The sequence below is a fragment of the Conexibacter sp. CPCC 205762 genome, from assembly GCF_030646155.1.
In the GTDB taxonomy this organism is placed as follows: Bacteria; Actinomycetota; Thermoleophilia; order Solirubrobacterales; family Solirubrobacteraceae; genus Conexibacter.
In genome coordinates this window covers 1-55,857 of record NZ_JAUTDN010000029.1, presented here as the reverse complement: position 1 = coordinate 55,857, position 55,857 = coordinate 1, and the positions used below count along the sequence as shown (strand labels likewise).

Below are 55,857 nucleotides of genomic sequence, written 5' to 3'. Positions count from 1 at the left end.
GCACCGGGCCGGCGAGACCGACGCGCGCCTCCGCCGCGGCGTCGTCGCCGAGCGACTTGGCCGAGACGACGGCGCCGAGGAAGGGGATGAACATCGGTGCGCTCGCCTCGATCCCCTCACGCCGCAGCTGGATCACGTGGCCGAGCTCGTGCACGAGCAGCAGCAGCACGAAGCCGAGCGCGAACTTCCAGCCCCAGATCAGCGCGTAGGCGGCGACCGAGACGAGCATCGTGCCGGAGGTCGTCAGCAGCTTCAGCTTCGGCAGCGCCAGCAGCAGGCCCTTCAGCGGGCCGAGGAATCTGGCGATCGCCGCGACGACGACGAGCAGCGGGCCGAACAGCCGCCGCAGCCTCGACGGCGGCCGCTGCGGCTCGGGCGGATCGTGCGGCGGCGGGCCGGGCGCGGGCGCGTGCGGCGCGGGCGCGCCGTCCCACGCCGGGGGCGGCGGGGTCGGCGTGTTGGGGGGAAGCCAGTTGCGCTGCTCCATCTCAGATCGATTGTGGCAGGCGCTGTCGGCTAGACTGGACGGGCAAGAGTCTTTCCCGGGGACGACAGGCTTCGACGTGGTCGATTCATGGGAATGGTTGCGAGCCGAGGTTCCGGTTGGCCTCGCAAAACCACCGGAAAAACCATACGTGCGGACTCTCACGAGTACGCCCTCGCCGCCTAGCACCTAGCTAGAGCCGTGAGGTTTCGGCCCTCGCCAGCCTGCCGCGGGGATCGCCGGAATCAGAAGCAGGCTCACCCGAGGAGATCCGCCTCTGTCGAATCGGGGACATTTTTCAGGAGGCTGGTCCCGCGCAACCCCGCCAGCGAGGCGAGCGCGGGACGAGAACAGAGCGCTGGCTATGCTCGTAGACGCCATTGTCGTGCGGCTGCGGACCCGGGTTCAATTCCCGGCGTCTCCACTGCAGACGAAGAAGCCCCGCTCTGGTGAGCGGGGCTTCTTCGCGTTACGGGTGCGTAGGCGCGCGCCGGTCCAGCGCGGCGCGATCGTCCCCGTCGGCTGAGCCGGCGCCTCGCGGTCTCAGCCCGCCGCGCGCATCGTCTTGCGGCAGCGCCGCTCCAGCACGTGCGCGGCGAGCCAGAAGCGCTTGAAGGCCGGGTTCCGGGTCTGGCCGTGGTGGTAGCGGTAGTAGATCTGCTGGGCGATGCCGGCGAGGCGGAACATGCCGAAGACCTCGTAGAACGGCCAGTCACCCGGGGAGAGGCCGGTCGCCGCGCAGTAGCGCTCGACGATCTCGCGGCGGGTCGGCATCCCCGGCAGGTGCGACGGCTGTCTGCGGAACTGCTGCGCGCCGCGGCCGTCGCCGGGCTCGATCCAGTAGGCGAGCGAGCTGCCGAGGTCCATCAGCGGGTCGCCGATCGTCGCCAGCTCCCAGTCGAGCACCGCGCGCACGTTCGTCGGCTGCGCCGGGTCGAGCACGAGGTTGTCGAGGCGGTAGTCGTTGTGGATCAGGCAGGCGCCGACGTCGGCCGGCTGGCGCTCTCTCAGCCACGCGATCACGCCCGCGAACGAGGGCACGTTCCAGGTCTTCGCGCGCGTGTAGCGCTCGCTCCAGCCGGCGACCTGGCGTGCGACGTAGCCGTCGCCGCGGCTCAGGTCGGCGAGCCCGGCCGCCTGCACGTCGACGCGGTGCAGCTCGACGAGCAGATCGACGAAGCGGTCCCCGAGCGCGCGCATCAGCGCCGGGTCGGTGCCGATCTCCGGCGGCATCGAGCGACGCGGGATCACGCCGGCGACGCGCTCCATCACGTAGAAGTCGCTGTCGATCACGGCCGCGTCCCGGCACAGTGCGACGACCGCCGGGACGGCGCCGAAGACCGGCTTCAGCGCCGCCTGGATGCGGTACTCGCGCGCCATGTCGTGCGCCGAGGCGGCCTTCGTCCCGGCCGGCGGGCGGCGCAGGATCAGGTCGCGGTCGGCGTACCGCAGCAGGTACGTCAGGTTCGACGCGCCGCCGGCGAACTGCCGCACCTGCGGCAGCCCGTCCGGCAGGTCGGCGCCGGGCGAGGCGCCGCGCAGCCACGCGTCGACGGCGCCGACGTCGAAGGCGTCCTCCTCGCGGACGGCGCGGTCCTCCGAACGGGCGCCGGCGGGTGCGCTCAAAGGACCGGCTCCTCCTCGCCCCGCTGACGCCGCAGCTCGCGCCGCGCGATCGACAGCTTGTGGACCTCGTCGGGCCCGTCGGCGAGCCGCAGCGTGCGCATGTGCGCGTACATGTACGCCAGCGGCGTGTCGTCGGAGACGCCGCCGCCGCCGTGCACCTGGATCGCGCGGTCGATGATCTTCAGCGCGATGTTCGGCGCCGCGACCTTGATCGCCGCGACCTCGATGCGGGCGTTCTTGCCGCCGACGCGGTCGACCAGCCAGGCGGTCTTGAAGACGAGCAGCCGCAGCATCTCCAGCTCGATCCGCGCCTCCGCGATCCAGTCGCGGATGTTGGAGCGGGTCGAGACCGGCTTGCCGAACGTCTCGCGCGCGTCCGCGCGAGCGCACATCAGCTCCAGCGCCCGCTCAGCCGCGCCGATCGCGCGCATGCAGTGGTGGATGCGGCCCGGCCCGAGCCGCGCCTGCGCGATCAGGAAGCCCGCGCCCGGCTGCGCGATCACGTTCTCGAACGGGACGCGCACGTCGGTGAAGCTCAGCTCGCCGTGGCCCTCCGGGTCGTGGTAGCCGAAGACCGGCAGCGAGCGGACGATCTCCAGGCCGGGCGTCTCCAGCGGCACGAGCACCATCGACTGCTGCGCGTAGGCGTGCGCCTCCGGATCGGTCTTGCCCATCACGATCAGCACTCTGCATCTCGGGTGCATGACGCCGGTCGTCCACCACTTGCGGCCGTTGAGGACCAGCTCGTCGCCGTCGCGCACCATCGAGAGCTGCACGTTGGTCGCGTCGGAGGAGGCGACGTCGGGCTCGGTCATCGCGAACGCCGAGCGGATCTCGCCGTCGAGCAGCGGCTGCAGCCAGCGGTCCTTCTGCGCCTCGCTGCCGAACTGGTGCAGCACCTCCATGTTGCCGGTGTCGGGGGCGTTGCAGTTGGTCGCCTCGGCGGCGATCGTCGTGCGGCCCATCAGCTCCGCCAGCGGCGCGTACTCCAGGTACGACAGGCCGGGGCCGTGCGCGGGGTCAGGCAGGAACAGGTTCCAGAGGCCGCGAGCGCGCGCCTCCTCCTTCAGCTCCTCCATCACCGGCGGGTGGACGTGCGGCGTGTCGCCGGCGCGCACCTGCTCGATGTAGACCGCCTCGGCCGGGTAGACGCGTTCGTCCATGAACGCCTGCAGCCGCTCCTGGTACTGCTTGGCGCGGTCGCTCAGCTCGAAGTCCATCCGTTCTCTCTCCTCGCGGTCAGGTTCGTACGTCCAGCACGACCTTGCCGGTCGCGCGCCGTTCCTCCAGCAGCATCAGCGCGTCGGCCGCCTGCTCCAGCGGCAGCCGCGCGCCGACCAGCGGCGCGACGACGCCGCGCTCGATCAGCGCGTGCAGCTCGCCGCCGATCTGCTGGTTCACCTCGGTGTGCTTCAGCACGTAGGCGCCCCAGCCGGCGCCGACGACGCTGACGTTGTTGAGCAGCAGGCGGTTGACTCTCACCTCGGGGATCGAGCCGGCGGTGAAGCCGACGACGACGGCGCGGCCGTCCTCGTTGAGCGTCCGCAGCGAGTCGGTGAAGCGGTCGCCGCCGACCGGGTCGAGCACGACGTCGGCGCCGCCCAGCTGCTTCACCGCGTCCTTGAAGCCGTCGGCGCGGACGACCTCGTCGGCGCCGGCCGCGCGCGCGACCTGCTCCTTCTCATCGCTGGAGACGACCGCGATCGTGCGCGCGCCGAGCCCCTTCGCGACCTGCAGCGAGGCCGTGCCGACGCCGCCGGCGGCGCCGTGCACGAGCACCGTCTCGCCGGCCGCGAGCCGCCCGCGCAGTCTCAGCGCGAACCACGCCGTGTGGTAGTTGAGGATCAGCGCCGCGCCCTGCGCGAAGTCGAGCTGCTCGGGCAGCGGGAAGGTCATGAACGTCGGCGCGACGGCGACCTCGGCCCAGCCGCCGAGCATCGGGAAGGCGGCGACGCGGTCGCCCGCTCTGACGTGCGCTCCGGCCGGTGCGGAGCGGACGATCCCGGCGACCTCGCTGCCCGGCACGAACGGCGTCGGCGGCTTGACCTGGTACAGGCCGCGGGTCTGCAGCAGCTCCGGGAAGGAGACGCCGGTCGCGTGCACCTCGACGACGACGCCCTCGCCGCCGGTCAGCGTCTGGTCGGGCGTCGGCTCGTCGCGGCGGACGAGCCGCAGCGCGATCTGCGGGCCGGTCTCCTCTGCGATCTCGATCGCCTTCACGCCTGCTCCTCCTCGCGCGGTTCCGTGCGCGGCCCGGGGATGTTGCGGAACTGGAACGGCGCCGGCTCGCGTCCGATCTGCACGAACCAGCACTCGCCGCTGCCCTCGCCGCCGAACAGCCGCAGCGCGGTGTCGGCGACGATCGCAGGGTCGAGCAGCTCGAAGCCGGCCTGGCGCAGCCCGTCTCTGACGTGCGCGATCAGCGGCGTCTCGGCGAAGGTCGGGCAGACGGCGTTGAAGCGGATTCCCTCAGTCGCCAGCAGCGGGCCGAGCGAGCGCGTGAGGCCGACGACCGCGTGCTTGTTGGCGGCGTAGATCGCGTCCAGCGGCACGGCGGTGAGGCCGGCGAGCGAGGCGGTCGCGACGATCGCGCCGCCGCCGCGCTCGCGCAGGGCGGGCAGGGCGGCCTGCGTGCCGAAGACGACGCCGTCGAGGTTGACGCCCATCGCGCGGCGGTAGAGCGACAGGTCGAACTGCTCGCCGATCATCGTGTCGCTGGTGACGCCGGCGTTCAGCAGCACGAGGTCGAGGCCGCCGGCCTGCTCCTGCGCGAAGGCGACGGCGGCGTGGTTGGCCTCGAGGTCGCTGACGTCGAGCACGAAGGCATGCCCGCCGACTCTGTCGGCGACCTCGGCCGCGCCGGCGCCGTCGAGGTCTGCGACGACGACCTCGGCGCCGGCCGCCGCCAGCGCGAACGCGGTCAACCGGCCGATGCCGCTGGCGCCGCCGGTGACGAGCGCGACCTTGTCGCGCAGGTCGGGGATCGTCCGCTCGCTCAACTCGCTCCTCCGCCTCTCGTGGTTACGTCCGGCAGCTCCGATTCGCCCCGCAGGACGGAGCGGATCAGGTCCACCGCCGGCTCGCGCAGCCCGTCCAGCTCGCCGGCGCGACCGTGCTCGGCCGCGCTCAGCACCAGTTCGTTGATGCCCCCGACGACCGCTGTCGCAAGCGTGCGCGAGACCGGCCGCAGCCGCGGCTCGTCGCGCCGCAGCTCGCTCGCGAAGGAGACGAGCGCGTCGGCGAAGCGGTCGAGCGCCTCGCGCCGGTGCACGAGCGCCTGCGGGCCGGCGCCGAGGATCTCGACGAGGAAGGTGCGCGTCAGCTCGGGGCGTGCCGCCATCGCGTCGAGGTAGGCGGCGACGACGGCCTCCACGCGCGCCTCCCACGGCTGCCCGGCGGAGCGCTCGGCGGCCGCCTCCTGCGCGCCGATGACGTGCGCCGAGGCGGCGTCGTAGGCGGCCAGGAAGCAGTCGAGCTTGTCGTCGAAGCGCTCGTAGAAGGTGCGCTTGGAGACGCGCGCGGCGCGCACCACGTCGGCGATCGTGGTCGCCGCGTAGCCCTTCGCGGAGACCGCCTCGTTCATGCCGCAGACGAGCCGCTCGCGGGCGCTGTCGAGCGTCTCTCCCGGCTCGTCTTCGGCAACCGGCGTGAGCATTGGTACCGCACGGTACCATCGCGCCGATGACGACCGCGACACTTGCCGAGGCGCTGCCGCTGCCGTGCGGCGCCGTGCTCCCCAACCGGATCGCGAAGGCGGCGATGAGCGAGCAGCTCGGCGACCGCTCCAACCGCCCGACGCAGCAGCTCGACCGCCTCTACGAGCGCTGGGGCCGCGACGGCGCCGGGCTCGTCATCACCGGCAACGTGATGATCGACCGGCGTCACGTCGGCGAGCCGCGCAACGTCGTCGTCGAGGACGCGCGCGACCTGCCGGCGCTGCGCCGCTGGGCGGACGCCGGGCGCGCCGGCGGGTCGGCCCTGTGGGTGCAGGTCAACCACCCCGGCCGGCAGGCGCTGCGGATCGCCGGCGCGCACCCGGTCGGCCCCAGCGCGGTCGCGCCGAAGCTGCCCGGCGCGGTCACGCCGCGGGCGCTGACACCGCACGAGATCGAGCAGATCGTCGCCCGCTTCGCGACGACCGCCGCCGTCGTGCGCGACGCCGGCTTCGACGGCGTCCAGCTGCACGGCGCCCACGGCTACCTGATCTCGCAGTTCCTGTCGCCGCGCGCGAACGTCCGCGAGGACGAGTGGGGCGGCGACGCCGAGCGCCGCCGCCGCTTCGCGCTGGAGGTCGTCGGCGCCGTGCGCGCCGCCGTCGGCGACGACTTCGCGGTCGGGATCAAGCTCAACTCGGCCGACTTCCAGCGCGGCGGCTTCAGCGAGGACGAGTCGGTCGAGGTCGTCGCGGCGCTGGCGGAGGCCGGCGTCGACCTGGTCGAGATCAGCGGCGGGACGTACGAGTCGCCGGCGATGATGGGCGGCTCCGACGGCGACAGCGCGCCGCAGCGCGCCTCGACCGCCGCGCGCGAGGCCTACTTCCTCGACTACGCCGAGCGCGTGCGCGAGCGCGTTCCGGGGCTGCCGCTGATGGTGACCGGCGGCTTCCGCTCGCTGGAGGGGATGGCGGCGGCGATCGGCTCCGGCGCCTGCGACGTCGTCGGCATCGGCCGCCCGCTGGCGCTCCACCCGGACGCCGTCGGCGAGCTGCTCGCGGGCACGCGCGCGCGTGTGGACGCCGGCAAGAGAGGGCTCGGCGTGCGCAGACTCGACAGCGCGATCGACCTCTTCTGGCACACCCGCCAGCTGCAGCGGATCGGCCGCGGGCGCGAGCCGTGGGCCGGCGAGCACGCGTTGCAGACGTTCGCCGCCTTCCTGCTCACGAACGGCTGGGGCGCGGCGCGGCGGCGGCGCGGCGGCTGAGGCGGGCGCGGCGGGCGCGGCCGCGCCGCCGCGATGCAGGCCCGGCGGGCGCGGACGGGCATACTCGCCCGCATGAGCGAGACGATCGTCGTGACGGGCGCCAGCGGCGCGATCGGCAGCCGCGTCGCACGCCTGCTGAGCGAGGCCGGCGCCGGCCAGCGGCTGCTGGTGCGAGATGCCGAGCGGGCGCCGTCGCTGCCGGACGGCGGGGCGGGCGCGACGGTCGCCGTCGCGCCCGGCGGCTATGCCGACGGCGCCGCGATCCGCGCCGCCTGCGAGGGCGCGAGCACGCTGCTGCTCGTCTCCGCCAAGGAGGCGGCCGACCGCGTCGCCGAGCACGTCGCGGCGATCGACGCGGCGCGCGCCGCCGGCGTCGAGCGGATCGTCTACCTGTCGTTCCTCGCCGCCGCGCCCGACGCGACCTTCACGTTCGCGCGCGACCACTTCGCGACCGAGCAGCACGTGCGCGCAAGCGGGGCGTCGTTCAGCTTCCTGCGCCCGAGCCTCTACGCCGATCTGGTGCCGTACTGGGTCGGCGCCGACGGCGTCATCCGCGGCCCGGCGGGGGAGGGGTCGATCGCCTGGGTGACGCGCGACGACGTCGCGGCGGTCGCGGCCGCGGTGCTGCTCGCGCCCGACGAGCACGTTGGACAGACATACGACCTGACCGGCCCGGCGCTGATGACCGTCGCCGAGACGGCGGCGCTGCTGGCGGAGCGCGCCGGGCGGCCGGTCACGTACGTGCCGGAGACGCTGGAGGAGGCGCGCGCGTCGCGCGCCGGCAGCGGCGCGGCAGCATGGGAGATCGAGGGGTGGGTGACATCCTACGCGGCGATCGCGAGCGGCGAGATGGCGGTCGTCTCCGACGCGGTGCAGCGCGTCAGCGGCCGTCCGCCGCAGGGGCTCGGCGCGTGGCTGGACGCCAACCCGGGCGCGATCGGCGCCGTGGGCTAGCGCCCGCGCGCCGGGACGAATAGGCTGACGAGGTCAGCGCCCGGACCGCGCGACCCCGTACGCGACGGGAACCGAAGGGGATTCTCAAGCTCCGCGCCTGAATGGTCGAGGAGTCTCATAGAGTCTCCGGACCGCCTTCTTTTCATGCACGACCGCCTGATCGCTCACGCCCCGCAGGATCGCAGCGCCGCTCGGCGCCGGTCCCGTACGGCCGTGACCGTGCTGCTGGCGCTCGTCGCGCTGCTGATCCCGGGTGCCGCCGGCTCCGCCTTCGCGGCGACGCCGGACGCGGCCGACGCCGCGCCCGTCGCGCGGCACGACGACCAGTCGCTGCCGCAGGCGCCGACCGCCGGCGAGGGCGACGACAGCTCGGCGCCCACCGACCAGCCGGTCGTCGACACCCCGCCCCAGCAGCCGCAGTCCGACCCGGCGGCGACCGACCCGGTCCCGCCGGCCGACGGCGGCACCAACGGCCAGCCCGGCGACAACGGCCAGCCCGGCGGCGGCGACCAGCCGAGAGACCCGACGGTCGACCCGCCCGTCGATCCTCCGGTCGACCCGCCTGTCGATCCCCCCGTCGACCCCGCGCCCGTCGATCCCGCACCGCCGGTCGATCCCGCGCCGGCCGAGCCGCTGCCGGTCGACCCGGCGCCCGTCGATCCCGCCCCGGCCGACCCGGCGCCCGCGCCCACGGTCCCGGCGGACGACGCGCCGGTCGACGACAGACCGGCGACGAGAGACCCCCGCCCCGCGCCCGCCGACACGACGCCGAAGCCGGCAGAGACGACGCCGAAGGCGCCCTCCGGCTCGGGCACGCTGAGAGCGAGCGTCGTCGACCAGCCGCAGCCGCAGCTGCAGCAGCCGCAGAGCGCGCCGGTCGTCAGCTCGGCCGACAGCGCCGCCGTGCCCGCCACGGTCGCGCCGCTCGCGACGCCGACGGTCCCGATGCCCGGCAGCAGAGCCGACCCGGCCGTCAGAGACGCCGACGCCGCCGCCGCGCGTGACGCGGCGACGAAGCGGATCGTCCGCAAGGCGCTGGTCGAGCTCGGCATCGTGCCGGCGACGCCGGACACCGCCGCGGCCCACAGCGCGTCACCCGTCGCCAACGGCATCTTCTGCGGGCCGGAGATCGTCGCGGCCGCCGCGCCGGCGCCGGTCGCCGGCACGACGCGCGTCGCGGTCGTCAAGGCCGAGCGCAGACAGCGCGGCGCGGACGCGCCGAGCACGGTCCGCGGCCCGCCCGTCAGCCCCTTCGACTCACCCTCGTCGCCGCTCAACTCGAGCGCCGCGGCGGCCCCCGGCAACGGCTCCGTCGCCGGCGTCAGCTTCTTCGCGATCCTCGTCGGCTCGGTCAGCGCGCAGCTCGCGCAGGCCGAGACGGTCGCGCCGCCCTGCTCGTTCGCGAGCAACTCGGCGACGCCGACCTCCGACGACTCCGCGCGCGCTCCACCCGCTCTCTGATCGACCCCACCCGAGCCGCCCCGCAGACGGGCGCCGGCTCATCCGTCGAATCAGAGATCAAAGGAGTCCCGCCATGGTCGTCGTCAACGACCACGTCCACCGCCTCACCAGCTCCGGTCGCAGAGACCGCATAACCCGTTCCTCCCGCGTCCGCCTGCTCGCCAAGCAGGTCGCCTCGGGCGAGTACAGAGTCGACCCCGAGAAGCTCGCCGAGGTGCTCGTCGAGCGCGCCCAGTTTCACCAGCGCGTCAAGGCCGACCTGCTGACGCAGCGGTCGGCGTCGGAGCTGTGAGCCCGGCGCCGGGCGCGCGCCTGCCGCGCGCCCGGACACGCAGCGCCGACGCGCCAGGCCCGGTCGCCGCGCCATCCGCCCGCCTACGATGAAGAGCGGATGGCGCGACGGCTCACCCTCCTGACGTGCGGACTTGCAACAGCCGTGGCGCTTGCCGTCGCGGCAGCTCCGGCCACAGCCGCCGGCAGCTTCCAGGGCACCCTCGCCGTCACGCAGCCGAGCGCGCCGAGCGGCGCGACGACGCCCGTCACGGTCACCGCCGCGGTCACGCTCTCGCAGCAGTGCGACGCGAGCAGCGGCTGCGCCTACCAGCCGTTCGTCACGACCGTCGCCGCCTCCAGCGCCTGCACGACGACGCTCACGAGCGCCGGCTGGAGCGGCCCCGTCTTCGATGACGCCAGCGGCGCCCAGCCGCAGCAGGCGACCGCCCAGTGGCAGGAGCGGCCGTGGATCTACGCCGGCCCCAAGCGCGCATGCCTCTACGCCGTCGCGGGCGGCCAGGCGGCGCTGCTGGCGGAGGCGACCTACGACGTGCCGAGCGCCCCGACGACGCCGCCGGCCAAGCCCGACCCGAACGGCCGCGACCTCGTCCGCAGCGCGATCCCGCGCTCGGTCGGCGTCCGCCGCGCCTACGCGTACACGCTCAGCACGGCCAACATCCCGCGCTCGGTCGGCGCCAAGCGCTACGCGGTGATCGCCAAGGTCGCCGCCAGCCGCTGGGGGCTCAGGCTCGCCGGCACGACGACGCGCGCCACGCGCAGCGGCGACCGGCGCGACTACGTCGGCTTCGCGAAGGACGTCCCGAGCGTCGCGCTCGGCGTCACCAGAATCCGCACGATCCGCTACTACCGCCGCGAGAACGGCCGCACGCGCGTCGTCGGCGAGCGCGTGGTCGAGCGTGACCTCAGCCTTGCCGTCAACGTGCCGTGGTGGGTCGGACCCGGGCCGCCGCCGGCCGACAAGGTCGACCTGCAGACGGTGATCGTCCACGAGCTCGGCCACTACGCCGGCAACGGTCACGTCGCCAACTGCACCAACAGCCCGATGTGGACCGGGCTGGCGCCCGGCGAGTGGTGGTACAGCCGCGCGAACTGGTTCCAGTTCGGCTGCCGCAACGCGCCCGGCGCGACGATGGCGACCACCGCGCGCGCCGGCGCCACGCCGAACCGCGCCGCAGCACGGCCGCTGCTGGTACAGCGGACCGTGGTGCGCAGAGTCCTGCTGCCCTAGATCCGCCCGGCCTCCGAGGCCGCCTGCTCGGCCTTCACCAGCTGCTCCTCGACGAGCGCCAGGCCGGCATCCCAGAAGCCCGGGTCGGTCAGGTCGAGGCCGACCAGCCTGCCCAGCTCCTCCGGCGCCAGCGAGCCGCCGGCCGACAGCATCTTGAGGTAGTCGGGCACGAACGAGGCGCCCTCCTGCTCGTAGCGGCGGTAGACCGACAGCGCCAGCAGCTGCCCGTAGGCGTAGGCGTAGACGTACCCGGGCGTGTTGATGAAGTGGGGGATGTACGACCACCACGTCTTGTAGCCCTCGGTCACCTCGACGGCGTCGCCGAACAGCTCCTCCTGCGTCTTCTCCCACAGCGCCCCGAACTGCTCGACGGGCAGCTCGCCCTGCTCGCGGCGGGCGGTGTGGATCTCCTGCTCGAAGTTGTGCATCGCCGTCTGCCGGAAGACGGTCGCGATCGCGCCCTCGATCGACTCCGACAGCAGCGACAGGCGCGAGGCGGGGCTCTCGGCCGCCTCCAGCAGCCGCCCGAAGACGAGCGTCTCGCCGAAGACCGAGGCCGTCTCCGCCAGCGTCAGCGGCGTGCTCTGGTGGAAGACGCCCTGCGGCGCCGCCAGCGCCGCGTGGACGCCGTGCCCGAGCTCGTGCGCGAGCGTCAGCACGTCGCGGCGGCGGGCGGTGTAGTTGAGCAGCACGTACGGGTGCGCGGAGGGGACCGTGTAGGAGCAGAAGGCGCCGCCGCGCTTGCCCGGCCGCACCGGCGCGTCGATCCACTGCTCGTCGAAGAAGCGCTGCGCGAGGTTGCCCAGCTCGGGCGTGAAGGAGCCGTAGGCGTCGAGCACCAGCTCGCGCGCCTCGCTCCAGCTGAAGCGCTCGTCGACGTCGGAGACGGTCGCCGCGCGGTCGTAGTCGGCGAGCTTGTCGACGCCGATCAGCCTCGCCTTCAGCTTGTACCAGCGCTGCGGCACGTCGAAGCGGTTGCGGACCGCGGTCACGAGCGCCTGGACCGACTCGTCGCTCGCCTCGTTGGCGAGGTTGCGCGCCGTCAGCCAGTTCGGGTAGCTGCGCAGGCGGTCGTCGACGGCCTTGTCGTGCAGCAGCGTGTTGAAGATGTAGGCGCGCGTGCGCAGGCCGGGCGCGAGCGCCTCGGTGACCGCCTCCGCGGCGCCGCGGCGCTCCTCGCGGTCGGGGCCGGAGAGCAGCGCCAGCGCCTGCTCCAGCGAGACCGCGTCCTGCTGCTGCGGCAGCTTCACCTCCAGTGCCGACATCAGCTCGGCGAACAGCCGCGTCCAGGCGCTCGCGCCGCTGATCCCCTTCTCGGCAAGGATCCGCTCCTCCGGCTCGGTCAGCAGGAACGGGCGGTAACGGCGCTCGGTGCGCAGGTAGTGGGCGAAGAACTCGCTGCCCTCGCCGCTCAGCAGCTCCTCCGCGCGCTCGTCCGGCAGCGCGGCCCACTCCAGCTCGAAGAACAGCAGCGAGGTCTGGATCGCGGTCGCGCGCTCCTGCACGTGCTGAAGCAGCGCGCCGATCTGCGGGTCGGCGGTGTCGACGGCGAAGCGCAGCGAGGCGTAGGAGCCGGCCCGGCCGACGAGGTCGTGCAGGTCGGCCAGCTCTCGCATCGCCGCGATCAGCCCGGCGGCGTCGAGCTCGGCGAGTCTGCCGGCATAGCGGGCGGAGAACGCCTCAGCGCGCTCGGCGCCCTCTGAGAGCTGTCTGCGGACGCCCTCCTCGCCCTGCCCGTCGACGAGCGGCTCGAGGTTCCAAGCGACGCCGGCGACCTCGTCGTCCGCGGGCTCCTGGTTGGTGGCGGGAAGGGTCGTCATGGGCTCAGGTTAGACCGTCGCGCGCGCGAGCCGCACGTGCCCGCGCGCACCGCGTCGGGGCCGCACGACGGCGAGATCTGCGATCCTCTGTCAGCAGACAGACGCATATTGCCGAGTTCCCGTCGTCACGACGGCGGGGAGCGGGGGACCCAATCGGGCCGGATCCGTCCGGCCCACGGGGCGAATCGCCACCAGCCACTCAGCCATCTGAGGGCTCCGGAGGCGTAGCGCACTCTTTCAGCGCGAGCCCGTCAGCTCACCTCGTAGGCACCGAAAGAGACCACATGGAGGCTTCATGCCTGCGACCTGTCCCGACGTGGACGCTGACGATCTTGCTCGCCCCGAACGCTGGGACCGCTCCCGCGAGCGCTCGCACACGCGCCGCCTGAGCGCGCTGCGCCGCCGCCGTCGCCAGCGCGGCTCGCGCAGCATGGTGGCGGTGCTCGTGACGGCGCTGACGCTCGGCGCCGGCGGCGCCTTCGCCGCCTCGACCGACGGCGGCGTGCTGAAGAAGGGCAGCTCCGGCCCGGCGGTCGTGCAGGTGCAGAAGAAGCTCGGCGTCCCGGCCGACGGCGCCTTCGGGCCGCAGACGGAGAAGGCGGTCCGCCGCTTCCAGGGCGACAAGGGCCTCGAGGTCGACGGCGTCGTCGGCCCGCAGACGGCGCGCGCGCTCGGCGTCAGCCTCGCGACCGCCCAGGCGCAGTCGCTGCGTGCGCGCTCCGACAGCAGCGGGTCCAGCGTGCGCCTGCCGGCGATCCTCGACAAGATCGCCCAGTGCGAGTCCGGCGGCGACCCGACCGCGATCTCGCCCGACGGCACCTACCGTGGCAAGTACCAGTTCGACCGCTCGACGTGGGCCTCCTACGGCCGTGCCGGCGATCCGGCCCGCGCCTCGGAGGCCGAGCAGGACCGGCGTGCGCTGAAGCTCTACAACGCCCGCGGCACCTCGCCGTGGCCGAACTGCGCGTAGCGATCTAGTCGACGCCTGCGGCGGCGGTCGGCGGATCGCCGCGCAGGATCCATGCGCCGTCGTCGCGCCGCTCGACGACTCTGCGCCTGGCGAGGTCGGAGAGCGCGGTCGTCACCGACGGCCGCTGCGCGCCGATCAGCCTGCCGAGCACCTGGTGGGTCAGCGGCAGCTCCAGCACGACGCCGTCGGGGCCGACGCGGCCCCAGCGGTCGGCGAGGCCCCAGAAGAGCAGCTCCAGGCGCGCGTCGACGCGCGTCAGGTGACTCGTCGCCTGCGAGGTCGCCAGCTCGGCCGAGCGCCGCACCGCGCGCGCCGCGACGGCGCTGATCAGCTCCGGCCAGCGGCCGAGGATCGCGGTGATGCGACGGTCGAGCACCGCCAGGCGAACCGGCTGCAGCGCGGTCCAGACGACGTCGGGGCGGACCGTCACGACCTCGCGCTCCCAGTCCCACGGTCGCAGCAGGTCGCCGCGGCCGAGCAGCTCCGTGCAGGCCGCTCTCGCGAACGTCACGTCGCGCATCAGCAGCCCGTCGAGCACGAGCAGGCCGAAGTGGCCGCTGCCGCCGTCGGCAGGCCTGACCGGATCCCACACCCCGGGCGCGATCGTCTCGACGGCCGCGATCGCATGGCGCGTCGCCAGCTGGAGGCTGGTCGGGTCAAGACCCGCGGCCAGCTCCGGGTCCTCTTCCAGCACTCGTACGAAGGCATTCCCGCTCGACATCGGGAAACAGCGTATTGGCGTCAGCAGAACGCCGCCACGTCGAACCGTCTTGACGTGGTGTCAGACGCGCTGTCAGTTTTGCTGCGATCGGCGTCGGCGCGTGGGGAACGCGGTTCCTTGCAGGAGCGCTGTCAGCCGCGTGTCGCGAGCCGCGCGCGCAGCCGCTCGCCGCCGTCCGGCAGCTGCTCGACCGCGAGCTGGTCGGCGAGCCGCTCGAGCAGACAGCCGAGACCGGGCAGCTCCGTGTCGCGCACGAGCTGCTGCGCGCCGCCGCTGACGAGCGGGCCGATCACGAGGTCGAAGCCGTCGTCGTGCTCGTCCAGCTCGACCTGCGTGCGGCCGCTGCCGTCGAGCGCGTGCGCGCCGGCCGCGCCGGCGATCGCGTCGCTGACGATCTGGGCGTCGGAGAGGCGGTCGATCGAGAAGTCGGCGCGGGCGGCGACGAGCGAGACGACGCGGCCGAGGACGGCGGCGCCGTAGTCGCCGGGCGCGAGTGACAGCGAGACGCCGGCAGGCGGCGGGACCGTGTCGCGCGACAGCTGGGCGACGAGCGGCGGCGCGTCCTCGTCGGCGCTCGCGAGGTCGAAGGCGATCCGCACCTCGGTGCCGCGGCGGCCGCCGGCGATCCCGAACTCGTCCGACAGCGAGGCGATCAGCGCGAGGCCGAAGCCGAGCGGCGGACCGTCGCCCTCCGACGGCAGCGGGCGCAGGCCGTGACCACGGTCGCGCACGGTCAGCACGAGCCGCTCGTGGTCGACCGCCATCGTCACGTCGAGCGGGCCGTCGTGGTTCTCGTAGGCGTGCACGACCGCGTTGGTGCACGCCTCGGTGATGGCGATCTTCATGTCGGCCGCGCGCGCGGGGTCGATCCGCAGCGAGTCCGCGAAGCCGGCGAGCGCCTGTCGCACGAGTGCGACGTTGGCGGGGACAGCCGGCAGGCTGAAGCGGACATCCGGCAGATCCGGTGTGCGGTCGGCTGTGCCCATGCCGTCGGCCGCCGTTGAGGTGCTCGTTCCTTCGCTCACGTCAACCCCCGTATGGGCGCTGTCGCGCTTCGCCAAACCTGGAGCGCAGGGGTGACTGTCGGATCTCCAACGCGCAGCAAGAGATTTCCTGACGCGACTGTCACGGCGGCCCAGTGTAGTGATCGCGCGCGCCGCACCCTGACACCTCGTGGCGATCCCGTAGCATCGGCCGCCGTGGAGATCACGGGACCGAACCTCACGCTGCGGCTCGCGACGCCGGCGGACGCGCCGGCGCTGTTCGAGCTGGCCAGCGATCCCCAGGTGACGAGATTCTTCTCCTGGGGTCCGTACACGAGCATCGAGCAGCCGCTCGCCTACATCGAGCGGCTGACCGGCCAGCGCGAGCGCGGCGAGCAGCTCGACGTGCTGATCGTCGACCACGAGCGGGGCCCGATCGGCGTCACCGGCCTGGTCGAGTTCTCGCACCGCGACCGGCGCGCGATCGTCGGCTCGTGGCTCGGCCGCAGCTTCTGGGGTAGCGGCGCCAACACGGAGGCGAAGGCGCTCGTCGCGCGGCTCGCCTTCGAGCACCTCGGGCTCGACCGCGTCGGCGCCTACGCCGACGTCGAGAACGGCCGCTCGCAGGCAGCGCTGGAGAAGGTCGGCTTCGTGCGCGAGGGCGTCCTGCGCAGCTGGCACCGCCACGGCGAGAGCGTCCACGACGTCGCCATGTACGGCCTGCTGAGAGACGACTTCGCGCGCTCGCCGCTGGCGGCGTACCCCGGCCGGCTGAGCGGGGAGCCGCCGCCGGCGTTCGTCGTCGTTCAGCCGCCGAAGTAGGCGCTCTGCGGCGGTGCCGGCGCCTGCGGCGGCACCGCTGGCGAGGGCGGCAGCATGTCCTCGCCGCTGTCGCTCAGCGGCGGCCATCTGTCGGTCAGCAGGCCCCAGTACGCGCAGCCGCGCGTCATGTAGGAGATCGCCATCCGCTGCACGTCCCAGAGGCCTCGCGGCGCCTTGCCGGCGAAGACGATCGTGAACCACAGCACGAAGGCGATCAGCGGCACCAGCACGTTGCTGTAGATCCAGATCATCACGTAGACCGGGATCACGAGGATGCCGCGGATCAGCACCAGCCCGCGGTCGTACCGCTCCTGCGGCTCCGGGATCAGCGCGCGGATCGGGTAGCCGGGCGCCGGACCGCCGCCGAAGCCGGGCCACTCGTCCGTCATCAGCGAGACCCACGCCAGGTAGCGCGCCCACCAGCGAACGCTCGCCGTGACCGCGGCGTAGAGCGGGCGCGGGTAGCGGCCGGTGAAGAGGATGCAGAACCACGCGAGGCCGCTGCAGAGGAACCAGACGAGCGTCCAGAAGATCGACAGGAGCACCCAGGGGATCGCCACGATCCCGCGGAAGAAGGTCGTCAGGCGGCTCTGGCGTTCCTGGTAGTCAGCCTCGAACACGATCGGGTACATCGCTGAATCGAACCAGGTGGAGCGGCGACGCGCCACTCCCGTGCGTCAGTTGCGGCGCGCTTCCCAGCTGAAGCCGCGGATCGCGAAGGCGACGCCGAAGACCGTCCAGGCGACGATCACGCCGATCGAGGAGATCTGGTCGTCGATCCCGGAGCCGGTCACCATCGCGGCCGAGAGGCCGTCGATCAGGTGCGTCAGCGGCAGCGCCTGGGCGATGCCGGCGAGGAACGAGGGCACGTCCGCGGCGTCGTAGAAGACGCCCGAGACGATGATCAGCGGCAGGAAGATCGCGTTCACGTACGCCGGCGCCGACTCGTTGTTCGGGATCACGTGCGACAGCGCGACGCCGAGCGAGGCGAAGCAGACGACGCCGAGCAGCACGAACAGCAGCAGCTCGACCGGCTGCGGCGGCCAGTCGACGCCGAAGAAGAGCTTGCCGGAGCCGATGATCAGCACCATCTGCAGCGCCGTGTTCGTGACCGAGTGGCCGGCGATCGCGAGCAGGTAGGCGCCGCTCGGCATCGGCGTGCCGCGCATCCGCTTCATGACGCCGTTCTCGCGCATCGCGGTCATGTTGTAGGCGAGCGCGCTGAAGGTGGTGGAGACGACGCTCATGCCGGCGATGCCGGGGACGATCACGTCGAGGTCGTCCTGGTTGGAGCTGAAGATCGCGCCGAACATCGCGAGCAGCAGCAGCGGCAGCATGAAGTTGAAGAAGGCGGCGCTCGGGTTGCGCCAGAACATCCGCCGTTCGAGCCGGTACTGGCGCCACGCGAGCGTCGCGAAGCTCGGCGCCGGGTGGGTCGCGGTCAGCGCGGACATCAGGCGGTCAGCTCCATGTAGACGTCTTCGAGCGTCGGCCGCGTGACGCTGAGGCTGTCGAGCTTCTCGCCTCTGGCGAGCGCCGCCGCGGTCAGCTCGTGCAGGAAGGTCGTCGGGTCGTCGGTCTCCTGCTGGTTGAGCAGGCCGCTGCCGTTGCGCCACGCGACGCGGTAGCTGACGGCGCCGCTGCCGGCTCCCAGCTCGCTCGGCGCACCCTCGACGAGGATCTTGCCGTCCTTGATGATCGCGACGCGGTCGGCGAGCACCTGCGCCTCGTCGAGGTAGTGCGTCGTCAGCAGGACGGTCTTGCCGAGCGCCTTCAGCGAGCGGATCGTGTCCCAGGCGCCGCGGCGGGCCTGCGGGTCGAAGCCGGTCGTCGGCTCGTCGAGGAAGATCAGCTCCGGATCGCCGATCAGCGCGAGCGCGAAGTCGAGCCGCCGCAGCTGGCCGCCGGAGAGCGTTCGCGTGCGGGCGCTCTCCTTGCCGCGCAGGCCGGCCAGCTCGACGACCTCGTCGACGTCGCGCGGGTCGGGATAGAAGCCGGCGAAGTGCTCGAGCGCCTCCTTCACCGTGACGTGCCGGTAGATGCCGCTCGACTGGAGCACGATGCCGACGCGCTCGCGCAGGGCGCGGGGACGCTGCTGCGGATCGAATCCGAGCACGCTGACCTCGCCGGCGGTCCGCTCGCGGTATCCCTCGAGGATCTCGACGGTGGATGTCTTGCCGGCGCCGTTGGGGCCGAGAAGTCCGTAGACCTCGCCACGACGCACCGAGAAATCGACCCCTCGGACCGCTTCGTTGTCGCCGTAGCTCTTACGCAGTCCGCGGACTTCGATCGCCATGTCGCTGCTGCTCACGAACCTCCATGATGCCTCAAACGGCGTCGACACCAGTCCGCGGTGGGCCCGTCACCTTCTCGCCGCGCCGGTTAGCCTGCTGCTTTCGTGCGCGCGGCCTGCATCGACATCGGCTCCAACACGACCCGTCTGCTGGTCGCTTCGCTCGACGGCGAGCGGCTGCTGCCGCTCGTGCAGGAGCGTCACTTCACGCGTCTGGGCAGACGCTGCGCGCCCGGCGAGCCGCTCGCCGCGGAGGTCGTCGAGGAGCTGACCGAGGTTGTCGCGGGGCAGGTGCGCGCCGCGCGCGAAGCGGGCGTGGAGATGCTGCGCGCGGTCGCGACGGCGGCGCTGCGGCGGATCTCCAACGGGCCTGAGGTGTGCGCGTCGGTGGCGGGTGCGGCGGGCGTCGAGATCGAGCTGCTGAGCGCGCAGGAGGAGGCGCGGCTGGCGTTCGCGGGCGCGACCTGGTCCTGTCGCGACGCCGCGCCGGACGCGCCGCTGGGGGTCGTCGACGTCGGCGGCGGCTCGAGCGAGCTGATCGTCGGCACGCGCGCCGGCGGCGTCTCCTGGTCGCGCTCGCTGCCGCTCGGCTCCGGCGACCTCGCCGACCGCCACCTGCACGAGGATCCGCCCTCGCATGCCGTGCTCGACGCGATCCGCGGCGAGATCGCGGCCGCGCTGGACGGGGTCGAGGCGCCGCCGGTGACGCGCGCGGTCGCGGTCGGCGGCAGCGCGACCTCGCTCGCGCGGCTGGTCGGGCCGCTGCTCGACGCCGACACGCTGGCGGCGGCGGTCGACGGTCTCGCGGCAGTGCCGGCCGAGCGCGTCGCTGCCGTTCACGAGCTGGCGCTGGAGCGCGTGCGGCTGCTGCCCGCGGGCATCCTCCTGCTCGCGGCCGCGGCGGCGCTGATGGGCCCGCTGACGGTCGCCGACGGCGGGCTGCGCGAGGGCCTCGTGCTCGAACAGCTCGCCCGCCGCCCCTCCGCCTGACGGCGCGAATGGCGGCAACGCTGCCGCAATCTGCGAATTCTCTCCGCAGCCTTTGCAAAAACCCCCGCGTGACGGGCGGTTTCGGGGCGTCCGGCGCGCAATGGTGGAGCGATGGGACGACTGCGCGAGGAACGGGGCCAGGCGACGAACGAGTACGTCGCGCTGCTGGCGGTGATGGCGATCGCGCTCGCGGCGCTGGCGGGGATCAGCGCCAGCGGCGTCGGCGCGAGCGTGCTGCGTGGGCTGCAACGCGGCATCTGCGCCGTCGCACCCGGCCCGTGCCCGCGGCTGATCGCCGTCAGCGACGACCTCGCCCCCTGTCAGCTGACCCGCGACGACCGCGTCGAGCGGCTGGGGGAGACGATCGGCGTCGTCGAGCTGGGCAGCAGCCAGACGCTCAAGGCGGTCCGCAACTCCGACGGCACGGTCGTCGTCACGCTCGCGGACGGCAGTGACGCCGGCGCCGTCTGGAAGGCCGGCGCGGGCGCGGCAGCCGGCGGCGCCGAGGCGGGCGCGAAGGCGAGAGCGGGCGTGGGCGTCGTGTGGGGCTCGGGTCGCTCGTGGGTGCTGCCCGACGAGGCGGCGGCGCTCGACTTCATCGCCCGCTACGGCGACAAGGCGACGACGAAGGGCAAGCTCGTCGACCAGGTCCGCAGCCGCTGCTCGCTGCTCTGCGACGCGGTCGGCTGGCGCCCGCACGCCCAGCTGCCGCCGCCCGACGCGACCTACGAGGAGGCCGGTGCGGCGGCCAGACTCGACCAGCTGCTCGGCAGCGGCACGGCGAGCGGCCAGCTGAGCGGCGTGCTCGGCCGCCGCCGCGCCCGCGACGGCGCGACGACCACCTACGTGCGCGTCGACGGCTCGCTGCTCGCGCAGCTGAACCTGCCGGTCGGCGCCGTCGACGGCGGCATCGGCGGCGGAGGCGTGCTGGCGATCGCCCGCGCCGCCGACGGCACACCGCGTTCGCTGACCGTCAGCGTCGCCGCCAACGCCGCCGGCCACGCGGCGTTGGCGGGAAGAGCGAGAGCGCGCAGAGCCGGCTCGCAGGGCGGCAGCGGCGTGGGCGGCGGGAGCGCGCAGGCCGACCTCCTGCGCGGCGCGCTCGTCGAGCTGGAGGCGTCGCTCGACCTGAGCGACCCCGCCAACCTCGCCGCCGCCTCGGCGCTCGTCGCCGCCCTCGCCGACCCGGCCGCTCTGCCGGACCTGCCGCAGCGTGCGGCCACGCTCGGCGCCCGCTTCGAGCGCGCCGGCCAGATCGACCTGCGCGCCTACCGCAAGCGCGCCTCCGCCCGCCAGTACGGCGCCGAGATCGGCCTCGGCGTCGGCCTCGGCTGGAAGCAGACGACCAGCGGCCTCGACCTGCTCGCCGCCTGGACCCGCCTCCCCGGCCTCCCGTTCCTCGTCCGCGACGACTGCCGCAGCACATGAACCGGCGCAGATCGTGGCCGATGCCGGTGCACCGGAGACGCCGGCACACGAGTCGTCGGGCGCGACACACCAGATGACTGGTGATGGCTTGAGAAACGAATCTGAAGGCGCTTAGGTGACTGTCATGAGCACGATCGAGAGTCGGGCCCCTCGCAAGAGCGACCCCGTTGCGGAGCTGGAAGCCGAGCTGAGGACGTGGAAGCTTCGGGGAGGCCCGCTAGCCTCCGCTTCATGCCACCCCGCCGCCGCGCTCCCAGAACCGCTGCTGCCGACGCGCCGGAGAGCGCGATCGCCGACGCCTCGACGCCGGCGATCGAGGTGCCGGCGGTGCAGGTCGATCCCTCCGACCGGCTGCCGCGCGAGGCGATCGGGGACGTCCGCATCCGCGTCCCGAGCCGCGGCAACCGCAAGCTCGAAGGGCTGATCGACGCCGTCAACGCGGACGACCAGGTGAAGGCGTGGTGGCACGTCGCGGCGGTCAACGCGACCCGCCGGCTCGGCATGTCGGACCACTCGTGGATCCATATCCAGATCGTCCTCAACAGCGCGATCCGGCTGGCGCGGCTGCTGTTCCGCAGAGGCGTCGTGCCGAACGTCGTCGCCGACTACGGGATGAGCGACAGAGACGCCGAGGTCGTGATCGCCGGCGGCGCGCTGTTCCACGACACCGGCATGACGGTCCACCGCGCCGACCACGAGGAGTACAGCCTCTTCCTCACCGCCGACAAGCTGCCGTCGCTGCTGGCCGACGTCTACGGCGAACCCGAGCGCTCGATCGTCGTCGCCGAGACGATGCACGCGATCATCGGCCACCGCCGCCGCGGCAACCCGTTCACGATCGAGGCCGGGATCGTCCGCGTCGCCGACGCGCTCGACATGGCCCGCGGCCGCAGCCGCGTCCCGTTCGAGGCCGGCCACCAGAACATCCACTCGCTCTCCGCCTACGCGATCGAGGAGGTCAGAATCGTCCCCGGCAGAGGGCGCGCCGTCCGCATCGAGATCGCGATGAACAACAGCGCCGGCATCTTCCAGGTCGACGAGCTGCTCGCGACGAAGCTGCGCGGCTCCGGGCTGGAGGAGCACGTCGAGGTGATCGCGCGGATCGACGCCGAGCACGAGAGACGGCTCGTGCAGGTCTTCACGATCTGAGCGTCGCTCACACCTGCGGCAGCGCCGCGACGCGCTCGATCCACGCCGCCAGCGGCGCGTGCTGCGGCCCCAGCCGCTGGCGCTCGTCGAGCACGACGTGGAACAGCTCGTCGTCGGCCGGGTCGCGCCGGCCCGCGAACTTCACGAACGGGTAGGCGATGCAGTCGGCGGCGGAGAAGTCGCCGAAGAGGAAGTCGCGCCCGTCGAGCAGCGCGGTGAAGCGGTCGAGCGCGCTCTCCAGCTGGAACGCCGCCAGTGAGATCGTGCGCTCGTCCGGCGGCACGCGTCCTTCCAGCTCCTCGGCGATCGCGTTCGGCCAGCGCTTCCAGACGAGGTTGAACCAGTCGACGAACGTCTCCAGCTCGGCCCGGCGCGCCGGCTCCGCCGGGTACAGCGGCGCCTGCGGGTAGCGCGCGTCGAGGTAGGCGAGGATCGCCGGCGAGTCGTGCACGATCGCGCCGCCGTCGTCGATCACCGGCACCAGCCCCTGGCCGCTGACCCGCTCGACCAGCGAGCGGTCGCCGTAGTCGATCCAGACCGACTCGACCTCCAGCCGCTTGTGCGCCAGCGCCAGCGCGACCCGCTCGCAGTTGGTCGAGAAGGCCGCGCGGTAGAGCCTCACCGCCGCTCGACCTCGATCACCAGTGGACGCCCTTCATCAGGTGCGCGAGCGCGACCTGCTCGGTCGAGGCGTGCTCGGCCGGGTCGACCGCGCCCTTCGCCGCCGCCGAGTCGGGGAAGACCTTGTAGGCCATGTGCAGTATCTGGTCGACCGCCTTCGGCGCGAGCGCGTAGGCGACCTCGCCGAAGGTGCCCAGGCGCGTGTTGATCTGCTTCGGCTTGGAGCGGATCGCCTCGCAGATCAGGTCGGCCGCCTCGTCGGGCGAGATCGTCGGGAACGAGTCGTAGATTCTCGTCGGCGCGATCATCGCGGTCCGCACGAGCGGCATGTGGATCGTCGTGAAGGAGACGCCGTCGCCGATCGTCTCGGAGCCGACGACGCGCGTGAAGGCGTCGAGCGCCGCCTTCGAGGCGACGTAGGCGGAGAAGCGCGGCGGGTTCGTCTGCACGCCGATCGAGGAGACGTTGACGACGTGGCCGGTTCTGCGCTCGCGCATGTGCGGCAGCAGCTGGATGATCAGCTTGATCGTGCCGAGGTAGTTGAGCTGGATCGTCCGCTCGAAGTCGTGGAAGCGATCGTAGGAGAGCGCGATCGAGCGGCGGATCGAGCGGCCGGCGTTGTTGACGAGCACGTCGACGGCCGGGTGGTCGGCGAAGATCCGCTCGGTCAGCTGCTCGATCGCTCTCGTGTCGGAGAGGTCGGCGGTGTAGACGTAGGCCGAGCCGCCGAGCGCCTCGATCTCGCGCTTGGTCTCCTCGAGCTTGTCGGCCGAGCGGGCGACCAGCAGCGGGATCCCGCCGGCGCGTGCGATCTTCAACGCGGCCGCGCGGCCGATGCCGCTCGACGCGCCGGTGATGACGACCGTCTTGCCGTTGACGGCGCCCTCGAACGAGTGGTCTCTGAACAGGTCCGGGTCGAGGTTGCGCTCCCAGTAGTCCCAGATCTTCGTCGCGTAGGACGACAGCGGCGGCACCTCGATCCCGCTGCCCTCCAGCGCCCGCTCGGTGTCGCGCGTGTCGAACTGGGCCGTCAGCGCGATGTGGTCGATCACCTCGTCGGGGATCCCGTAGTCCGACAGGAAGCTTCTGCGCACGCCCTTGGCGGCCGGCAGCTTCATCAGCATCGAGATCGTGCCCTTCGGCAGCGCCTGCGTCAGGCGCCGGTCGATCCGCAGCGCCAGCTGGGGCGCGTGTGCGGCGGCGGCGAACTCGTTCATCACCTCGCCCGAGCGCTGCGGGCGCGGGTCGGCGAGGTGGAAGGCGCGGTTGTCGAGGTCGGGCTGGTGGGCGATGTGGTCGAGCGCGTCGGCGACGAAGTCGACCGGCACGATGTTCGTGTAGCCCAGCTCCGGGCCGACGAGCGGGAACCACTGCGGCAGCAGGCTGCGCAGCTTCTGGATCGCCTTGAAGAAGTAGTACGGCCCGTCGATCTTGTCCATCTCGCCGGTGCGCGAGTCGCCGACGACGATCGCCGGCCGGTAGACGCGCCACGGCATCGACGCCTGTGTCCGCGCGATCCGCTCCGACTCGAACTTCGAGCGGTGGTACGGGTGGTCGAGCTTCTGGCCCTCGTCGAACATGTCCTCGCGGAAGAGGCCCTTGAATCTGCCGGCCGCCGCGATCGAGGAGACGTGGTGGAAGCAGCCGGCCTCGAGCGCGTTCGCGAGCGAGACCGCGTGGCGCGTGCCCTCGACGTTGGCGAGCCGGTTGCTCTCCTCGCCGGCGGTCATGTCGTAGACCGCGGCGAGGTGGAAGAAGTGGTCGACCGAGCCGCGCAGCGTCTCGATCCCCTCGTCGGAGAGACCCAGGTTCGGCTGCGCGAGGTCGCCGGCGATCGGTCTGATCCGCTCCGCGCCGGGGAGTCTCTCGGTCTGGGCCGCGAGCTTCTCGACCGACGCCGGTCGCACGAGCACGTAGACGTCGCCGACGCCGTCGCGAACGAGCAGGCGCTCCAACAGGCGTCGGCCGATCAGACCGGTTCCACCGGTCACGAAGTAGTTCATCTCGCTCCTCCCTGGGTCGAGAACCACCCTACCCCGGGGGAGCCGAAGCGCACAAGAAACAGAAAACGCCGCCCGGTGGGCGGCGCTGTGCCTCGCATTGCGAGTTCCACGTCAGCGCGTGGAACCCGACAGGTCAGTGGGAACTCGCGGAGGGCGAGTTGCTCACCAGCCGCCTCTCCAGTCCTCGGAGCCCCTGCGGGCCTTTATCGCGGCCTTGCGCGCGTCTCTGCGCTTGTCCAGCCGCCACTGGGCCATGCTGAGGACGAAGATCAGCAGCGGGAAGAAGGCGATCACGATGAAGCCCGCGTTGGTGACGACTCTGTCGTTCGTCTCGCCGTAGAGGCCCTGGCCGGAGACGCCGCCGTGGTCTATCGACGCCATCGCGCTCTGCGCCGTCAGGAACAGGACGAGGCTCGTCGCGACGAGCGTGGTGAGGAGCCGCTTGCTGGTGCGCTTCATGAGGCGCCGAACAATAACGGACCTGCCGCCGGAAGCGCCCCGTCGGCTGCCAGGCCGCCCGCGCGCGTCAGCCCGCCTACCATGGGGAGCGATGGCCGTCGTGATCGCTTCAGACATCGGCAAGGACGTTGCCGGCTCCCCGCTCATGCGCGGGATCTCGTTCAAGCTCGAACGCAGAGACCGCATGACCCTGTCCGGCCGCAACGGCGCGGGCAAGACGACGCTGCTGCGGATGATCGCCGGGCAGGCGTCGATCGACGTCGGCGAGCTGTCGCATCAGAAGGGCGCGAAGATCGCCCTGCACGACCAGCGGCCGCCGCGCGAGCAGGACCTGACGCTGCGCGACTACGTGCTGTCGGGCGCGAGAGAGATCGTCGCGGTCGAGCAGGAGCTGGCGCGGCTGGAGCAGCGGATGGCCGACGGCGACTACGAGGAGTCGACGCTCAACGCCTACGCGCGCGCCCAGGCCCGGCTGGAGCACTTCGGCGGCTACCGCTGGCGCGACAACGCCCAGTCGATGCTGCACGGCCTCGGCTTCAGAGACGACGCGCTCGACCGCGAGCTGTCGACCTTCTCCGGCGGTCAGCTGACGCGCGCCTCGCTTGCCCGCGCGCTCGCCGGCGCGCCCGACCTGCTGCTGCTGGACGAGCCGACCAACCACCTCGACATCGCCTCGCTGGAGTGGCTGGAGCAGTACCTGATCTCGATGGACTCGGCGATCGTGCTGGTCGCCCACGACCGCTGGTTCCTGGAGTCGGTCGGCACGGCCGTGCTGGAGCTGGAGGCCGGCCGCTCGCGTTTCTTCGCCGGCCCGTGGCACAAGTGGCGTCAGGAGCAGGCGGCGCGCGAGCTGGCGCTCGGCCGCGCGATCGACAAGCAGCAGGCCGAGATCGAGCGGCTGGAGAAGTTCGTCGAGCGCTTCCGCGCGAAGGCGACGAAGGCGAGACAGGCGCAGTCGCGCGTCAAGCGGCTGGAGAGAATCGAGCGGATCGAGCGCGACCCGCGCGACCAGGAGGGCCTGTCGTTCCAGTTCGCGAGAACGGAGCGCGCCGGGCGCGTCATCTTCGAGCTGGACGAGGGCCGCATCGAGGTCCCCGGCAAGGTCCTGCTGGAGAGAGCCGAGCTGTGGCTGGAGCGTGGCGAGCACGTCGCGCTCGTCGGCCCCAACGGCACCGGCAAGACGACCCTGATCGACACGCTCGCGGGGCAGCGGCCGCTGCCGGCCGGCAAGCTCCGGACCGGGCACAACATCAGACTCGGATACCTCTCCCAGCACGCCGAGAACCTCGGCGAGACCGGCTCCGTGCTCGACGCCTGCCAGCGCGCGACGAGACTGACGCCGAACAAGGCGCGCGCGCTGCTGGGCCGCTTCCTCTTCTCCGGCGAGGAGGCGCAGAAGCCGCTCAACGGCCTCTCCGGCGGCGAGCGCCAGCGGCTGTCGCTGGCGATCCTCGTCAACTCCGGCGCGAACGTGCTGATCCTCGACGAGCCGACCAACCACCTCGACGTCGAGAGCCGTGAGGCGCTGGAGGACGCGCTCGAGCAGTTCGACGGCTCGCTGCTGCTCGTCTCCCACGATCGCGCGCTGCTCGACGCCGTCGGCTCGCGCACGGTCGCGATCGAGGACGGCAGACTGAACTCCTACGAGGGCGGCTGGGCCGACTACCTGCGCGTGCGCGAGGAGCGCAGAGCGGCCGAGCTGGCGGCGAGAGAGCGGGCGGGCGGGAAGAAGCCGAAGGCGTCGTCGAACGGCGGCTCCTCCAACGGCGGCGGCGGTGGCGGCGCGAAGAAGAACGCCGCGAAGGCCGCCGCGCCCGCGCCCGCCAAGCCGGCGCTGTCGAAGAACGCCCAGCGCGAGGCGAAGAAGCTCGAGCGCGAGATCGAGAAGGCGGAGACGGCGCTGACCGAGCTGGAGGTCGAGCTGGCCGATCCCGACGCCTGGGCCGACGCCGGCAGATCGGCCGCCAACAGCGAGCGGCACGCCGCCGCCAGACGCGCCGTCGAAGAGCTGTACGCGCGCTACGAAGCCGTCGCGGGCTGAGGCCCGGGACGAATCTCGACAGGCCCGCGAACACGTTCGCGGGCCTCAGGTTGCGGGACGTTCGCGACACGTTCACCGTGCCGTCACGAGTTGGTCACATCGGTAACACACGCCGATCTGTCAGCGCGCGTACCGTCGCGCCATGTCCGATGTCGCGACCGACCGCCCGCGCTCTCCGCAGCGGCTCGCAGGCCTCTCCGGCGAGCATCCGCTCGACGGGCGGCTGGGGCTTGCGGTCTCGCGCGAGGCGTGGCCGACCGCGCCTGAGCTGAAGCGGCTGGAGGCCTGCGGCTACGCCTGGGTGCAGCTGCACGCGCCGCCGGTCGCGATGCTCGCCGACGCGACCAGCGCCCGCCACTGGTCCGACTGCCTGCGCGCGGTGCTCGCGCCGACCGGCCTGCGCGTCGTCCTGCACGCGCCGGACGCGCTCGACCTCTCCGTCCGCGAGCACGCGGCCGCGCTCGCCGGCCTGCTCGGCTGCGCCGAGCGCGTCGGCGCGGCGATCGTCGTCCTCCACGCCGGCCGCGCGGCCGGGGAGGAGCAGCTGGAGCGCGAGGAGGTCGCGCTGCTGCGCGGCTCCGCGCTGGCCGAGCGCGCCGGGCTGCGGCTGGCGCTGGAGAACCTCGCGCCGGCCTATCCGATCGGCGCCGACGAGCGCGAGCCCGCGCACGCGCCGCTGTTCGTCCGCGACCTCGTGCGGCGGCTCGACTCGCCGGCCGTCGGAATGGCGTTCGACGTCGGCCATGCGCACGTCACCGCGCAGCTCGACGGCCACGCGCTCGTCGACGTGCTGGACGAGGTCGCCGACGACGTCGCGCTCTTCCACCTGCACGACAACCTTGGAGTCCGCCGCGGCCCCGGGACGCCTCCCGGGATCATGCCGCTGCGGCTCGACCTGCACATGGCGCCGGGCCGGGGCACGGTGCCCTGGCGGGCGCTTGCGCCGCTGCTGCGGGAGCATGCGGCGCCACTGGTGATGGAGATCGCCTCCGGTCACCGGCCGGAGCCGCTGCGACTCGCGACGGTCAGCGCGGAGCTGCTTACGCGCGCCTGAAAAGCGCGGGGAGGGGACAATGACCGTCCACATGGTCCAGATGCGCCAGGAGTACCGCGATCAGCTCGAGCAGATCGAGCGTCAGACGCTGGAAGGTCTCGACATGGTCGTGACCGCGGTCGATCGCGCCCTGGAGGCGCTGATGACCCACGACGACGAGCTCGCCAGCATCGTCGTCGCCGACGACGACCGGATCGACGGCCGCTACCTGGAGACGCACCAGGCGATCCTCTCGCTGCTGGCGCTGCAGGCGCCGGTCGCGGGCGACCTGCGCGTCGTCGCCTCGCTGCTGCACGTGATCCGCCACATCGAGCGGATGGGCGACCAGTGCGTGACGATAGCCAAGCTCGTCCCGCTCGACGGCGCCGAGCCGCCGAGCGACCGTCAGCTGCTCGACCTGATCGCGCGGATGGGCGCCTGCGTCCGCGGCCAGACGCTGCAGGCCAAGCGCGCCTTCGCCTCACGCGACCTGCCGCTGGCGGAGGAGCTGGTGGCGCTCGACCGCGAGGTCAACGCGCTCAACCGCGGGATCTTCGCACGCTCGGTCGAGATCGGCGACGAGCCGGAGCTGCGCGAGTGGGCGATGCACATGACGCTCGTCGCCCGCTGTCTGGAGCGGATCGGCGACAACGCCGTCGACATCGGCGAGCAGACGGCGTTCGTCGTCACAGGGCTCTTCCGCGAGTTCTCCGACGCCTCGCAGGTCCGCCTCGACTGAGTTCCGGGCCGCCCGCTGCGGCGGCCCGTCCACGTTCCGGGGTTCCGGCCCCGGAACGAACTCCGTTCCGTGCTTTGGTGAGGTTCATCCGGCTTGTTCCGGGGTCTGGGGCGAAAGATGTGAACGGCGTGTTATCAGCCGTCACAGCGGGCTTCAGCCGCCGCCGCTCGCCGTTAGACTCCTGCTCACCATGAAGACGGCTTATACCGCGGGTGTGGCTACCCCCCATGACGAGTCACACGCCCCGGGGTCGCGGACGGCCCCCTTGCGTCTCGCCATCATCGATGGCGACAGTGGTTTCCTTCAAGTGGTCGAGAAGCGCGTCCGTGCGCGCGGCTGGCAGCAGCGGATCCTGACCGGCGCGGTGCCGGTGGACGAGCTGGTCTCGATGCGCCTCGGCGCGCTCGTGATCGACCTCGCCGTGCTGGGTGCTCCCGGCTGGGCGTACCTCGAACAGGTCTGCGCGGCGCTGCCGGCGCTGCCCGTGATCGTCTGCACCGGCCCGTCGACGGTCGCCCAGCGCGTCCGCGCGCTGCGGATCGGCGCCGACGACTGGCTCGGCAAGCCCTGCCACCCGGAGGAGCTGGTCGCCCGCATCGAGGCGATCGTCCGCCGCGGCCGGCTGGCGGCCCCGCCGGTCGAGCGCCCGATCGTCGAGGCCGGCGAGATCTCGATCAAGCCCGACCAGTTCCAGGCCTTCGTCGGCTCGCGCAGCCTCGACCTGACGCGTCGCGAGTTCGAGCTGATCCGCCTGCTCGCCGGCAACGCCGGCCAGGTGCTCGAGCGCGAGGCGATCTACCAGCGCGTGTGGGGCTACGCGATGGCCCACGGCGACCGCTCGGTCGACGTCTTCGTGCGCAAGCTGCGGCAGAAGCTGGAGCGCGCCTCACCGCAGTGGCGCTACATCCACACGCACTTCGGCGTCGGCTACCGCTTCGCCCCGGAGCCGGCCGACGGCGCCGGCGCGCAGGACGGCTCGGCCGGCGATGCGCTGGAGACGAGCATCCCGGACGTGCTGCCGAACGACTTCGCGTCGATCGGCTGATCCGGCGCGAGCCGATCCATTCCGTCTTTCAGACCGGCCGGGCGTCGCTGCGACGCCCGGCCGGTCTGCGTTTGTGCTGCAATAGGTGAGCGATGACCCAGGCCGTCCGCAACGTCGTGATCATCCTCGCGCTCGCCGCGGGCGTCGCGTTCATCCCCGGTGGTGGGCGCACCAGCAACGTGATCACGCAGATCCTCTCGATCGTGATGTTCACGGCGCTCGCCTACCTCGCGGTGAGGCTGTTCCGCGAACGGAGGCTCGATCTCTACGGCCTCGGCGATCGCAACCGCGCGATCCTCTACGGCTGCGCCGCGCTCGTCACCTTCCTGCTGGTGGCGGCGAGCCGGATGTGGAACTCCGGAGCAGGCGGCACCGTCGCCTGGTTCGCGCTCGTGGCAGCCGCCGTCTACGGCGTCTACTACGTCTTCCGTGCCGCGCGCGAGTACTGACCCGGCGCCGCTCCCACACGCTGCGGACGCCGGGGTGTCGCCCGCCTCCGTCTACCGCGAGCTGCCGCCGCGCGCGGAGCTGCGCGACCTGCTCGCCTGCCGCTGGGAGCAGCACGTCGCGCCCGCGCGCCGGCAGCGGGTCGTGCCCGACGGCTGCGTCGACGTCGTCTGGGTCGCCGGCCGCGAGCTGGTCGTCGCCGGGCCCGCGACGCGGGCGATGATCGCCGCGCTGCCGCCGGGCTCGACGACCGTCGGCCTGCGCTTCGCGACCGGCGCCGCAGCCGGCCCGCTCGGCCTGCCGCTGACCGCGCTGCGCGACGCGCGCGTGCCGCTCGCCGAGCTGTGGGGCGCCGCGGCGGTCGCCCCGCTGGAAGCGGCGCTGGCGGAGGCCGGCTCCGCGCCGCAGCAGCTCGACCTGCTGGAGCGCGCGCTGCTGGCCCGCCGCGCGGACACGCCGCCGGTCGACCGGCTCGCGCTGGCGGCGGTCGGCGCGCTCGGAGGTGCTTGCGACACCCGTGCGCGTGACCTCGGGCCGGCCGGGCGGGCCCGTGCGGCGGGCCTCGCCAGCGTCCCCGGCCACCCGCCCCGCGCCCGCGACCTCGCTGCGGCGCTCGGCGTCAGCGAGCGCCAGCTGCTGCGACGGCTGCGGACGGCGGTCGGCTACGGACCCGCGACGCTCACGCGCGTGCTGCGGCTGCAGCGGGCGCTGAGAGCCGCTTGGAGCGATCCCGCGCGGGCGCTCTCCGGCGGCCTGGGCCGCATCGCGGCCGACGCCGGCTACGCCGATCAGCCGCACTTCGCGCGCGACTGCCACGAGCTGACCGGCGTCGCGCCGACGACGCTCCTGCGCGGCGGCTGAGGCCGCGCCCGCGGCTCACTTGTCGCAGCGCCTGCGCAGAGACGTCGCAAACTGGCTCTAGAGCTGTTGCAGGCCCGCTTGCGAGGGTGCGGGCATGCCTTTTCCGCGCCCTCCACGAACCCTCTCCGCGGCCCTCTCCGCGGCCCTCTCGAACGCTCGCCGGGCCGATGGTCAGGCTGCGGTCGAGCTGGCGGCGCTGCTGCCCTTCGTCGGCCTCGCGCTCGCGCTGCTGTGGCAGGTCGCGCTCGCGGGCGCGGCGATCTGGCTCGCCGGCGGCGCCGCTCGCGCCGCCGCTCGCGCCGAAGCGGTCGGCGCCGATCCCCTGCGCGCCGCTCGCGGCGTCCTGCCCGGCCGCTTCGAGCACGGTCTGCGCGTCCGTCGCGGCGACGACGGCGAGATCGCGCTCGTGCTCGCGATCCCGGCGGCGATCGGCGGCGGCACGCTCACGAGCGTCACCACCCGTGCCCGCTTCGAGGAGCAGCGATGACGCGTCTCAGCACCCCCGCGCGTCCTTGCGTCCGCGGGTGGAGACTCCGCGCTCGGCGGCGCGCCAGCGGCCGGCGAGGCTGCGGCTGGCGAGCCCCCGCTCGGCGTCTCTGCGGCTGGCGACGCTGCGGCTGGCGAGCCCCCGCTCGGCGTTCCTGCGGCTGGCGGCTCTGCGGCTGGCGGCTCTGCGGCTGGCGAGCCCCCGCTCGGCGTTCCTGCGGCTGGCGGCTCTGCGGCTGGCGGCTCTGCGGCTGGCGAGCCCCCGCTCGGCGTTCCTGCGGCTGGCGGCTCTGCGGCTGGCGGCTCTGCGGCTGGCGCGCTGGCGTCTGGCGTGCGGCGCGGCGCTCGCGGGGTGACGAGCGTGGCCAGGCGGCGGTCGAGTTCGTCGCGCTGCTGCCGTTGTTCGGGATCGTCGCGATCGCGATGCTGCAGGCCCTTGCCGCCGGCGCGGCCGCCGAGCTGGCCGACCACGCCGCCGACAGCGCTGCGGTCGCGATCGCGCAAGGGCGCGACGGCGTCGCCGCGGCGAGAGCGGCCGTGCCCGGCTGGGCCCGCGGCCGCATCGACGTGCACGCGACCGCGACCCGCGTTCGTGTCACGCTGACACCGCCGTCGCTGCTGCCCGGACTCGGCAGCCGCCTGCGCGCGACCGCCACCGCCGACGCGGGGCCGGCGTCATGAGCGGCGTGTCGATCGGCTTTGGCGGACCTTCTCAGGGCGCTGGTGCCATGAGCGGCGTGTCAATCGGCGTTGGCGAATCCCTTCGCAGCGTGCTGGTGCCATGAGCGAGGCGTTGGTCGGCTTCGGCGACCTGTTCGCGGTCTCGGCGTCAGCGCCGGCGACCCGCCGCGGCAGCCATCCGCGGCCGACGGTCGCGGTGCTGACCGCTGCCGCGGCGCCGCAACCGGCTGCGGCTGCCGTCGCACTGGCGCTCGCTGCCGCGTGCGGCACCCGCTCCGCGCTCACCGCCTGCGTCGCGGGTGCGCCACCGAGCGGCCTGCTTCACCTGCCGGCGAGCGTCGCCGCCGCCGCGCGCCTGCGCCGCGACGATCTGCCCGCTCGCGCCTGCGGCCGGCTCGTCTGGCTCGCGAGCGACCGCGACGCGGCCCCGGCCGATGGCGAGGGGGCCGGAGGCGATCCGGCTGGCGCCGAAACGGATGCGGCCCGCGCTGGTCGCGAGCCGGCCGGAGGCGATCCCGGCGGCGCCGATGCGGATGCGGCCGAAAGCCTCGGTGCGGCGCTCGTGCGAGCCGCGCGGAAGTGCGGGCTGCCGGCGGTGATCGGGATCGGCGGCGCCCGCTCGGACCAGCTCGACCGCGCGCTGGTCTGCTACGACGGCGTCGTCGTGGTGCTGCCGGCAGCAGCCGCGACACCGCTCGCCGCCGCGACGCTGGAGAGCCTCGCGCTGCTCGGGCTGCCGGCGGCGGCCATGCCCGCGCCGCGGCGGCTCGACGCAGCCGCCGCGCTCGCCGGCCTGCGCGCCCCGCGCGCGGCGGTCGTCGCGGTAGTTGCGCTCAGCGTGAGGGAGGGGCTGCGATGAGCGGGCCGGCGGCGATGCACGCGCTCAATCGGGCGGAAATGCGTGGGCAGATCGTCATCCGCGGAGAGGCAGCGGCGATCGGCACGGCGCGGCCGGGGCGCCGCTTCGCGCGTGAGGAGCGCGGGCAGGCGGCGCTGCTGCTGGTGGCTGTGATGTGCGTGGTGCTGGTCGGCGCGGTCGTGCTCGGTGGGATCGCGGCGGGGCTCGGGGAGAGAGGCGACAACCAGCGCGCGGCCGACCTCGGTGCGCTCGGCGGAGCGCGGGCGATGCGCGCGGTCTATCCGCGGCTGTTCCAGCCGGCGTACATCGGTCGCGTCCCGAACCCGTCGCACCTCTCGCGTGACACGTACCTCGCGCTCGCGCGCAGACGGGCGGAGGCGACGGCGCGGCTCAACGGCGCCGAGCGGATCTCCGTCGCCTTCCCCGACGGCGCCGCATTCGCGCCGACGCGGATCCGCGTTACCGTCACCGATCCGGCGGTCGTGAAGGCCGGCGGCGAACGTCGCGAGGCCGCGGTCGACGCCGTCGCCGAGGCGGAGCTGTCGCCGTCGGCGGCGACAGCCGCGCTCGGCGCCGGCCCTGGTGACTACAGCGGCCCGCTCGCCTACCGCCAAGGCAAGCCGATGCGGCCAGACGTCGCGATCGCCTTCGACCGCATGGCGGCCGCGGCGGCCCGCGACGGCGTCGCGCTGACGATCACCAGCGGCTGGCGCAGCAGCGCCGAGCAGGCGCGTCTGTTCGCCGCTCATCCCGATCCGAGATGGGTCGCGCCACCCGGCAGATCGCTCCACCGCCTCGGGACCGAGCTGGACCTCGGCCCCGAGAGCGCCTACGGCTGGCTGGCAGCCAACGCCGGCGGCTTCCATTTCGTCAGACGGATGTCGTGGGAGCCGTGGCACTACGGCTACACGTTGGCGGCAGGCACGACCTCCGTCGGCTACGGCGGAGGAGGCGACGGTCGTGGTGCGATGCCGTCGTTCGTGCCTGCGCAGTTCGCGCCTGCGATCTCGGCGGCGGCGCAGCGCTGGAACGTCTCGGCGGCGCTGCTGGCGGCGCAGCTGTACGCCGAGAGCGGCTTCAACCCGTTCGCGGTCTCGCCGGCAGGAGCGCAGGGGATCGCTCAGTTCATGCCCGGCACGGCGCGCACGTACGGACTCGACAACCCGTTCGACGCAACCGCGGCGATCGACGCGCAGGGCAGGATGATGCGCGACCTGCTGCGGCAGTTCGGCAGCGTCCCGCTCGCACTCGCCGCCTACAACGCCGGGCCGGGCGCCGTCAGCGGCTGCGGCTGCATCCCGGCCTATCCCGAGACGCAGGCCTACGTCGCCCGCATCTTTGGCCTGCTCGGCGGCGCCGGTGACAGCGCCGGCCTCGGCGCCGGCTACGAGGTCAGGTTGGTCAGATGAGCATGACGCTGACCGGCAGCTTCATCGGCGGCGGCGTCGCGGCGGTCGCATGGGGGTTCGTCGACTTAACACCATTAACCGGTAGAAAGGGGCTTTAGCATGGAAGTCAAGAAACTCGATGAAAGCTCCACCGCGGTTGCGCTGGTCGCCTTTCTTCTGGTGCCGTATCCGTTGACGTTCGTGGCGAACCTGCTCGCGTGGCCGAGAGGCGTCCAGATCGCGCTGGTCTGCTCCGCTGCCGCCGTGCTGATCGGGACGAAGCTCGGGATGGTCGTCGTCGGTCGTCATCGGTCGCGCAGGCCTGGCTGATCGAGTGCCCCGCGGGCAGCGGGCGCCAGGCCGGGCTCACGCCCGGCGCTCACCTATCCTCGACGGAGCGAATGGCGACGGCGAACGGAAACGGGTGGGACGCCGGCGACGGCGGGGTGAGCGCGGCGGAGAAGGCGAGCGCGCGCGCTGAGCGGCTGGCGGAGCAGCGGCGGTCGCTGCCGGACCAGCCGGGCGTCTACCTCTTCCGCAACGTCAAGGGCACGGTCATCTACGTCGGCAAGGCGAAGTCGATCAAGAAGCGCGTCGCCTCGCACTTCTCCAACCCGAGCACGCAGATGGGCCGGGACCTGCTGCCGATGATCGACCGGATCGACTCGCTCGTCGTCACGACCGAGGCCGAGGCGCTGCTGGCCGAGCAGAACTTCATCAAGCAGTACAAGCCGCGCTTCAACATCCGCCTGCGCGACGACAAGTCGTATCCGTACATCGGGATCAGCCTCGACGAGGACTATCCGCGCGTCTATTTCACACGCGAGCGCCACCGCAGACAGCGCGCCTACTTCGGCCCGTACTCGAACGCCAAGCGGGTGCGCGACACGCTCGACCTGCTCGGCAAGATCTTCATGTTCCGCAGCTGCGACGGCCCGGAGCCCGGCCGTCGCAGCGGCTCGCCCTGCCTCGACTACTACATCAAGCGCTGCGAGGCGCCCTGCGTCGGCTACGTCACCAGAGAGCAGTACCGCAGCTCGATCGACGGCGTGATCGACTTCCTCTCCGGCCGCTACCGCGCGATCGAGACGGCGATAGAGGCGAACATGCGCGACGCCGCCGCCGAGCAGCGGTTCGAGGACGCCGCCCGCGAGCGCAACCGGCTCAGATCGATCCGCTCGCTGCTGGAGCGCCAGCGCGTCACCAACGCCTCCGTCGGCACGCTCGACGCGATCGCGATCGCCGTCGAGGGCAACGACGCCAACGCGCAGGTCTTCCAGGTCCGCGACGGCGTCCTCTCCGACCGCCAGGGCTTCTACCTCGAGAACGAGACCGGCGACGACATCGCCGCCGTCGCCGAGGCGTTCATCCTCCAGTACTACGGCAGCGCGCTGATGATCCCGCCGCTGCTGATCGTGCAGAGAGAGCTGGCCGAGCGCGAGCAGACGATCGCCGCCGCGCTCGCCGAGCGCCGCGGCAGCGCGGTCGAGCTGCGCGCCGCCGAGCGCGGCGACAAGCGCCGCATCCTCGAGCTGGCCGAGCGCAACGCCCGCCTCCAGCTCGACCAGGAGAGACTGCGCTCCGAGCGCAGACGCCAGCAGCGCGTCGACGCGCTCGACGGCCTCCAGTCCGCGCTCGGGCTCGACACGATCCCGCTGCGGATCGAGTGCTTCGACATCTCGCACGTCGGCGGCACGCACACCGTCGCGTCGATGGTCGTGATGGAGGCCGGCGCGCCGAAGAAGGCCGACTACCGCCGTTTCACCCTGCGCGAGGGCACGGAGGGCGTCCCCGACGACTTCGCCTCGATGGAGGAGGTGCTGTCGCGGCGGCTCGCCCAGTACGAGCGCCAGCACGACCGCTCGCCGCACGACGACGGCTACGACGCCAGCTTCGCCGCGCTGCCCAACCTGCTCGTGATCGACGGCGGCAAGGGGCAGCTGTCGGCCGGCATGAAAGTGCTCGACGGCTTCGCCCGCCGCGGCGTCGCGATCGTCTCGCTCGCGAAGAGAATCGAGGAGGTCTTCCTGCCGGGCAGATCGGAGCCGATCGTGCTGCCGCACGACACGCCCGAGCTGCAGCTGCTGCAGCGGATACGCGACGAGGCGCACCGCTTCGCGATCGGCCACCACCGCATCCGCCGCGACAGAGCGATGACGAGATCGGTGCTCGACGCGCTCCCCGGCGTCGGCCCGGCGCGCAAGCGCGCGCTGCTGAAGCACTTCGGTTCGCCGGAGGCGTTCCTGGCCGCCTCGCGCGAGCAGCTGGAGGCGGTCCCGGGCCTGCCGGGCAAGGTCGCGCGCGACCTCTACCTGCAGATCAACAAGACGGGCCATTGATGCCCCGCCCGGCCTGCAACTGGACCTTCACACGCCCCGCCGGCCGCTTCGTCACAATGAGGCCATGAGCGTCTCCAAGCCCGCCAGGCTCGGAGACCGTCTGCACCCTGGTGCACCCCGGTTGGAAGAGACCCCGGAGCAGGCGGACGTCCGCAGTCCTGCGCTCAACGACCTCGTGGTCATCACGGGCTTCTCAGGTGCTGGGAAGTCGACGGCGATGGCCGCCTTCGAGGACGAGGGCTACTTCTGCGTCGACAACCTGCCGCCGGAGATGATCAGATCGCTCGCCGACCTGTTCATGCACGCGGGCTCGAAGGTCGAGCGCGCCGCGGTCGTCTCCGACGCGCGCGGCGGCAGCTACTTCGCCGGCCTCGTCGCGGTCCTCGAAGAGCTGGAGAGAGCCGGCGTCAACTACCGCGTGCTGTTCCTCGAGGCCGACGAGCAGACGCTGCTGACGCGCTATCAGGAGACGCGCCGGCGCCATCCGCTGTCGCCCGGCGGCACCGTCGCCGACGGCATCGCGCGTGAGCGCGAGCTGCTCGCGCCCGTGAGGGAGCGCGCCGACGTCGTGATCGAGACGACCGGTCTCAATGCCGCGATGCTGCGCCGCAAGCTCGCCGACGCGCTGCTGCCGACACGCACCCCGGGCCGTCTCGCCGTCACCTTCCAGAGCTTCGGCTTCAAGCACGGCCCCGCGCGCGACGCCGACCTGCTGTTCGATGTCCGATTTCTCCCGAACCCGCACTACGAGCCGGAGCTGCGCCCGCTGACCGGCCGCGACCCGGACGTCGCCGCCTACGTCAACCGCGACGGCGCGCTTGACGCCTTCTACGAGAAGCTCTTCCCGCTGCTCGACTACCTGCTGCCGCAGTACGTCGCCGAGGGCAAGTCGCACCTGTCGGTCGCGATCGGCTGCACCGGCGGCCGCCACCGCTCGGTCGCGATCAGCGAGCAGCTCGCGAAGCGCTACAAGGCCGAGGGCGACTACCTCGTCGAGCTGGCGCACCGCGACGTCGAGCGGCCGACGAGATAGCGCCGGGCTGCTCGCGTCCGCGGGCGGGCGCGAGCCGCGCGGCCGCGCGGGGCGGGCGGGGCGCCGCTCGCGCTGGTAGAACAGCGCCGTGTTCGACCACATCGGCTTCGAGGTCTCCGACCTCGCACGCTCGGCACGCTTCTACGACGCCGTCGTCCACGCGCTCGGGCTGCGGCGCCAGTTCGAGAGCCCGCACGCGATCGCCTGGGGCGACAACGAGCCGCTGCTGTGGGTCGTCGTGCGCGGTCTGGCGCCGGCGCCCGGCTACGGGCACGTCGCGCTGCGGGCGAGCGGCCGCGTCGCCGTCGACGCCGCCCACGCGGCGGGCCTCGCCAACGGCGGCAGCGACGCCGGCGCGCCCGGTCCGCGGCCGCAGTACGGGCGCGGCTGCTACGCCGGCTACCTGCACGACCCCGACGGGCTGCGGGTCGAGCTGGTGACGCGGGCCTGAGCCGGCGGCGCGGCTCGGCGCGAGGCGCGGGTGCGCGCCACCCGCGTGCGCGAGGCACGCGGGTGGCGCCGCTCTGCCACGATCTGTGGCGTGGAACCCGTGCTGACCGAATCCGATCTGCTCGACGACCCGATCGAGCTGTTCCGCCGCTGGTTCGCGGACGCCGAGGCGGCCGACCTGCCGCAGCCGAACGCGATGACGCTCGCGACCGTCGCCGCCGACGGCCGGCCGTCGGCCCGCGTCGTGCTGCTGAAGGGCGTCGACGCGCGCGGCTTTCAGTTCTTCACCAACTACGAGAGCCGCAAGGCCGGTGAGGCGGACGGCGACGGGCGCGCGGCGCTCGCCTTCGTCTGGATACCGCTGCAGCGGCAGGTGCGGGTCGTCGGCGACGTCGCGCGGGTGAGCGCGGAGGAGTCCGACGCCTACTTCGCGACCCGTCCGCGCGGCAGCCAGATCGGCGCCTGGGCGTCGCAGCAGAGCCGCACGGTCGCCGATCGCGGCGTGCTCGAAGCGCGCGTCGCGGAGCTGGAGGAGCGCTACGCCGGCGCCGAGGTGCCGCGACCGCCGCAGTGGGGCGGCTACCTCGTCACGCCGCTGGAGATCGAGTTCTGGCAGGGCCGCCGCAACCGCCTCCACGACCGCTTCGCCTACACGCGCGAGCGCGCCGACGGCGGCGTCTGGCAGCGGGCGCGGCTGCAGCCCTGAAAGGAGACCGCGTCTTCGTAAAACCGAAGTTTGGCGACGGTTTGAGTTCTGTGTCAGCCTGCGCCGATGCGGATTGGTGCAATCTTCCGGCCTGACACGATCAACGCTCATTACCGGGTCGTGACTCCGATGGTCGCGCTGCGGGAATTGGGCCACGAGGTGCTCGACTTTCCACAGGTCGTGGGTGGGAGAGCGATAGCGTTCGAGCAGGTCGCCAGCTGCGACTTGGTCCACATTCACCGCTTCGTGCCCAATGACGACGATACCTTCGTCCCGCGGCTGAAAGAGCGCGGCGTCGTCGTGACGTTCGACAACGATGACGCGATGGACGTGATACCGCCGGCTGCGCGGAGACTGATCGAAGGGGTCAAGAGCCCCGACTACATCCAGGCCGCTGTCGACATGTTCCACCGCACGCTGGCGCTGATGCCGTTGTTCGACCTCGTGACGGTGCCGAGTGAGGCGCTCGGCGAGCGGATGCGGGAGGCCGGCGCGCTCGACGTCCGCGTGATCGACAACCGCCTTCCCGATCGCTTCCTCGACGTTCCTACACCCGAGCCAGACCGGCTGACAATCGGTTGGCACGGCTTCGTCGAGCACATGGCCGACTACGAGGCGCTCGGGCTCAGGGAGGTCTTCGAGCGATTGCTCGACAAGCAACCGCACATCCAGCTCTTCACGATCGGGCTCGACCTCGGGCTCGACGACGATCGCTACGGCTGGACCGACTGGGTCCATTTCGAGCAGCTGACGAAGAAGCTCGCGAGCTTCGATCTCGGGCTCGCGCCGATCGTCGACAACGCCTTCAACCGCTCGCGCTCCAACTGCAAGGTGCGTGAGTACGCGGCCGCCGGCGTGCCGTGGCTGGCTTCACCGGTTGGTCCCTACCAGCGTCTCGGCAAGGAGGAGGGCGGCAAGCTCGTCGCCGACGGCGACTGGTACCAGGAGATCGAGCAAGCGTTGAAGTCGCCTTTCAAGCGGTCTCGCGCTGCTCGGCGCGCGAAAGCGTGGGCGAAACGCGAGACCATCTCGCAGACGGTTGCGTTGTGGGAGGACGCCTTCTACGACGCACTCGAGTCGGCTGAGCGGACCGAGCAGATCGTCTGATCGCCGCGGGCGGCGGCCCAGCCGGTCACCGCTGCCGACGGCTCGACCCCTGCGCGCAGGCGTGCGTCGGGAATCGGGGCGCCGGCGGTCAGCGCGAGCGGGACGACGCCGGCCCAGACGTCGAACGCGTAGTCCCCCTCGTCGTCGACCGGGCCGCCCTCGCGGACCTTCGCGGAAGCCTCGGTCAGCTCCATCGTGAGCACGCGCGTGCCCTTCAGCTCCTGCGCGTTGGGCTGGCGGACCTCGTCCCAGCGGCCGGGCAGCAGCTTCTCGGTGAACGCCTCCAGCGCGTCGGCGCGCTCGTCGGCGCCCTCGACCAGCGTCGCGGTCCCGAGCACGACGACCGAGCGGTAGTTCATCGAGTGGTGGAAGGCGGAGCGCGCCAGCACGAGCCCGTCGACCAGCGTCGTCGTCAGGCAGGCGGGGACGCCGGCCGAGAGCTTGCGGACCATCCGGCTCGCGGTCGAGCCGTGCATGTAGACACGGTCGCCGAGGCGGGCGATCAGCATCGGGATCACGTACGGCTGCTCGTCGACGCTGAAGCCGACATGGGCGACGAGCGACTCGTCGAGGATCGCGGCAATCGTGGCGCGGTCGTAGAGGCCGCGCTTTGGCACGCGTCTGATCCGCGTCCGGGAGCTGGGAGCTTGGGCCATGGCGAGCACGCTACGAGAACTTGGCCTTGCCGAAAAGAGCCAAACGTGCGTAAGAATGTGGGGCCAATGGATCTGCTGCTCGACCTCGCCGCCGCTCCCGGCAGCACGCTCCGCCGCCGCGCCGAGCAGGCGCTGCGCGAGGCGGTCCTCAGCGGCCGGCTGCCGCCCGGCGCGCGCCTGCCCTCGACGCGGGCGCTGGCGACGCAGCTCGGCGTCTCGCGCGGCGTGGTCGTCGAGGCCTACGCCCAGCTCGCCGCCGAGGGCTACCTGCTGACTCGCCGCGGCGGCGGCACGACCGTCGCGAAAGCCGGCGCGCCTGCTGCGAACCGTGGCACGGATGACGCAAATGGCGGCGCGGATGCGCGGATCAGCGGCGCGGAGGTGCGCTTTGGCGGCGCGGATGCGCGGATTCGCGGCGCGGACGACGCGCTCGGCGGGACGGACGCTGCGGGCGGTCAGGCTGACTGGAGCGCGACCGGCGGATGGGACGGGGCCGTGCTGGGCGGGGAGCGGGCGGGGCCGGCGGCGATCCGGCACGACCTGCGGCCGGCGCTGCCGGCGCTGGCCGGCTTTCCGCGGCGGGCGTGGCTGGCCTCGCTCGGGCGAGTGCTGCGTGAGCTGCCGGACGAGCGCTTCGGCTATCCCGACCCGGCCGGCGTACCCGAGCTGCGCGAGACGCTCGCGGCCTACCTCGGCCGCGTCCGCGGTGTGCGCACGGCGCCGGAGCTGATCGTCGTCACCGGCGGGCTGCGGCAAGGGCTCGACCTGCTGTGGTCCTCGCTGGCGACCGTCGGCGTCAGACGGGTCGCGGTCGAGCGGCCGGGCTGGCGCGGCTGGGTCCAGACCGCGGCTGCCGCCGGCCTGGAGACGATCCCGCTCGCCGTCGACGGGGACGGCGCGGTGGTGGACGGGCTCGTGCACGCGGGGGAGGGCGTCGCCGGGGGAGGCGGAGGCGCGAGCGGCCTCGTCGGGAGAGGCGGAGCACGGGAAAGCCGGGGCGCCTGGACGGCGGTCGACGCCGTCGGCGTCACGCCGGCGCACCAGTTCCCGACGGGCGCGGTGCTCTCGGCGGCGCGGCGGAGCGCGCTCGTGGCGTGGGCGCAGCGGACCGGCGGGATCGTCGTCGAGGACGACTACGACGCCGAGTTCCGCTACGACCGCAAGCCGATCGGCTCGCTGCAGGGGCTCGCGCCCGACGTCGTCGTCTACGGCGGCAGCGCCTCCAAGACGCTCGCGCCGGCCGTCCGGATCGGCTGGCTGGCGCTGCCGCCGCGGCTCGTCGGGCCGGTCGCGTCCGCGCAGCGCCGGCTCGGCGGCGCGCCCGCGCCGCTGGAGCAGCTCGCGCTCGCCGACCTGATCGCCCGCGGCGAGCTGGACCGCCACCTGCGCCGCCAGCGCCGCGCCTACCGCCGCCAGCGCGACGCGCTGCTGAGCGCGCTCGCGCACGAGCTGCCGGCCGTCGGCGTCGAGGGCGCGGCCGCCGGGCTCCACGCCGTCCTGCGGCTGCCGCCGGGCAGCGACGAGCAGGCGACGATCGCCGCCGCGCGCGCCCGCGGCGTCGCGCTCGACGGCCTCGGCAGCGGCGAGCCCGCGCTCGTCGTCGGCTACGCCAACCTCGCCGCGGCGGCCGTCCCCGCCGCCGTCACGGCGCTCGCGGCGGCCGTTCGCGAGGCCGCCGCCGGCTCCACGGGCGGGGAGGCGGCGCGGCCGGGCGCGAGCGGGTCGGGGGCGGCCGGCGGGCGGGCGACGGCGGGAGCGGGCGACGCGGCCACGAGCAGGGGTCGAGCCGGGGGTCGTTGATACCCTCTCAGCGCCGCCGGTTCGCATTCTCCACCGGCGTTCCTCTTTCCATTCTGTTGCCAACGGAAGGACTCGCACGCATGCCGCTTCGGGTTGGGATCAACGGCTTCGGCCGGATCGGCCGAAACGTCTTCCGAGCCGCCAAGGAGGCGGGCGCGGACATCGAGTTCGTGGCGGTCAACGACCTCACGGACGTCAAGACGCTCGCCCACCTGCTCAAGTACGACTCGATCCTCGGCCCGTTCCCGGGCACCGTCGAGGAGGTCGAGGGCGGCATCGTGGTCGACGGCCAGGAGATCAAGGTCCTCGCCGAGCGCGATCCGGGCGCCCTCCCGTGGGGCGACCTCGGCGTCGACGTCGTGATCGAGTCGACCGGCTTCTTCACGAAGAGAGAGGACGCCGCCAAGCACCTCGCCGGCGGCGCCAAGAAGGTCATCATCTCCGCGCCGGCGACCGGCCCGGACGCGACCGTCGTCCTCGGTGTCAACTTCGACACCTACGACAAGGACAACCACACGGTCGTCTCCAACGCCTCCTGCACGACCAACTGCCTCGCGCCGGTCGCGAAGGTCGTCAACGACCTGGTCGGCATCCAGCACGGCCTGATGACGACGATCCACGCCTACACGGCCGATCAGCGGCTGCAGGACATGCCGCACAAGGACCTGCGCCGCGCCCGCGCCGCTGCGATCAACCTGATCCCGGCCTCGACCGGCGCCGCGAAGGCGATCGGCCTCGTGATCCCGGAGCTGAACGGCAAGCTCAACGGCTTCGCGGTCCGCGCCCCCGTCCCGACCGGCTCGGTCGTCGACCTGACCTTCGTCGCCAAGCGCGAGACGAGCGTCGACGAGGTCAACGCGGCGCTCAAGGCGGCCTCCGAGGACGGCCCGCTGAAGGGCATCCTCGGCTACACCGAGGACCCGATCGTCTCCGGCGACATCGTCAAGGACGCGCGCTCCTCGATCGTCGACGGGCAGCTCACCTCGGTCCTCGACGGCACGCTCGTGAAGGTCGTCGCCTGGTACGACAACGAGTGGGGCTACTCGAACCGCGTCGTCGACCTCGTGCAGAAGGTGCTGTGAAGACGCTCGACGATCTCGACGTCGAGGGCAAGAAGGTCCTCGTCCGCGTCGACTTCAACGTTCCGCTGAAGGACGGCGCGGTCACGGACGACACGCGCATCAGAGGCGCGCTGCCGACGCTCAGAGAGCTGCTCGGCAGAGGCGCCTCGCTGGTCCTGGTCTCGCACCTGGGCCGCCCGAAGGACCGCGAGCCGGAGCTGTCGCTCCGGCCCGTGGCCGACCGCCTCGGCGAGCTGATCGGGACCCCCGTGAAGCTCGCCCCGGGCGTCGTCGGCGACCAGGTCACCGCCCTGGCGAACGAGCTGAAGCCGGGCGAGATCCTGCTGCTGGAGAACGTCCGCTACGAGCCGGGCGAGACGAAGAACGACGCCGCGCTGGCGGATGCGCTCGCCGCGCTCGCCGACGTCTACGTCAACGACGCCTTCGGCGCCGCCCACCGCGCGCACGCCTCGACCGAGGGCGTCGCCAGACGCCTCCCGCACGCCGCCGGCCGGCTGCTGGAGCGCGAGGTCAACACGCTCGGCCACATCCTCGAGCACCCGAGAAAGCCGCTCGTGGCGATCATCGGCGGCGCGAAGGTGACCGACAAGATCGCCGTCATCGACCGCTTCATGCACGTCGCCGACACGATCCTGATCGGCGGCGCGATGGCGTTCCCGTTCTTCAAGGCGCAGGGCCACGACGTCGGCGACTCGCTCTGCGAGGCCGACGGGATCGGCCCCGCCAAGGACGCGCTCGCGCAGTCGCGGATGGACCGCTCGCACCTGGAGCTGCCGATCGACCTCGTGATCGCAGACCGCTTCGCCGCCGAGGCCGAGCACCGAGTGCTCGACGGCGTCGACGTGCCCGACGGCTGGATGGGCATCGACGTCGGCCCGCGCACCGCGCAGCGCTACGCGGACGAGATCGCGAAGGCCGGCACGGTCTTCTGGAACGGCCCGATGGGCGCGTTCGAGCTGGAGCCGTTCGCGGCCGGCACGCGCGCGGTCGCGGAGGCCGTCGCGGCCTGCGACGGGACGACCGTCGTCGGCGGCGGCGACAGCGCCGCCGCGCTGCAGCAGTTCGGTCTGGGCGACCGCGTCACCCATCTGTCGACGGGTGGCGGCGCGTCGCTGGAGCTGATCGAGGGCAAGAAGCTGCCCGGAGTGGAGGCGCTCAAGTGAGCAGCACGCGCACCCCGCTGATCGCGGGCAACTGGAAGATGCACAAGACGATCGCGGAGGCCGAGGAGTTCATCCAGGGCCTGCTGCCGCTCGTCTTCGCCGCTGACGGCAAAGTCGACATCGGCATCTGCGCGCCGTTCACGTCGCTGCAGGCGCTCGTCGACTCGGCCCGCGGCAGCGCGGTGCGGATCTACGCGCAGAACATGCACCAGGCCGAGCAGGGCGCGTTCACCGGCGAGATCTCGGCGGCGATGCTCGGCGAGGTCGAGGTCCAGGGCGTCGTGCTCGGCCACTCCGAGCGACGCGAGTACTTCGGCGAGACCGACAAGGCGCTCGCGCTGAAGGTCCCGGCGGCGCTGGCGGCCGACCTCGAGCCGATCCTCTGCGTCGGCGAGACCGAGGAGGAGCGCGACAACGGCGACACCGAGCGCAAGCTCCGCCACCAGATCCAGGAGGGCCTCGCGAGAGTGCCCGAGGAGCAGCTCGCCAAGGTCGTCATCGCCTACGAGCCGATCTGGGCGATCGGCACCGGCAAGACGGCGACCGCAGACCAGGCGCAGGAGGCGTGCGCCTTCGTGCGCGCGCTCGTCGCGCAGCGCTCGGCCGACGCCGCCGAGCAGGTGCGCGTGCTCTACGGCGGCTCGATGAAGCCCGACAACGCCGCCGAGCTGCTGGCGCTGCCGGACGTCGACGGCGGTCTCGTCGGCGGCGCCTCGCTGGAGCCGGCGTCGCTCGCCGCGATCATCGAGGCCGCGGGCGCATGACCACCTACCCTCGGGTCGCGCTCGTCGTGCTGGACGGCTGGGGCCTCGCCCCGGCCGGTCCCGGCAACGCGGTCTCACTCGCCGACACGCCCGTCTTCGACGCGCTGTGGGCGAGATATCCGACGACGAGAATGATCGCGAAGGGCAAGGCGGTCGGCCTGCCCGAGGGGCAGATGGGCAACTCCGAGGTCGGCCACCTCAACCTCGGCGCCGGCGCGGTCGTCAAGCAGGACCTGACGCGGATCGACGAGGCGGCCGAGGAGGGCACGCTCGCCGAGAACGAGGTCCTGCGGGCCGCCTTCGAGGCCGGCAGGGACACCCGCGTCCACCTGATCGGGCTCGTCTCCGAGGGCGGCGTCCACTCGGCGATGAGACACCTGAAGGCGCTGATCGAGCTGGGCGCGACGCTGGGCGTGCGGGATCTCGTGATCCACGCCTTCACCGACGGCCGCGACACGCTGCCGAAGGCCGGCGCCGGCTACCTCGCGACGGTCGAGGGCTGGATCGCCGACGCCGGCGCGGGCCGTGTCGGCAGCGTCATCGGCCGCTACTTCGCGATGGATCGCGACAAGCGCTGGGAGCGCGTGCAGCAGGCGTACGACCTGCTCGTCCACGGCACCGCGCCGCACCACGCCGACAGCGCCGAGGCCGCCGCGCGCGCCGCCTACGAGCGCGACGAGACCGACGAGTTCATCACCGCCACGAGCGTCGGCGACGAGGCGCGGATCCGCCCCGGCGACAGCGTGCTGGCGTTCAACTTCCGCCCCGACCGGATGCGCGAGATCACGCTCGCGCTCGCCGACCCGTCGTTCGACGACGTCGACCGCAGAGGCGCGCCGCCGGTCGAGCACTACACGTGCATGACCGAGTACAACGAGGAGTGGTCGTTCCCGATCGCCTTCCCGCCGGCCCGTCCGACGGTCACGCTCGCGAGCACGCTCGCCGCGACCGGGGCGAAGCAGCTGCACGTCGCCGAGACGGAGAAGTACCCGCACGTGACGTACTTCTTCAACGGCGGCGAGGAGCACGCCTACGACGGCGAGCGGCGCGAGCTGGCGCAGTCCCCGCGTGACGTCGCGACCTACGACCTGAAGCCGGAGATGAGCGCGCACGAGGCGGCGAGGCTGTTCGTCGACGCCTGGAACGCCGACCAGCCGCGCTTCGGCATCATCAACTTCGCGAACGCCGACATGGTCGGTCACAGCGGCGTGATCCCCGCCGCCGTGAAGGCGGTCGAGACGGTCGACGCCTGCCTCGGCGAGGTCGTCAGAGCGGTCCACGAGAGCGGCGGCGTGCTGCTGATCACGGCCGACCACGGCAACGCCGACCACATGCTCGAGCCGGACGGCAGCCCCAACACCGCCCATTCGCTCAACCCCGTGCCGGTGATCGTCACCGCCGAGGGGCTGAAGCTGCGCGAGGAGGGGATCCTCGCCGACGTCGCACCGACCCTCCTGCAGCTGCTCGGGGAGGACCAGCCCGAGCAGATGACGGGCCAGTCGCTGATCGAGGCGTGAGCGCCGCCGCTCGCAGAAAGACCCTTCCGCCGTGGCCGAAGGGACGGCCGCTGCGTGACTGGCAGCAGAAGGCGATCGCCGCGCTCGCCGAGCACGAGGGCGAGGCCTTCCTCGCCTCGGCGACGCCGGCGGCCGGCAAGACGACGTTCGGCCTGCGCGTCGCCTACGAGGCGCTCCAGCGCGGCGAGGTGCAGCGCGTCGCGATCCTCGCGCCGACCGCGCACATCTGCCGCCAGTGGGCGGCCGACGCGGCCCGCTACGGGATCGACCTCGAACCGAACCGGCCCAACTCGGAGGGGCCGGAGCCGTCGGACCGCCACGGCGTCGTCGTCACCTACCAGGCGGTCGCGGCCGGGCCGAGACCGCACCGGATCGCCTGCAACGGCCGCCGCACGCTGCTCGTCGCCGACGAGCCCCACCACATGGGCGAGCACGCCGCGTGGGGCACGACCGCGATGGACGCCTTCGCCAACGCGAAGCAGCGCGTGCTGCTGTCCGGCACGCCGTTCCGCTCCGACAACTCGCCGATCCCGTGGGTCGAGTACGACGCCGACGGCGTCTCCAGCGCCTCCTACGCCTACTCGTACACGCAGGCGCTGATGGACGGCGTCTGCCGCCCGATCACCTTCCAGCCCTACGACGGCGACATGGAGTGGACGAGCGACGGCCGCCGCCGCCGCGCCGACTTCTCCGTCGTGCTGCCGCGCAACGAGGACGCGCGGCGGCTGCGGACCGCGCTCGACGGCGAGGGCGACTGGATCAGGCGCGTGCTGATCGACGCCGACCACAAGCTCGGCGAGATCCGCGCCGGCGACCATCCGGAGGCCGGCGGCCTCGTGATCGCGATCGACAAGCAGCACGCGATCCAGCTCGCCGGGCAGCTGCAGAAGATCAGCGGCGAGGCGCCGCTGATCGTCACCTCCGACGAGGCCGACGCCTCGCAGCGGATCGCCCGCTTCGCCGCCGGCACGACGCGCTGGATCGTCTCGGTGCTGATGGTCTCCGAGGGCGTCGACATCCCGCGCCTGCGCGTCGGCGTCTACGCGACGACCTCGCGCACCGAGCTGTTCTTCCGCCAGGTCGTCGGCCGCTTCATCCGCCGCTCGCCGAGACCGCGCAGACAGATGTCGTTCCTGTTCCTGCCGTCGGACATATTGCTGAAGACGCTCGCCTCGCGGATCGAGGAGGAGCGCAACCACGCGATCGAGCTGAGACCGGCGCTCGACACCGGCGAGCTGGACGAGCCGCCGGAGCGGCGCAGAAGCGAGCCGGGCGTCTACGAGGCGCTCTACTCCGACGCGCGCCCGGACGAGCACATCCAGATCGGCGACAACCTGATGCTGTTCGCCGACCCGGAGCCGGCCGGCGCGGCGAGACCGTCGGCGGCGTTCATGGCGTTCGGCGGCGGGATCGCGGAGACGAAGCGGCCCGCGGAGGAGCTGGTCGACGCGCTGCCGAGCGCGGCCGACGACCCGCAGTCCGCCTACCAGCGGCGCGAGACGCTGCGCGAGGAGCGCAGCAAGCTGGTCGCGACGCTGGCGCGGCGGGGGAGAGAGGACCACCGCGAGATCAACGCCCGCCTCAACCGGCTGGTGGGGGCTCCGTCGGTCTCGAAGTCGACGCTGGAGCAGCTCGAGAAGGCGAACGAGCGGCTGCGGCGCGAGGTCGAGAAGAGCGGCTGATCTGACCCGGCGCGTCGGCCGCCGCTGCTATCGTCGCGACCGTCGAAACCTTCTCATCCCTGCTTTAGCCGATGTCCGCGACCGAACTTCCTCCCGCTGCAGCCGCCGTCCCCGCCGGGCTCGACGCCGTCGAGCTGGGCGCCTGGAAGGGCCTGCTGAGGGTTCACGCGTCGCTGATGAAGTCGCTCGACGCGGAGCTGGAGGCGACCCATCGCCTGCCGCTGACCTCCTACGAGGTGCTGATCCAGCTCGCCGACGCGCCCGACCGCAAGATGCGCATGTGCGACCTCGCCGACTCGGTGCTGCTGTCGCGCAGCGGCATGAGCCGTCTGGTCGACCGCCTCGAGCGTGACGGCCTGCTCGAACGGGCCGCCTGCCCGAACGACGCGCGCGGCTCCTTCGCGGTGCTGACGCCGGCCGGCCAGGAGCTGCTCGCCGCCGCCCGCCCGACGCATCACGAGGGCATCCGCCGCGCCTTCCTCGAGCATTTCAGCGAGGACGAGCTGCGCCAGCTCGGCGCGTTCTGGACGCGGCTGCTGCCGCCGTCCGCCGGTTCGTAGGCGCCTCCGCCTTACTCACGGCGACTCCCTCCCGCGGGAGTCTGCGGCGGAGTACATCCCTGCGATGTACTGCGCCGCAGAGTCCGTCGTGCTGCGTGCCGTCACGAAATCGCCGCCTGTCCGGTTGGGGAGGTGGCGTTTCGCCTGCTTGCAGCCGGATTGCGATGCGATTGCGATTCGATTGGCGCGCTGGCGTTCTGGTGCAACATCTCGTACATTTGTGCAGGTTTTGGACCCTGGAACTTGCTAACCGACTAGCCAGTCAGTTGAATGCACCAGGGTGGTCGAAGGTGATCGAAAAAACGCTTTGCTTTTGATCGACGGTGTGTTAGGCTGAATTTCGTTCTGTTGTTGCACCGCGCGACCGACCAGCGCGGCGGTGCGACCCCCAAGCGTCGGCCAGGCCGGCCGGCGAGCTGACACACCGGGCCAAGACGGCCGGTGCGGTCGGCTGTGTCCAAGGCCACCTACCGCCACGAGCCCGCGACCCCTCCCGGTCGCGGGCTCGTACTTTGTGGCGCGGATGCGCATGAACGCGGCGCGTCTTGCGCAGATCGCGGCGCGGATGCGCGTGATGGGGGCGCGGATGCGCGTGATGGGGGCGCGGATGCGGGCGGACGGGCAGAGTGGCCGGCCCGCTAGCCTCCAGCGTCGTATGGCGCCGCTCCTCGAGATCCACCACCGCGACCCCGGCTCGCTCGCGCGCACGGGCGTCCTCAACCTTGCGCACGGCCAGGTGCGCACGCCCGCCTTCGTGCCGCTCGCGACGAAGGGCACGATCAAGGGCCTCGAGCCGCGCGAGGTGCGCGAGCTCGGCTACGACATGGTGCTCGGCAACACCTTCCACCTCTTCCTCGCGCCGGGGCACGAGCTCGTCAGCGAGCTGGGAGGGCTGCACGAGTTCATGCGCTGGACCGATCCGATCATCACCGACTCCGGCGGCTTCCAGGTCTTCTCGATGGGGCACGGCACCGTCGCCGACGAGATCAAGGGCCGCGCGCCGACCGGCTCCGACCGCGCCGGCGCCGTCCTGCAGATCGCCGAGGAGGGCGTCAGCTTCCGCTCCTACATCGACGGCGGAGAGCGCTTCATGGCGCCCGAGACGTCGATGGAGATCCAGGCCGCGCTCGGCTCCGACATCGCGCTCGCGTTCGACGAGTGCACGCCCTTCCACGTCACGCGCGACTACACCGAGCGCTCGACCGAGCGGACCCACCGCTGGCTCGACCGCTGCATCGCCTGGCACGACGAGCATCAGCCGAGAGGTCAGGTGCTGTACTCGATCTCGCAGGGCGGCGTCTACGAGGACCTGCGCCGCGGCGCGACCCGTCACATCGCGCAGACGAGCGCGCCCGGCGTCGCGATCGGCGGCTCGCTCGGCGCCGACAAGCCACAGATGTACGAGGTCGTCAGCTGGGCGACCGACGAGCTGGAACGGGTCGCGCCGGAGAAGCCGCGCCACCTGCTCGGGATCGGCGAGATCGACGACCTCGTGCGCGGCGTCGAGCTGGGGATCGACACCTTCGACTGCGCGATGCCGACCCGCATCGGCCGGCACGGCATGGCGCTCGTGCCCGACCCGTCGAGACGCTGGCGGATCGACCTGACGAAGGGCCGCATGAAGCACGTCAACGAGCCGATCATGGACGACTGCCCCTGCCCCGCCTGCAGCCAGGGCTTCACGCGCGCCTACCTGCACTACCTCTTCGGCGCCCACGAGCTGACCGCGCTGCGGCTCGTCACGCTGCACAACCTCAGCTTCATCGAGCGGCTGATGTCCGACCTGCGCGCGGCCGTCGCGACCGGCACGCTGCCGCAGGTTGCGGCCGCCGTGCGCGCGGGCGCCGCGCCCGGCGGGCTCGCCGCCGTCGCCGCCTAGCTCGGGGGAAGCCACGGCGACGACGACGGCGGGCGCCTGACACGCCGGCACGCGGACCCCGGGAGGTCGCGCGGTCCGCGTGCCGCGGCTCACGCCTGTGCCAGCGTGAACCGACCGACGAGCGTCTCCAGCTGCTCGGCGGTGCGGGCCAGCTCGGTTGCGGAGGCGGCGATCTCCTGCGTCGCCGCCGACGTCTGCTGCGTCGAGGCCGAGACCTGCTCGGCCGAGGCGGAGGACTGCTCGGCCAGCGAGGCGACCTGGCCGACGTCGCCCTGCATCCGCTCGCTGCTCGCCGTGATCTCGGCGGCGGCGCTGACGATCTGCTCCATCTGCGCGGCGACCGCCTCGACCGCGACGCCGATCTCGAGGAACGCCTCGCGCGTGCGCCCGACCGCCTCGACGCCCTCGCTCGTGCGCGCCGCGCCGGCCTGCACGACGCCGACGCTGCGCGCCGTCTCGTGCTGGATCTCGCGGATCAGCGCCGAGATCTCCGACGCCGCCTCCTGCGAGCCCTCGGCCAGCTTGCGGACCTCTTCGGCGACGACCGCGAAGCCCTTGCCCTGCTCGCCGGCGCGGGCCGCCTCGATCGCGGCGTTGAGCGCGAGCAGGTTGGTCTGCTCGGCGATGTCGGTGATCGTCTGGACGATCCCGCCGATCCGCTCCGACTTGCCCGACAGCTGCTCGATCGCGTCGCTGACGGCGGCCGAGGAGGAGGCGACCTCCTGGATCGCCTCGCTCGCCTGCTCGGCGGTCGCGACGCCCTGACGGGCGACGCTGCTCGCCTCGCTGGCCGAGCCCGCGGTGCGCTCGGCCGACCGCGCCGAGGAGGCCGCGGCCGTGTTCGTCTCGACCGCGGTCTCGCGCGCCGACTCGATCCGCTGCACCTGCTGCTGCGAGCTGCCGGCGACCTCGCCGATCGCGGCCGCGATCTCGCCGACGGCACGACCGGTCTCCTCGGAGCTGCTGGCCATCTGCTGCGAGGCGGAGGAGACGGTCGCGGCGCCCTGCTGGACGTCGCCGAGCAGCTCGTTGAGGTTGCGCGTCATCGTCGTGAAGGCGTGGCCGAGCTGGTCTCTGCCGGAGACCGGGCGGACCTCGCCGGAGATGTCGCCGTCGGCGATGCGGCCGGCGGCGGCCGCCATCTCGGACAGGTAGGCGGTCATCTCGACGAAGGCGTTGCCGAGCACGTCGCGCTCGGAGCGGGGACGGACGTCGGCGGTCGGGTCGCCGGCGGCGATCTGGCGCGCGGCGGCCGCGGCCTCCTCGAAGTACGCCGTCAGCTCGACGAACGCGGTCCCGAGCACGTCGCGCTCGGAGCGGGCGTGGACGGCCGCGTTCGGGTCGCCCTCGGCGAGCTGCTCGGCGGCTGCCGCCATCTCGCGCATGTACGCCACCATCTGCTCGAACGCCTCGCCGAGCTGGCCGATCTCGTCACGCGATCTGATCTCGATCTGCTGGTCGACGTCGCCCTCGGCGATCCCCTCGGCGGCTCTGACCATCTGCCGCACGCCGCGCAGGATGCCGCGCGCTATCCACCACGAGACGCCGCTGCCGAGCGCGATCGCCGCGGCGATCAGCAGCAGCGTCAGCAGGCGGCTGGAGGAGTAGGTCGACTCGATCTGGGCGTTGTCGCGGGCGGCGAGCGCGACCTTCGAGTCGAACAGCGCGTCGAAGGCGGCCGCGACCTCGGTGAAGGCCGGCAGCACCTGCGCCTTGTTGAAGGCGTACGCCTGCTCGGCGCTCTGCGTGTCGGACCGTCTGAGCGCCTCGGCGGCGACCTCGCGGTAGCGGGCGAGCGCCTCCTGCAGCTGCACGAACTCGGTTCTCGCCTCCGGCGTCTGGAGCGTCGACTGGACCGCTCTCAGCGCTCTGTCGACGATCGGCTGGTTGGCGTCGATCTTGGCCGCGACCTCGGCCTTGCCGGCGGCGGTCGTCTCGAGGAAGTGGTTGTTGGTGAAGGCGCGCTGCTCGTTGAGTTTGGCGCGCGCGACGCCCAGGTGGGCGAGCGGCTGGGCTGCCGCGGTGTACATGATCTCGGCCCTCTGGTTGACACGCCCCAGGCTGGTGACGGCGACGATGCCGACGATCGCCATCAACGCGATCACGACGGCGGTCGCACCCATCTGTTTGACGAATATCGAGACGCGGCGGTTGCTGCGGGAAGCTGGCACGGAGGCTCCTTGACGAGTTCAGTCGGCTGGATGCCTCCGGTGTTCTCGGCGCGTCGGCGCTCGGCTTTAGGCACGCAGACGCTCACCCGCGTGCGGTGGACCGGCAATTAGTCATCTGCGGCGGCCGGCCGCGACAGGGTTCTGGAAACCAGAGATCCCTGTCGCGGCGGGCGATCTAGGCGGTCGTCAGCGTGAAGCGCGCCACCAGTCCTTCCAGCTGCTCGGCGGTGCGGGCAAGTTCGCTTGCGGAGGCCGCGATCTCCTGCGTCGAGGCGCTCGTCTGCTGCGTCGAGGCGGAGACCTGCTCGGCCGAGGCCGACGACTGCTCGGCGAGCGTCGCGATCTCGTCCATGCCCGTCTGGGTGCGGGTCGTGCCGGCCGAGATCTGGTCGGCGGAGACGACGATCGCCTCCATCCGCGTCGTCACGTCGTCGACCGCGGCGCCGATCCGCTCGAACGCCTCACGCGCCTTCTGGACCGCCTCGACGCCGTCGCTCGTGCGCCGCTCGCCGTCCTCGACGACGCCGACCGTCCGCTGCGTGCTCGCCTGGATGTCGGCGATCAGCGCCGAGATCTCGGCGGCGGCGGCCTGCGAGCCCTCGGCGAGCTTGCGGACCTCCTCGGCGACGACGGCGAAGCCGCGCCCCTGGTCGCCCGCCCGTGCCGCCTCGATCGCGGCGTTGAGCGCGAGCAGGTTGGTCTGCTCGGCGATGTCGGTGATCGTCTGCACGATCCCGCCGATCGCGGTCGACTTGTCCGACAGCTCGCCGATGACGCGGCTGACGTCGCGTGAGGAGTCGGCCACCTGGCGGATCGCGTCGGTCGCCTCCTCGGCCGTCAGCGCGCCGTCGCGGGCGACGGTGCGCGCCTCGTCGGCGGCGGTGGCGGTGTCACGCGCCGAGGCGGCCGAGCTGCCGGCGGCGGTGGCGGCGTCGCTGACCGCCTCGCGGGCGTCGGCGATCATCCGCACCTGCTGCTGCGAGCCGTCGGCGACGTCGGTGACGGCGCTGGCGATCTCGGCGACCGCGCGGCCGGTCTCCTCCGAGGTGCTCGCCATCTGCTGCGAGGCGGAGGAGACGGTCGCGGCGTTGACGGAGACGTCGCCCAGCAGGCTGTTGAGGTTGCCGGTCATCTCCGCGAACGCGACGCCGAGCGCATCCCGCTCCGAGCGCGGCGTGACCTGGCCGGTCAGGTCGCCGGAGGCGATCTGCTGCGCCGAGCCGGCCATCTCGCCGAGGTAGTCGCCCAGCTCGACGAAGGCGTTGCCGAGCACGTCGCGCTCCGAGCGCGGCGTGACCGCGATCTGCGGGTCGCCCTGCGCGAGCTGCTGCGCCGCGCCGGCGATCCCCTTCACGTAGCCGATCATGCGCTTGAACGCCTCGCCCAGCTGGCCGATCTCGTCGCTTGAGCGGATCCCGATCTGCTGCTCGACGTCGCCCTCGGCGATGCGGTCGGCGGCCGTCAGCATCTCGCGCACGCCGCGCACGATCCCGCGTGCGATCCACCACGAGACGGCGAGCCCCAGCGCCGTCGCGAAGAGGATCAGCAGGATCGCGATCAGCCTGCTGGAGGAGGCGGTGCTGTTGATGCCGTCGTTGTCGCTGGCGGCCAGAGAGACCTTCGAGTCGAACAGCGCCGCGAACGCCTCGACCGCCTGGTCGAACGGCGGCAGCATCCGCTCCTCTTCGAGCGCGTAGGCGCGCTCGGTCTGGCCGGCGTCGGACAGTCTCAGCAGCTCGTCGAGCGCCGGTCTGAACTCGGCGAGCGCGGTCGTGATCGCCGCGAAGTCGGCGCGACCTCTCTCGGTCTGGAGCGTTCTCTCGGCGGCGCTGAGCGCTCTCGCGAGCGCCGCGTCGGCGTCTTCGATGTCGCTGCGCAGTCTCGCCTTGCCGGTCGCGCTCTGCTCGAGCACGTGACGGTTGGCAAGGGCGCTCAGCTGGTTGAGCTTCGCGCGGGCCGTGCCGAGATCGGCCAGCGGCGCCGCAGCCGTCGTGTACATCCTCTCCGCGTCGGAGCTCACCTTCGAGAGGCTCACTATCCCGACGGTCCCGACGATCAGCATCAGCACGACCAGCAGCAGCGCGCTGCCGGTCAGCTTGACGAAGACCGACGCCCCGCGCCGGCCTCCCTTGTCAGGGGGGG

53 protein-coding genes, 1 other RNA gene and 1 riboswitch (1 of these 55 only partly in view) are annotated in these 55,857 nt (G+C 72.7%); of the genes, 36 read left to right on the top strand and 18 right to left on the bottom strand.

Annotated elements, in window-relative coordinates; translation table 11 throughout:
* Positions 1-487, bottom strand: the 5' portion of a protein-coding gene (locus Q7L73_RS19765; RefSeq protein WP_304691313.1) for a site-2 protease family protein. It extends 425 nt beyond the left edge of the window; 487 of the gene's 912 nt are visible here — the first part of the coding sequence; the start codon lies at positions 485-487; the stop codon falls past the left edge of the window.
* 57 nt (positions 488-544) lie between these two features.
* Between Q7L73_RS19765 and ssrA the strand changes: the two genes are divergently transcribed.
* Positions 545-911: a transfer-messenger RNA gene (ssrA, locus tag Q7L73_RS19760) on the top strand.
* Between the two features lie 116 nt (positions 912-1,027).
* On the opposite strand, the gene Q7L73_RS19755 is transcribed toward ssrA, so the two are convergent.
* Genes Q7L73_RS19755 through Q7L73_RS19735 form a run of 5 tightly spaced genes read right to left on the bottom strand, consistent with a single transcriptional unit; the run spans position 1,028 to position 5,765 of the window.
* Positions 1,028-2,110 (bottom strand): phosphotransferase family protein, encoded by a 1,083-nt coding sequence (locus Q7L73_RS19755; protein ID WP_304691312.1) that lies wholly within the window; start codon positions 2,108-2,110, stop codon positions 1,028-1,030.
* Positions 2,107-3,330: an acyl-CoA dehydrogenase family protein gene (locus tag Q7L73_RS19750; RefSeq protein WP_304691311.1), complete on the bottom strand. Its 1,224-nt coding sequence runs from the start codon at positions 3,328-3,330 to the stop codon at positions 2,107-2,109. Before Q7L73_RS19750 ends, Q7L73_RS19755 begins: the two co-directional genes overlap by 4 nt.
* Before the next feature lie 19 nt (positions 3,331-3,349).
* Positions 3,350-4,330, bottom strand: coding sequence for an NADPH:quinone oxidoreductase family protein (locus Q7L73_RS19745; protein ID WP_304691310.1), 981 nt, complete (start codon positions 4,328-4,330; stop codon positions 3,350-3,352).
* On the bottom strand, positions 4,327-5,109 hold the full coding sequence (locus tag Q7L73_RS19740) for an SDR family oxidoreductase (RefSeq protein ID WP_304691309.1): 783 nt from the start codon (positions 5,107-5,109) through the stop codon (positions 4,327-4,329). The genes Q7L73_RS19745 and Q7L73_RS19740 overlap by 4 nt, the downstream gene beginning before the upstream one ends.
* Entirely contained in the window at positions 5,106-5,765 is a 660-nt protein-coding gene (locus Q7L73_RS19735) for a TetR/AcrR family transcriptional regulator (protein ID WP_304691308.1), read from the bottom strand. The genes Q7L73_RS19740 and Q7L73_RS19735 overlap by 4 nt, the downstream gene beginning before the upstream one ends.
* Before the next feature lie 26 nt (positions 5,766-5,791).
* Between Q7L73_RS19735 and Q7L73_RS19730 the strand changes: the two genes are divergently transcribed.
* The 5 genes from Q7L73_RS19730 (at position 5,792) to Q7L73_RS19710 (ending at position 10,967) form a co-directional block, all read left to right on the top strand.
* On the top strand, positions 5,792-7,030 hold the full coding sequence (locus tag Q7L73_RS19730) for an NADH:flavin oxidoreductase/NADH oxidase family protein (RefSeq protein WP_304691307.1): 1,239 nt from the start codon (positions 5,792-5,794) through the stop codon (positions 7,028-7,030).
* Between the two features lie 72 nt (positions 7,031-7,102).
* Complete coding sequence (locus Q7L73_RS19725; RefSeq protein ID WP_304691306.1) at positions 7,103-7,984, top strand: NAD(P)H-binding protein; 882 nt, start codon at positions 7,103-7,105, stop codon at positions 7,982-7,984.
* A 213-nt stretch (positions 7,985-8,197) separates the two neighbouring features.
* Positions 8,198-9,445, top strand: a complete 1,248-nt coding sequence (locus tag Q7L73_RS19720) for a hypothetical protein (RefSeq protein WP_304691305.1) — start codon at positions 8,198-8,200, stop codon at positions 9,443-9,445.
* A 73-nt stretch (positions 9,446-9,518) separates the two neighbouring features.
* On the top strand, positions 9,519-9,737 hold the full coding sequence (locus tag Q7L73_RS19715) for a flagellar biosynthesis anti-sigma factor FlgM (protein WP_304691304.1): 219 nt from the start codon (positions 9,519-9,521) through the stop codon (positions 9,735-9,737).
* Positions 9,738-9,836: 99 nt separating this feature from the next.
* Positions 9,837-10,967, top strand: a complete 1,131-nt coding sequence (locus Q7L73_RS19710) for a hypothetical protein (protein ID WP_304691303.1) — start codon at positions 9,837-9,839, stop codon at positions 10,965-10,967.
* Here the strand turns inward: Q7L73_RS19710 and Q7L73_RS19705 are convergent.
* Positions 10,964-12,787: a M3 family oligoendopeptidase gene (locus tag Q7L73_RS19705; RefSeq protein WP_304691302.1), complete on the bottom strand. Its 1,824-nt coding sequence runs from the start codon at positions 12,785-12,787 to the stop codon at positions 10,964-10,966. The two genes, Q7L73_RS19710 and Q7L73_RS19705, sit on opposite strands and share 4 nt — an antisense overlap.
* A gap of 99 nt (positions 12,788-12,886) precedes the next feature.
* A riboswitch (cyclic di-AMP (ydaO/yuaA leader) is annotated at positions 12,887-13,073 on the top strand.
* Positions 13,074-13,103: 30 nt separating this feature from the next.
* Here Q7L73_RS19705 and Q7L73_RS19700 point away from each other — a divergent pair.
* Positions 13,104-13,757: a transglycosylase family protein gene (locus tag Q7L73_RS19700; RefSeq protein ID WP_304691301.1), complete on the top strand. Its 654-nt coding sequence runs from the start codon at positions 13,104-13,106 to the stop codon at positions 13,755-13,757.
* 4 nt (positions 13,758-13,761) lie between these two features.
* Here Q7L73_RS19700 and Q7L73_RS19695 read toward each other — a convergent pair whose 3' ends face one another.
* Together Q7L73_RS19695 and Q7L73_RS19690 are read right to left on the bottom strand one after the other, a co-directional pair.
* Complete coding sequence (locus tag Q7L73_RS19695; RefSeq protein ID WP_304691300.1) at positions 13,762-14,478, bottom strand: helix-turn-helix domain-containing protein; 717 nt, start codon at positions 14,476-14,478, stop codon at positions 13,762-13,764.
* A gap of 131 nt (positions 14,479-14,609) precedes the next feature.
* The gene (locus tag Q7L73_RS19690) at positions 14,610-15,503 is read right to left on the bottom strand and encodes an ATP-binding protein (RefSeq protein ID WP_304691299.1); all 894 of its coding nucleotides are present in this window, start codon (positions 15,501-15,503) and stop codon (positions 14,610-14,612) included.
* Positions 15,504-15,677: 174 nt separating this feature from the next.
* Between Q7L73_RS19690 and Q7L73_RS19685 the strand changes: the two genes are divergently transcribed.
* Complete coding sequence (locus Q7L73_RS19685; protein ID WP_304691298.1) at positions 15,678-16,283, top strand: GNAT family N-acetyltransferase; 606 nt, start codon at positions 15,678-15,680, stop codon at positions 16,281-16,283.
* Here the strand turns inward: Q7L73_RS19685 and Q7L73_RS19680 are convergent.
* From Q7L73_RS19680 to Q7L73_RS19670, 3 genes are read right to left on the bottom strand one after another with little or no spacing between them, the layout of a single operon-like run.
* Positions 16,268-16,915, bottom strand: a complete 648-nt coding sequence (locus Q7L73_RS19680; protein ID WP_304691297.1) for a DUF4389 domain-containing protein — start codon at positions 16,913-16,915, stop codon at positions 16,268-16,270. The two genes, Q7L73_RS19685 and Q7L73_RS19680, sit on opposite strands and share 16 nt — an antisense overlap.
* Before the next feature lie 45 nt (positions 16,916-16,960).
* Complete coding sequence (locus Q7L73_RS19675) at positions 16,961-17,737, bottom strand: ABC transporter permease (RefSeq protein WP_304691296.1); 777 nt, start codon at positions 17,735-17,737, stop codon at positions 16,961-16,963.
* Positions 17,737-18,579: an ABC transporter ATP-binding protein gene (locus Q7L73_RS19670; protein ID WP_370552407.1), complete on the bottom strand. Its 843-nt coding sequence runs from the start codon at positions 18,577-18,579 to the stop codon at positions 17,737-17,739. Before Q7L73_RS19670 ends, Q7L73_RS19675 begins: the two co-directional genes overlap by 1 nt.
* A gap of 102 nt (positions 18,580-18,681) precedes the next feature.
* Here Q7L73_RS19670 and Q7L73_RS19665 point away from each other — a divergent pair, with 102 nt between their 5' ends.
* The 3 genes from Q7L73_RS19665 to Q7L73_RS19655 all read left to right on the top strand — a co-directional run bounded on the left by Q7L73_RS19665 (position 18,682) and on the right by Q7L73_RS19655 (position 22,143).
* Positions 18,682-19,566 carry a hypothetical protein gene (locus Q7L73_RS19665; RefSeq protein ID WP_304691294.1) on the top strand — a complete coding sequence of 295 codons (885 nt, stop codon included), beginning with the start codon at positions 18,682-18,684 and terminating at the stop codon, positions 19,564-19,566.
* A 111-nt stretch (positions 19,567-19,677) separates the two neighbouring features.
* Positions 19,678-20,994 (top strand): hypothetical protein, encoded by a 1,317-nt coding sequence (locus tag Q7L73_RS19660; RefSeq protein ID WP_304691293.1) that lies wholly within the window; start codon positions 19,678-19,680, stop codon positions 20,992-20,994.
* A gap of 231 nt (positions 20,995-21,225) precedes the next feature.
* Positions 21,226-22,143, top strand: a complete 918-nt coding sequence (locus Q7L73_RS19655) for an HD domain-containing protein (RefSeq protein ID WP_304691292.1) — start codon at positions 21,226-21,228, stop codon at positions 22,141-22,143.
* Positions 22,144-22,150: 7 nt separating this feature from the next.
* Here the strand turns inward: Q7L73_RS19655 and Q7L73_RS19650 are convergent, their stop codons facing one another.
* The 3 genes from Q7L73_RS19650 to Q7L73_RS19640 all read right to left on the bottom strand — a co-directional run bounded on the left by Q7L73_RS19650 (position 22,151) and on the right by Q7L73_RS19640 (position 25,226).
* Positions 22,151-22,765 (bottom strand): glutathione S-transferase family protein, encoded by a 615-nt coding sequence (locus Q7L73_RS19650; protein ID WP_304691291.1) that lies wholly within the window; start codon positions 22,763-22,765, stop codon positions 22,151-22,153.
* A 16-nt stretch (positions 22,766-22,781) separates the two neighbouring features.
* Positions 22,782-24,767 (bottom strand): SDR family oxidoreductase, encoded by a 1,986-nt coding sequence (locus Q7L73_RS19645; RefSeq protein ID WP_304691290.1) that lies wholly within the window; start codon positions 24,765-24,767, stop codon positions 22,782-22,784.
* A gap of 162 nt (positions 24,768-24,929) precedes the next feature.
* A complete protein-coding gene (locus Q7L73_RS19640; RefSeq protein WP_304691289.1) occupies positions 24,930-25,226 on the bottom strand; it encodes a hypothetical protein in 297 nt (98 codons plus the stop codon).
* Between the two features lie 91 nt (positions 25,227-25,317).
* On the opposite strand from Q7L73_RS19640, the gene Q7L73_RS19635 reads away from it, so the two are divergent.
* The 17 genes from Q7L73_RS19635 to Q7L73_RS19555 all read left to right on the top strand — a co-directional run bounded on the left by Q7L73_RS19635 (position 25,318) and on the right by Q7L73_RS19555 (position 40,441).
* Positions 25,318-27,267: an ABC-F family ATP-binding cassette domain-containing protein gene (locus tag Q7L73_RS19635; RefSeq protein WP_304691288.1), complete on the top strand. Its 1,950-nt coding sequence runs from the start codon at positions 25,318-25,320 to the stop codon at positions 27,265-27,267.
* 142 nt (positions 27,268-27,409) lie between these two features.
* Positions 27,410-28,321: a sugar phosphate isomerase/epimerase gene (locus Q7L73_RS19630; protein WP_304691287.1), complete on the top strand. Its 912-nt coding sequence runs from the start codon at positions 27,410-27,412 to the stop codon at positions 28,319-28,321.
* A 31-nt stretch (positions 28,322-28,352) separates the two neighbouring features.
* Entirely contained in the window at positions 28,353-29,039 is a 687-nt protein-coding gene (gene phoU / locus Q7L73_RS19625) for a phosphate signaling complex protein PhoU (RefSeq protein WP_304691286.1), read from the top strand.
* 190 nt (positions 29,040-29,229) lie between these two features.
* Positions 29,230-30,084 carry a response regulator transcription factor gene (locus Q7L73_RS19620; RefSeq protein WP_304691285.1) on the top strand — a complete coding sequence of 285 codons (855 nt, stop codon included), beginning with the start codon at positions 29,230-29,232 and terminating at the stop codon, positions 30,082-30,084.
* Positions 30,085-30,176: 92 nt separating this feature from the next.
* Positions 30,177-30,533: a hypothetical protein gene (locus tag Q7L73_RS19615; RefSeq protein ID WP_304691284.1), complete on the top strand. Its 357-nt coding sequence runs from the start codon at positions 30,177-30,179 to the stop codon at positions 30,531-30,533.
* 34 nt (positions 30,534-30,567) lie between these two features.
* Complete coding sequence (locus Q7L73_RS19610; protein WP_304691283.1) at positions 30,568-31,392, top strand: helix-turn-helix transcriptional regulator; 825 nt, start codon at positions 30,568-30,570, stop codon at positions 31,390-31,392.
* A gap of 94 nt (positions 31,393-31,486) precedes the next feature.
* Complete coding sequence (locus Q7L73_RS19605; protein ID WP_304691282.1) at positions 31,487-31,879, top strand: hypothetical protein; 393 nt, start codon at positions 31,487-31,489, stop codon at positions 31,877-31,879.
* Positions 31,880-31,916: 37 nt separating this feature from the next.
* Complete coding sequence (locus Q7L73_RS19600) at positions 31,917-32,234, top strand: hypothetical protein (RefSeq protein ID WP_304715617.1); 318 nt, start codon at positions 31,917-31,919, stop codon at positions 32,232-32,234.
* A 67-nt stretch (positions 32,235-32,301) separates the two neighbouring features.
* A complete protein-coding gene (locus tag Q7L73_RS19595; RefSeq protein ID WP_304691280.1) occupies positions 32,302-32,559 on the top strand; it encodes a hypothetical protein in 258 nt (85 codons plus the stop codon).
* A 100-nt stretch (positions 32,560-32,659) separates the two neighbouring features.
* Positions 32,660-33,418 (top strand): hypothetical protein, encoded by a 759-nt coding sequence (locus Q7L73_RS19590; RefSeq protein ID WP_304691279.1) that lies wholly within the window; start codon positions 32,660-32,662, stop codon positions 33,416-33,418.
* 38 nt (positions 33,419-33,456) lie between these two features.
* A complete protein-coding gene (locus Q7L73_RS19585) occupies positions 33,457-34,827 on the top strand; it encodes a transglycosylase SLT domain-containing protein (protein WP_304691278.1) in 1,371 nt (456 codons plus the stop codon).
* Between the two features lie 99 nt (positions 34,828-34,926).
* Positions 34,927-35,136 (top strand): hypothetical protein, encoded by a 210-nt coding sequence (locus tag Q7L73_RS19580; protein ID WP_304691277.1) that lies wholly within the window; start codon positions 34,927-34,929, stop codon positions 35,134-35,136.
* A 71-nt stretch (positions 35,137-35,207) separates the two neighbouring features.
* Positions 35,208-37,145 (top strand): excinuclease ABC subunit UvrC, encoded by a 1,938-nt coding sequence (gene uvrC, locus Q7L73_RS19575; RefSeq protein WP_304691276.1) that lies wholly within the window; start codon positions 35,208-35,210, stop codon positions 37,143-37,145.
* Positions 37,146-37,266: 121 nt separating this feature from the next.
* A complete protein-coding gene (gene rapZ, locus Q7L73_RS19570) occupies positions 37,267-38,178 on the top strand; it encodes an RNase adapter RapZ (protein ID WP_304691275.1) in 912 nt (303 codons plus the stop codon).
* Between the two features lie 88 nt (positions 38,179-38,266).
* Entirely contained in the window at positions 38,267-38,629 is a 363-nt protein-coding gene (locus Q7L73_RS19565) for a VOC family protein (protein ID WP_304691274.1), read from the top strand.
* A gap of 90 nt (positions 38,630-38,719) precedes the next feature.
* Positions 38,720-39,334: a pyridoxamine 5'-phosphate oxidase gene (gene pdxH, locus Q7L73_RS19560; RefSeq protein ID WP_304691273.1), complete on the top strand. Its 615-nt coding sequence runs from the start codon at positions 38,720-38,722 to the stop codon at positions 39,332-39,334.
* A 129-nt stretch (positions 39,335-39,463) separates the two neighbouring features.
* Positions 39,464-40,441, top strand: a complete 978-nt coding sequence (locus Q7L73_RS19555) for a hypothetical protein (RefSeq protein ID WP_304691272.1) — start codon at positions 39,464-39,466, stop codon at positions 40,439-40,441.
* Here the strand turns inward: Q7L73_RS19555 and Q7L73_RS19550 are convergent.
* Entirely contained in the window at positions 40,396-41,097 is a 702-nt protein-coding gene (locus Q7L73_RS19550) for a pyridoxamine 5'-phosphate oxidase family protein (RefSeq protein WP_304691271.1), read from the bottom strand. The genes Q7L73_RS19555 and Q7L73_RS19550 overlap by 46 nt on opposite strands.
* A 66-nt stretch (positions 41,098-41,163) precedes the next feature.
* Here Q7L73_RS19550 and Q7L73_RS19545 point away from each other — a divergent pair, with 66 nt between their 5' ends.
* The 8 genes from Q7L73_RS19545 to tgt all read left to right on the top strand — a co-directional run bounded on the left by Q7L73_RS19545 (position 41,164) and on the right by tgt (position 51,544).
* The gene (locus Q7L73_RS19545; protein ID WP_304691270.1) at positions 41,164-42,897 is read left to right on the top strand and encodes a PLP-dependent aminotransferase family protein; all 1,734 of its coding nucleotides are present in this window, start codon (positions 41,164-41,166) and stop codon (positions 42,895-42,897) included.
* Between the two features lie 80 nt (positions 42,898-42,977).
* A complete protein-coding gene (gene gap, locus Q7L73_RS19540) occupies positions 42,978-43,979 on the top strand; it encodes a type I glyceraldehyde-3-phosphate dehydrogenase (RefSeq protein WP_304691269.1) in 1,002 nt (333 codons plus the stop codon).
* Complete coding sequence (gene pgk / locus Q7L73_RS19535; protein WP_304691268.1) at positions 43,976-45,142, top strand: phosphoglycerate kinase; 1,167 nt, start codon at positions 43,976-43,978, stop codon at positions 45,140-45,142. Before gap ends, pgk begins: the two co-directional genes overlap by 4 nt.
* Positions 45,139-45,906 carry a triose-phosphate isomerase gene (tpiA, locus tag Q7L73_RS19530; protein WP_304691267.1) on the top strand — a complete coding sequence of 256 codons (768 nt, stop codon included), beginning with the start codon at positions 45,139-45,141 and terminating at the stop codon, positions 45,904-45,906. Before pgk ends, tpiA begins: the two co-directional genes overlap by 4 nt.
* Complete coding sequence (gene gpmI, locus Q7L73_RS19525; RefSeq protein WP_304691266.1) at positions 45,903-47,423, top strand: 2,3-bisphosphoglycerate-independent phosphoglycerate mutase; 1,521 nt, start codon at positions 45,903-45,905, stop codon at positions 47,421-47,423. The genes tpiA and gpmI overlap by 4 nt, the downstream gene beginning before the upstream one ends.
* A complete protein-coding gene (locus Q7L73_RS19520; protein WP_304691265.1) occupies positions 47,420-49,105 on the top strand; it encodes a DEAD/DEAH box helicase in 1,686 nt (561 codons plus the stop codon). The genes gpmI and Q7L73_RS19520 overlap by 4 nt, the downstream gene beginning before the upstream one ends.
* A gap of 71 nt (positions 49,106-49,176) precedes the next feature.
* On the top strand, positions 49,177-49,665 hold the full coding sequence (locus Q7L73_RS19515) for a MarR family winged helix-turn-helix transcriptional regulator (protein ID WP_304691264.1): 489 nt from the start codon (positions 49,177-49,179) through the stop codon (positions 49,663-49,665).
* A gap of 655 nt (positions 49,666-50,320) precedes the next feature.
* A complete protein-coding gene (gene tgt, locus Q7L73_RS19510) occupies positions 50,321-51,544 on the top strand; it encodes a tRNA guanosine(34) transglycosylase Tgt (protein WP_304691263.1) in 1,224 nt (407 codons plus the stop codon).
* Positions 51,545-51,633: 89 nt separating this feature from the next.
* Here tgt and Q7L73_RS19505 read toward each other — a convergent pair whose 3' ends face one another.
* Positions 51,634-53,715: a methyl-accepting chemotaxis protein gene (locus Q7L73_RS19505; RefSeq protein ID WP_304691262.1), complete on the bottom strand. Its 2,082-nt coding sequence runs from the start codon at positions 53,713-53,715 to the stop codon at positions 51,634-51,636.
* A gap of 175 nt (positions 53,716-53,890) precedes the next feature.
* A partial coding sequence (locus Q7L73_RS19500) for a methyl-accepting chemotaxis protein (protein WP_304715616.1) occupies positions 53,891-55,857 on the bottom strand: 1,967 nt, incomplete at its 5' end.

What these genes read in the sequence shown, in the direction of transcription:
- phoU (WP_304691286.1), top strand. Translation starts at nt 28,353, where the DNA reads ATGGTCCAGATGCGCCAGGAGTACCGCGATCAGCTCGAGCAGATCGAG.
- gap (WP_304691269.1), top strand. Translation starts at nt 42,978, where the DNA reads ATGCCGCTTCGGGTTGGGATCAACGGCTTCGGCCGGATCGGCCGAAAC.
- Q7L73_RS19515 (WP_304691264.1), top strand. Translation starts at nt 49,177, where the DNA reads ATGTCCGCGACCGAACTTCCTCCCGCTGCAGCCGCCGTCCCCGCCGGG.
- Q7L73_RS19695 (WP_304691300.1), bottom strand. Translation starts at nt 14,478, where the DNA reads ATGTCGAGCGGGAATGCCTTCGTACGAGTGCTGGAAGAGGACCCGGAG.
- gpmI (WP_304691266.1), top strand. Translation starts at nt 45,903, where the DNA reads ATGACCACCTACCCTCGGGTCGCGCTCGTCGTGCTGGACGGCTGGGGC.
- Q7L73_RS19630 (WP_304691287.1), top strand. Translation starts at nt 27,410, where the DNA reads ATGTCCGATGTCGCGACCGACCGCCCGCGCTCTCCGCAGCGGCTCGCA.
- Q7L73_RS19580 (WP_304691277.1), top strand. Translation starts at nt 34,927, where the DNA reads ATGGAAGTCAAGAAACTCGATGAAAGCTCCACCGCGGTTGCGCTGGTC.
- Q7L73_RS19750 (WP_304691311.1), bottom strand. Translation starts at nt 3,330, where the DNA reads ATGGACTTCGAGCTGAGCGACCGCGCCAAGCAGTACCAGGAGCGGCTG.
- uvrC (WP_304691276.1), top strand. Translation starts at nt 35,208, where the DNA reads ATGGCGACGGCGAACGGAAACGGGTGGGACGCCGGCGACGGCGGGGTG.
- Q7L73_RS19635 (WP_304691288.1), top strand. Translation starts at nt 25,318, where the DNA reads ATGGCCGTCGTGATCGCTTCAGACATCGGCAAGGACGTTGCCGGCTCC.
- Q7L73_RS19680 (WP_304691297.1), bottom strand. Translation starts at nt 16,915, where the DNA reads ATGTACCCGATCGTGTTCGAGGCTGACTACCAGGAACGCCAGAGCCGC.
- Q7L73_RS19705 (WP_304691302.1), bottom strand. Translation starts at nt 12,787, where the DNA reads ATGACGACCCTTCCCGCCACCAACCAGGAGCCCGCGGACGACGAGGTC.
- Q7L73_RS19670 (WP_370552407.1), bottom strand. Translation starts at nt 18,579, where the DNA reads ATGGCGATCGAAGTCCGCGGACTGCGTAAGAGCTACGGCGACAACGAA.
- Q7L73_RS19545 (WP_304691270.1), top strand. Translation starts at nt 41,164, where the DNA reads ATGGATCTGCTGCTCGACCTCGCCGCCGCTCCCGGCAGCACGCTCCGC.
- Q7L73_RS19590 (WP_304691279.1), top strand. Translation starts at nt 32,660, where the DNA reads ATGAGCGAGGCGTTGGTCGGCTTCGGCGACCTGTTCGCGGTCTCGGCG.
- Q7L73_RS19550 (WP_304691271.1), bottom strand. Translation starts at nt 41,097, where the DNA reads ATGGCCCAAGCTCCCAGCTCCCGGACGCGGATCAGACGCGTGCCAAAG.
- Q7L73_RS19605 (WP_304691282.1), top strand. Translation starts at nt 31,487, where the DNA reads ATGCCTTTTCCGCGCCCTCCACGAACCCTCTCCGCGGCCCTCTCCGCG.
- Q7L73_RS19715 (WP_304691304.1), top strand. Translation starts at nt 9,519, where the DNA reads ATGGTCGTCGTCAACGACCACGTCCACCGCCTCACCAGCTCCGGTCGC.
- Q7L73_RS19675 (WP_304691296.1), bottom strand. Translation starts at nt 17,737, where the DNA reads ATGTCCGCGCTGACCGCGACCCACCCGGCGCCGAGCTTCGCGACGCTC.
- Q7L73_RS19555 (WP_304691272.1), top strand. Translation starts at nt 39,464, where the DNA reads ATGGTCGCGCTGCGGGAATTGGGCCACGAGGTGCTCGACTTTCCACAG.
- Q7L73_RS19585 (WP_304691278.1), top strand. Translation starts at nt 33,457, where the DNA reads ATGCGTGGGCAGATCGTCATCCGCGGAGAGGCAGCGGCGATCGGCACG.
- Q7L73_RS19620 (WP_304691285.1), top strand. Translation starts at nt 29,230, where the DNA reads ATGAAGACGGCTTATACCGCGGGTGTGGCTACCCCCCATGACGAGTCA.
- Q7L73_RS19645 (WP_304691290.1), bottom strand. Translation starts at nt 24,767, where the DNA reads ATGAACTACTTCGTGACCGGTGGAACCGGTCTGATCGGCCGACGCCTG.
- Q7L73_RS19615 (WP_304691284.1), top strand. Translation starts at nt 30,177, where the DNA reads ATGACCCAGGCCGTCCGCAACGTCGTGATCATCCTCGCGCTCGCCGCG.
- Q7L73_RS19710 (WP_304691303.1), top strand. Translation starts at nt 9,837, where the DNA reads ATGGCGCGACGGCTCACCCTCCTGACGTGCGGACTTGCAACAGCCGTG.
- Q7L73_RS19640 (WP_304691289.1), bottom strand. Translation starts at nt 25,226, where the DNA reads ATGAAGCGCACCAGCAAGCGGCTCCTCACCACGCTCGTCGCGACGAGC.
- Q7L73_RS19660 (WP_304691293.1), top strand. Translation starts at nt 19,678, where the DNA reads ATGGGACGACTGCGCGAGGAACGGGGCCAGGCGACGAACGAGTACGTC.
- Q7L73_RS19730 (WP_304691307.1), top strand. Translation starts at nt 5,792, where the DNA reads ATGACGACCGCGACACTTGCCGAGGCGCTGCCGCTGCCGTGCGGCGCC.
- tgt (WP_304691263.1), top strand. Translation starts at nt 50,321, where the DNA reads ATGGCGCCGCTCCTCGAGATCCACCACCGCGACCCCGGCTCGCTCGCG.
- Q7L73_RS19595 (WP_304691280.1), top strand. Translation starts at nt 32,302, where the DNA reads ATGCTGCAGGCCCTTGCCGCCGGCGCGGCCGCCGAGCTGGCCGACCAC.
- Q7L73_RS19655 (WP_304691292.1), top strand. Translation starts at nt 21,226, where the DNA reads ATGCCACCCCGCCGCCGCGCTCCCAGAACCGCTGCTGCCGACGCGCCG.
- Q7L73_RS19725 (WP_304691306.1), top strand. Translation starts at nt 7,103, where the DNA reads ATGAGCGAGACGATCGTCGTGACGGGCGCCAGCGGCGCGATCGGCAGC.
- Q7L73_RS19735 (WP_304691308.1), bottom strand. Translation starts at nt 5,765, where the DNA reads ATGCTCACGCCGGTTGCCGAAGACGAGCCGGGAGAGACGCTCGACAGC.